Source organism: Mycobacterium gordonae, assembly GCF_001417955.2.
GTDB lineage: Bacteria > Actinomycetota > Actinomycetes > Mycobacteriales > Mycobacteriaceae > Mycobacterium > Mycobacterium gordonae_B.
The window spans coordinates 1-56614 of record NZ_LKTM01000013.1; the positions used below are offsets into that span (position 1 = coordinate 1).

The 56614-nt window shown below is 67.7% G+C and carries 57 protein-coding genes (1 of these 57 cut by a window edge); 27 read left to right on the forward strand and 30 right to left on the reverse strand.

Annotated elements, in window-relative coordinates; genetic code table 11:
- The 5 genes from AO501_RS03515 to AO501_RS03535 all read right to left on the reverse strand — a co-directional run.
- Positions 1-1033: PE family protein (locus AO501_RS03515; RefSeq protein WP_156452286.1), on the reverse strand; the 1033-nt coding region annotated here is incomplete at its 3' end.
- A 452-nt stretch (positions 1034-1485) separates the two neighbouring features.
- Positions 1486-2145 carry a PE family protein gene (locus tag AO501_RS40000; protein WP_063892800.1) on the reverse strand — a complete coding sequence of 220 codons (660 nt, stop codon included), beginning with the start codon at positions 2143-2145 and terminating at the stop codon, positions 1486-1488.
- Positions 2146-2283: 138 nt separating this feature from the next.
- Positions 2284-2820 carry a restriction endonuclease gene (locus AO501_RS03525; protein WP_055576408.1) on the reverse strand — a complete coding sequence of 179 codons (537 nt, stop codon included), beginning with the start codon at positions 2818-2820 and terminating at the stop codon, positions 2284-2286.
- 147 nt (positions 2821-2967) lie between these two features.
- Complete coding sequence (locus AO501_RS03530; protein ID WP_055576409.1) at positions 2968-4068, reverse strand: hypothetical protein; 1101 nt, start codon at positions 4066-4068, stop codon at positions 2968-2970.
- The gene (locus AO501_RS03535) at positions 4065-4907 is read right to left on the reverse strand and encodes a metal-dependent hydrolase (RefSeq protein ID WP_055576410.1); all 843 of its coding nucleotides are present in this window, start codon (positions 4905-4907) and stop codon (positions 4065-4067) included. Before AO501_RS03535 ends, AO501_RS03530 begins: the two co-directional genes overlap by 4 nt.
- Positions 4908-5080: 173 nt before the next feature.
- Here AO501_RS03535 and AO501_RS03540 point away from each other — a divergent pair, with 173 nt between their 5' ends.
- Together AO501_RS03540 and AO501_RS03545 are read left to right on the forward strand one after the other, a co-directional pair.
- Complete coding sequence (locus tag AO501_RS03540) at positions 5081-5722, forward strand: TetR/AcrR family transcriptional regulator (RefSeq protein ID WP_055576411.1); 642 nt, start codon at positions 5081-5083, stop codon at positions 5720-5722.
- 63 nt (positions 5723-5785) lie between these two features.
- Positions 5786-6196 (forward strand): DUF3349 domain-containing protein, encoded by a 411-nt coding sequence (locus AO501_RS03545; protein ID WP_231752323.1) that lies wholly within the window; start codon positions 5786-5788, stop codon positions 6194-6196.
- Between the two features lie 16 nt (positions 6197-6212).
- Here the strand turns inward: AO501_RS03545 and AO501_RS03550 are convergent, their stop codons facing one another.
- Both AO501_RS03550 and AO501_RS03555 read right to left on the reverse strand, forming a co-directional pair.
- Positions 6213-7253: an NAD(P)-dependent alcohol dehydrogenase gene (locus tag AO501_RS03550; protein ID WP_055576495.1), complete on the reverse strand. Its 1041-nt coding sequence runs from the start codon at positions 7251-7253 to the stop codon at positions 6213-6215.
- A 121-nt stretch (positions 7254-7374) separates the two neighbouring features.
- Positions 7375-8457 carry an iron-siderophore ABC transporter substrate-binding protein gene (locus tag AO501_RS03555; RefSeq protein ID WP_055576412.1) on the reverse strand — a complete coding sequence of 361 codons (1083 nt, stop codon included), beginning with the start codon at positions 8455-8457 and terminating at the stop codon, positions 7375-7377.
- A 177-nt stretch (positions 8458-8634) separates the two neighbouring features.
- On the opposite strand from AO501_RS03555, the gene ctaD reads away from it, so the two are divergent.
- From ctaD to AO501_RS03630, 15 genes are all read left to right on the forward strand, one after another.
- Complete coding sequence (gene ctaD / locus AO501_RS03560) at positions 8635-10380, forward strand: cytochrome c oxidase subunit I (protein ID WP_055576496.1); 1746 nt, start codon at positions 8635-8637, stop codon at positions 10378-10380.
- A gap of 15 nt (positions 10381-10395) precedes the next feature.
- Positions 10396-11643 (forward strand): phosphoserine phosphatase SerB, encoded by a 1248-nt coding sequence (gene serB, locus AO501_RS03565; protein ID WP_055576413.1) that lies wholly within the window; start codon positions 10396-10398, stop codon positions 11641-11643.
- Positions 11644-11777: 134 nt separating this feature from the next.
- A complete protein-coding gene (locus AO501_RS03570) occupies positions 11778-12122 on the forward strand; it encodes an ArsR/SmtB family transcription factor (RefSeq protein WP_055576414.1) in 345 nt (114 codons plus the stop codon).
- A gap of 6 nt (positions 12123-12128) precedes the next feature.
- Positions 12129-12608 (forward strand): NADH-quinone oxidoreductase subunit B family protein, encoded by a 480-nt coding sequence (locus AO501_RS03575; RefSeq protein WP_055576415.1) that lies wholly within the window; start codon positions 12129-12131, stop codon positions 12606-12608.
- Positions 12609-12658: 50 nt separating this feature from the next.
- A complete protein-coding gene (locus AO501_RS03580; protein ID WP_231752329.1) occupies positions 12659-14575 on the forward strand; it encodes a proton-conducting transporter membrane subunit in 1917 nt (638 codons plus the stop codon).
- A gap of 5 nt (positions 14576-14580) precedes the next feature.
- On the forward strand, positions 14581-15531 hold the full coding sequence (locus tag AO501_RS03585) for a respiratory chain complex I subunit 1 family protein (protein WP_156452287.1): 951 nt from the start codon (positions 14581-14583) through the stop codon (positions 15529-15531).
- Between the two features lie 4 nt (positions 15532-15535).
- Positions 15536-16198, forward strand: coding sequence for a hypothetical protein (locus tag AO501_RS03590; RefSeq protein WP_055576418.1), 663 nt, complete (start codon positions 15536-15538; stop codon positions 16196-16198).
- Complete coding sequence (locus AO501_RS03595; RefSeq protein WP_055576419.1) at positions 16198-17679, forward strand: proton-conducting transporter membrane subunit; 1482 nt, start codon at positions 16198-16200, stop codon at positions 17677-17679. Before AO501_RS03590 ends, AO501_RS03595 begins: the two co-directional genes overlap by 1 nt.
- Positions 17679-19136 carry an NADH-quinone oxidoreductase subunit C gene (locus AO501_RS03600; RefSeq protein WP_055576420.1) on the forward strand — a complete coding sequence of 486 codons (1458 nt, stop codon included), beginning with the start codon at positions 17679-17681 and terminating at the stop codon, positions 19134-19136. The genes AO501_RS03595 and AO501_RS03600 overlap by 1 nt, the downstream gene beginning before the upstream one ends.
- A 71-nt stretch (positions 19137-19207) precedes the next feature.
- Entirely contained in the window at positions 19208-20050 is an 843-nt protein-coding gene (locus AO501_RS03605) for an ABC transporter ATP-binding protein (RefSeq protein ID WP_055576421.1), read from the forward strand.
- On the forward strand, positions 20047-20865 hold the full coding sequence (locus AO501_RS03610) for an NUDIX hydrolase (protein ID WP_055576422.1): 819 nt from the start codon (positions 20047-20049) through the stop codon (positions 20863-20865). Before AO501_RS03605 ends, AO501_RS03610 begins: the two co-directional genes overlap by 4 nt.
- Complete coding sequence (locus tag AO501_RS03615) at positions 20862-21629, forward strand: enoyl-CoA hydratase (protein WP_055576497.1); 768 nt, start codon at positions 20862-20864, stop codon at positions 21627-21629. Before AO501_RS03610 ends, AO501_RS03615 begins: the two co-directional genes overlap by 4 nt.
- A gap of 10 nt (positions 21630-21639) precedes the next feature.
- The gene (locus AO501_RS03620) at positions 21640-22614 is read left to right on the forward strand and encodes a class I SAM-dependent methyltransferase (protein WP_055576423.1); all 975 of its coding nucleotides are present in this window, start codon (positions 21640-21642) and stop codon (positions 22612-22614) included.
- Complete coding sequence (locus tag AO501_RS03625) at positions 22572-23792, forward strand: THUMP-like domain-containing protein (RefSeq protein ID WP_082658372.1); 1221 nt, start codon at positions 22572-22574, stop codon at positions 23790-23792. The genes AO501_RS03620 and AO501_RS03625 overlap by 43 nt, the downstream gene beginning before the upstream one ends.
- A gap of 83 nt (positions 23793-23875) precedes the next feature.
- Positions 23876-24559 carry an esterase gene (locus tag AO501_RS03630; protein WP_055576424.1) on the forward strand — a complete coding sequence of 228 codons (684 nt, stop codon included), beginning with the start codon at positions 23876-23878 and terminating at the stop codon, positions 24557-24559.
- Between the two features lie 68 nt (positions 24560-24627).
- Here AO501_RS03630 and AO501_RS03635 read toward each other — a convergent pair whose 3' ends face one another.
- Positions 24628-25902, reverse strand: coding sequence for a PQQ-binding-like beta-propeller repeat protein (locus AO501_RS03635; protein ID WP_055576499.1), 1275 nt, complete (start codon positions 25900-25902; stop codon positions 24628-24630).
- 30 nt (positions 25903-25932) lie between these two features.
- On the opposite strand from AO501_RS03635, the gene AO501_RS03640 reads away from it, so the two are divergent.
- Positions 25933-26670: an acyltransferase gene (locus AO501_RS03640; RefSeq protein WP_055576425.1), complete on the forward strand. Its 738-nt coding sequence runs from the start codon at positions 25933-25935 to the stop codon at positions 26668-26670.
- Positions 26671-26776: 106 nt separating this feature from the next.
- Here the strand turns inward: AO501_RS03640 and AO501_RS03645 are convergent, their stop codons facing one another.
- The 4 genes from AO501_RS03645 to AO501_RS03660 all read right to left on the reverse strand — a co-directional run bounded on the left by AO501_RS03645 (position 26777) and on the right by AO501_RS03660 (position 31334).
- Entirely contained in the window at positions 26777-27322 is a 546-nt protein-coding gene (locus AO501_RS03645; protein WP_055576426.1) for a DUF4333 domain-containing protein, read from the reverse strand.
- A 92-nt stretch (positions 27323-27414) separates the two neighbouring features.
- On the reverse strand, positions 27415-28749 hold the full coding sequence (locus AO501_RS03650) for a cryptochrome/photolyase family protein (protein ID WP_055576427.1): 1335 nt from the start codon (positions 28747-28749) through the stop codon (positions 27415-27417).
- A 31-nt stretch (positions 28750-28780) separates the two neighbouring features.
- Positions 28781-29260 carry a TspO/MBR family protein gene (locus AO501_RS03655; RefSeq protein ID WP_055576428.1) on the reverse strand — a complete coding sequence of 160 codons (480 nt, stop codon included), beginning with the start codon at positions 29258-29260 and terminating at the stop codon, positions 28781-28783.
- Positions 29253-31334 (reverse strand): MMPL family transporter, encoded by a 2082-nt coding sequence (locus tag AO501_RS03660; protein WP_055576429.1) that lies wholly within the window; start codon positions 31332-31334, stop codon positions 29253-29255. Before AO501_RS03660 ends, AO501_RS03655 begins: the two co-directional genes overlap by 8 nt.
- A 48-nt stretch (positions 31335-31382) precedes the next feature.
- Here AO501_RS03660 and AO501_RS03665 point away from each other — a divergent pair, with 48 nt between their 5' ends.
- Positions 31383-31892 (forward strand): MarR family winged helix-turn-helix transcriptional regulator, encoded by a 510-nt coding sequence (locus AO501_RS03665; RefSeq protein ID WP_055576430.1) that lies wholly within the window; start codon positions 31383-31385, stop codon positions 31890-31892.
- Here the strand turns inward: AO501_RS03665 and AO501_RS03670 are convergent.
- The 3 genes from AO501_RS03670 to AO501_RS03680 form a co-directional block, all read right to left on the reverse strand.
- Positions 31862-34120: an MMPL family transporter gene (locus tag AO501_RS03670; protein WP_055576431.1), complete on the reverse strand. Its 2259-nt coding sequence runs from the start codon at positions 34118-34120 to the stop codon at positions 31862-31864. The genes AO501_RS03665 and AO501_RS03670 overlap by 31 nt on opposite strands.
- 149 nt (positions 34121-34269) lie before the next feature.
- Positions 34270-34668, reverse strand: coding sequence for a hypothetical protein (locus AO501_RS03675; protein ID WP_055576432.1), 399 nt, complete (start codon positions 34666-34668; stop codon positions 34270-34272).
- A 4-nt stretch (positions 34669-34672) separates the two neighbouring features.
- Positions 34673-35056 (reverse strand): STAS domain-containing protein, encoded by a 384-nt coding sequence (locus AO501_RS03680; RefSeq protein ID WP_197419756.1) that lies wholly within the window; start codon positions 35054-35056, stop codon positions 34673-34675.
- A gap of 402 nt (positions 35057-35458) precedes the next feature.
- Between AO501_RS03680 and AO501_RS03685 the strand changes: the two genes are divergently transcribed.
- Genes AO501_RS03685 through AO501_RS03695 form a run of 3 tightly spaced genes read left to right on the forward strand, consistent with a single transcriptional unit; the run spans position 35459 to position 38440 of the window.
- Complete coding sequence (locus AO501_RS03685) at positions 35459-36055, forward strand: SOUL family heme-binding protein (RefSeq protein WP_156452288.1); 597 nt, start codon at positions 35459-35461, stop codon at positions 36053-36055.
- A gap of 28 nt (positions 36056-36083) precedes the next feature.
- On the forward strand, positions 36084-37130 hold the full coding sequence (gene fni / locus AO501_RS03690) for a type 2 isopentenyl-diphosphate Delta-isomerase (RefSeq protein WP_055576434.1): 1047 nt from the start codon (positions 36084-36086) through the stop codon (positions 37128-37130).
- 8 nt (positions 37131-37138) lie between these two features.
- Positions 37139-38440, forward strand: coding sequence for a glycosyltransferase (locus tag AO501_RS03695; protein ID WP_055576501.1), 1302 nt, complete (start codon positions 37139-37141; stop codon positions 38438-38440).
- On the opposite strand, the gene AO501_RS03700 is transcribed toward AO501_RS03695, so the two are convergent.
- The 11 genes from AO501_RS03700 to AO501_RS03745 all read right to left on the reverse strand — a co-directional run bounded on the left by AO501_RS03700 (position 38360) and on the right by AO501_RS03745 (position 47252).
- Positions 38360-38950, reverse strand: a complete 591-nt coding sequence (locus AO501_RS03700; protein ID WP_055576435.1) for a MarR family winged helix-turn-helix transcriptional regulator — start codon at positions 38948-38950, stop codon at positions 38360-38362. The two genes, AO501_RS03695 and AO501_RS03700, sit on opposite strands and share 81 nt — an antisense overlap.
- Before the next feature lie 119 nt (positions 38951-39069).
- Positions 39070-39285: a DUF2945 domain-containing protein gene (locus tag AO501_RS03705; protein WP_055576436.1), complete on the reverse strand. Its 216-nt coding sequence runs from the start codon at positions 39283-39285 to the stop codon at positions 39070-39072.
- Positions 39230-39685, reverse strand: coding sequence for a DUF2784 domain-containing protein (locus AO501_RS34755; protein WP_082658366.1), 456 nt, complete (start codon positions 39683-39685; stop codon positions 39230-39232). The genes AO501_RS03705 and AO501_RS34755 overlap by 56 nt, the downstream gene beginning before the upstream one ends.
- 39 nt (positions 39686-39724) lie before the next feature.
- On the reverse strand, positions 39725-40720 hold the full coding sequence (locus AO501_RS03710; protein ID WP_055576437.1) for a DUF5914 domain-containing protein: 996 nt from the start codon (positions 40718-40720) through the stop codon (positions 39725-39727).
- Positions 40717-42243 carry an FAD-dependent oxidoreductase gene (locus AO501_RS03715; RefSeq protein ID WP_055576438.1) on the reverse strand — a complete coding sequence of 509 codons (1527 nt, stop codon included), beginning with the start codon at positions 42241-42243 and terminating at the stop codon, positions 40717-40719. The genes AO501_RS03710 and AO501_RS03715 overlap by 4 nt, the downstream gene beginning before the upstream one ends.
- A complete protein-coding gene (locus AO501_RS03720; protein ID WP_231752325.1) occupies positions 42240-42959 on the reverse strand; it encodes a class I SAM-dependent methyltransferase in 720 nt (239 codons plus the stop codon). The genes AO501_RS03715 and AO501_RS03720 overlap by 4 nt, the downstream gene beginning before the upstream one ends.
- 2 nt (positions 42960-42961) lie before the next feature.
- Positions 42962-43273 carry a lycopene cyclase domain-containing protein gene (locus AO501_RS03725; RefSeq protein ID WP_055576440.1) on the reverse strand — a complete coding sequence of 104 codons (312 nt, stop codon included), beginning with the start codon at positions 43271-43273 and terminating at the stop codon, positions 42962-42964.
- On the reverse strand, positions 43270-43593 hold the full coding sequence (locus AO501_RS03730) for a lycopene cyclase domain-containing protein (protein WP_055576441.1): 324 nt from the start codon (positions 43591-43593) through the stop codon (positions 43270-43272). The genes AO501_RS03725 and AO501_RS03730 overlap by 4 nt, the downstream gene beginning before the upstream one ends.
- Positions 43590-44543 (reverse strand): phytoene/squalene synthase family protein, encoded by a 954-nt coding sequence (locus tag AO501_RS03735; protein ID WP_055576442.1) that lies wholly within the window; start codon positions 44541-44543, stop codon positions 43590-43592. Before AO501_RS03735 ends, AO501_RS03730 begins: the two co-directional genes overlap by 4 nt.
- Entirely contained in the window at positions 44540-46066 is a 1527-nt protein-coding gene (crtI, locus tag AO501_RS03740; protein WP_197419758.1) for a phytoene desaturase family protein, read from the reverse strand. Before crtI ends, AO501_RS03735 begins: the two co-directional genes overlap by 4 nt.
- A gap of 13 nt (positions 46067-46079) precedes the next feature.
- Positions 46080-47252 carry a polyprenyl synthetase family protein gene (locus AO501_RS03745; RefSeq protein WP_082658367.1) on the reverse strand — a complete coding sequence of 391 codons (1173 nt, stop codon included), beginning with the start codon at positions 47250-47252 and terminating at the stop codon, positions 46080-46082.
- 229 nt (positions 47253-47481) lie between these two features.
- Here AO501_RS03745 and AO501_RS03750 point away from each other — a divergent pair, with 229 nt between their 5' ends.
- On the forward strand, positions 47482-48171 hold the full coding sequence (locus AO501_RS03750) for a hypothetical protein (protein ID WP_055576443.1): 690 nt from the start codon (positions 47482-47484) through the stop codon (positions 48169-48171).
- A 21-nt stretch (positions 48172-48192) separates the two neighbouring features.
- Here AO501_RS03750 and AO501_RS03755 read toward each other — a convergent pair whose 3' ends face one another.
- The gene (locus tag AO501_RS03755) at positions 48193-49542 is read right to left on the reverse strand and encodes a TIGR01777 family oxidoreductase (RefSeq protein ID WP_055576444.1); all 1350 of its coding nucleotides are present in this window, start codon (positions 49540-49542) and stop codon (positions 48193-48195) included.
- Positions 49543-49597: 55 nt separating this feature from the next.
- Here AO501_RS03755 and AO501_RS03760 point away from each other — a divergent pair, with 55 nt between their 5' ends.
- The gene (locus AO501_RS03760) at positions 49598-50560 is read left to right on the forward strand and encodes an SDR family NAD(P)-dependent oxidoreductase (RefSeq protein ID WP_055576504.1); all 963 of its coding nucleotides are present in this window, start codon (positions 49598-49600) and stop codon (positions 50558-50560) included.
- Here AO501_RS03760 and AO501_RS03765 read toward each other — a convergent pair.
- From AO501_RS03765 to AO501_RS03775, 3 genes are all read right to left on the reverse strand, one after another.
- Entirely contained in the window at positions 50557-51801 is a 1245-nt protein-coding gene (locus AO501_RS03765) for a glycosyltransferase family 4 protein (protein WP_055576445.1), read from the reverse strand. The genes AO501_RS03760 and AO501_RS03765 overlap by 4 nt on opposite strands.
- Positions 51802-52003: 202 nt before the next feature.
- On the reverse strand, positions 52004-53566 hold the full coding sequence (locus AO501_RS03770) for a glycoside hydrolase family 57 protein (RefSeq protein WP_055576446.1): 1563 nt from the start codon (positions 53564-53566) through the stop codon (positions 52004-52006).
- Positions 53567-53592: 26 nt separating this feature from the next.
- Positions 53593-54390 carry a class I SAM-dependent methyltransferase gene (locus AO501_RS03775; RefSeq protein ID WP_055576447.1) on the reverse strand — a complete coding sequence of 266 codons (798 nt, stop codon included), beginning with the start codon at positions 54388-54390 and terminating at the stop codon, positions 53593-53595.
- A gap of 217 nt (positions 54391-54607) precedes the next feature.
- Between AO501_RS03775 and AO501_RS03780 the strand changes: the two genes are divergently transcribed.
- The 3 genes from AO501_RS03780 to AO501_RS03790 form a co-directional block, all read left to right on the forward strand.
- Positions 54608-55399, forward strand: coding sequence for an electron transfer flavoprotein subunit beta/FixA family protein (locus AO501_RS03780; RefSeq protein ID WP_055576448.1), 792 nt, complete (start codon positions 54608-54610; stop codon positions 55397-55399).
- Between the two features lie 31 nt (positions 55400-55430).
- The gene (locus tag AO501_RS03785; protein WP_055576449.1) at positions 55431-56387 is read left to right on the forward strand and encodes an electron transfer flavoprotein subunit alpha/FixB family protein; all 957 of its coding nucleotides are present in this window, start codon (positions 55431-55433) and stop codon (positions 56385-56387) included.
- A 143-nt stretch (positions 56388-56530) separates the two neighbouring features.
- Positions 56531-56614, forward strand: partial view of a GNAT family N-acetyltransferase gene (locus tag AO501_RS03790; protein WP_055576450.1) — the start only. It continues 777 nt past the right edge of the window; the window shows 84 of its 861 coding nt (coding positions 1-84); the start codon lies at positions 56531-56533; its stop codon lies beyond the right edge, outside the window.

A 56614-nucleotide genomic window follows, 5' to 3' on the forward strand; every position in this document is an offset into this window, starting at 1 on the left:
GTCCGGCTGCGCCGGCTTGACCGTGGAGTAATAGGGCCGCTCCGCCGGCGCCGCCAGCCCCGGCAGGGCCGCCGTCCCCGCCGTTGCCGCCGTTTCCACCGGCGCCGGCGCCCAGGATTATGGACGAGCCATTTCCGCCAGAGCCCCCATATCCCCCATCGCCGCCGAGCCCTCCGACTCCGCCGGCGCTGAACAGCCCTAGGGCGGCACCGCCCGCGCCACCGGCACCGCCGGCGCCACCGGCAGCGCCAGCGCCGCCGTCGAGGCCGGCGTAGCCCGGAGAGGTGCCCCATGTACCGAAGGCGCCGGCCCCACCGGACCCGCCCGCGCCGCCGGCGTAGAACAGCAGAGCCCTTGCGGTACCGCCGGCGCCGCCGGCACCGCCGGCTCCGCTGACTCCGACGTAGGAAAAGCCGCCCGCTCCGCCTTTGCCGCCGGCACCGCCGAAGCCGCCGAGCATTCCGCCCGCGCCACCGGCCCCACCGGCCCCGCCTGCTCCGCCTGTCGTGCCGTCCGCGCCGTGGCCGCCGGCGCCGCCGTTACCGAAAAGGAGTCCGCTATCTCCACCCCGGCCGCCGGCCTGACCGGCCGCGCCGGCACCGCCGTTGCCCCCGTTGCCCCACAGAATTCCACCTGCACCGCCGGCCTGTCCGGTCCCGTCCAGCCCGTTAGCGCCGTCGCCGATCAAAGGGCGGCCGAACAGCGCCTCGGCCGGCGCATTGATCGCCGCGAGGGCCTGCAGCGGTGCCGCGTTGGCCGCTTCCGCGAGCGCGTATGCGTTACCCGTCCCAGTCAACGCCTGAACGAACTGGGCATGAAACGCCGCCACTTGCTTGCTCAGCTCCTGATATTGCCGGGCGTAGCTGGAAAATAGGGACGCGACCGCGGCCGACACTTCGTCGCCCGCGGCGGCCAGGACGGCGGTGGTCGGGGCCGTCGCGACCAAGTTGGCATCGGTGATCATGGATCCGATCCCGGTGAGGCTTGATGCCGCGGAAGCCATCATCGCCGGTCGTGCGATCAGGTAGGACATCTCGCATCTCTCAATCACTGGGAGTAGTCGGCCCGTCAACCTCCATCGTCGCCAGCGCCGCCGGGGCGAGGTTGGGTAGTCGACTACCTAATTCCGGCGCATACCTCCGCTGCGGTCCTGTTTGGAGTTACACGTGGGACTCGTTATTTCCGCAGCCGGGACTGCGGCCAGGACGGGCGATATCCCGGCACCGTGGTCCGGCCTCTGACTGATCTGCCCATGGCCGGCTACTCACTGGGTTGCGGGTTGCAGTGCCGCGTTATCGCTGCACCACCGCGGGGTTGCGGGAGGATGGTGTTCAACCAGGACCTGGGGAGGCGGGCAATTCCGAGAATATCGACGACGCGCCGCTGCGCGCGGTATCCGTTGCGGCGGTTGATGATCGATCGCAACCACCATCTCAGCCCGCCGCGAACACCGTGACGCGCAATCGCCGCAGAACTCGTGGTTTGCTACAGAAATGCACCGAATGTAATGAGATGCGCAAGCAGTAGCGGAAAGAACGGCGCCATAAGTGCTTGGTAGAGAGTTGGATACACCTCGTAAATGGGGCTGATCAAGTCTATCCAGAGGCGCAACAGGGGACCGGAGACATAAAGACCGGCAACCAGAGGTCCACCTATCAGGAACAACGGTAGCGCGCTGTACAGATAGCCCGGGTCGGTGAGGTAGAGCTGATTCAGTTGCCCCGCCAGGCCCGGTAACGAACTGCCGATAAATCCTATGCGGCGCACTGCCTCGCCCACGTAGTAGAAAATGGTCGACGGGTCCGCGGCTGCCGTGGCGATGGTGTTCGTCGCCGCAGTGACGGGTTGCAGCAGCGACGCGACGTTGGCCGCCTCGGCGAGGGCATACGAGCCCGCACTGGCGGTCAAGTGCTCCACGAACTGCTGATGAAATGTCGCCGCCTTCGCGGCGACCTTCTGATAGTCCTCGGCATAACCAGAGAACAGTTGCGCGATGCTCGCCGACACCTCGTCGGCGGCCGCCGGCAGCAACGATTGGGTCGGGGATGCCGCCGTCAGATGGGCGGCATCGAGCGATGAAGCAATAGCGCCTAAATCCGTTGCCGCCGCGGCTATCTGTTCTGGCGCCGCGATTACCTGCCCCATTTCACTGCCCCTTCAGCTCGTCGGTCAATGGCAAACCGACGCGCAATGGTCGGTCGCGCACGAACTAGCGTTGCAAGCAACGACCGGGCTGGCCTAAGTATTCGACTACCTGATCGGGCTGGCGGTGGAACCGCACTGTCAGGCGAGGTGACCGACCGGCTGCGGCACCCAGGTCTGCAGCACCTTCCGGCCGATCAACTGGCAGCCGTGGGTGCGCGCCAATTGTTTTGCGGCAGAGGTGAATTCCTGGTTGCTGACGACGATGCTGCGGGTGCAGCCGTGGTGGCGCGCGCCTGCCACCACTTCCTGGACGGCCGCTACGCCCACCGGTTTGGCGTAGCGCTTGCACTGCACCGCCACATACCGGCCGTCTTTTTCGGCGATCAGGTCGACGCCGTAGTCGCCGACGGGCGGGGTGAACGTGACCTGCCAGCCCGCCCGGCCGAGGCGGGCGGCGACGTAGCTCTCGAACTCGGCACCGTCCATCTCGTCGATGTCTCGCAGACTCGTGACGCGTCCCGCGCGGCGCGGCCACTTCCGGTTGGCCAGCCACCCGACCAGCACTACGCACAGCAGCGCAAGATAGAACGCCAGAACGCCGGCCGCCAGGCTGTGCCTGAGGATGCCGGCGACCGACGCGACGATCAGCGGAAGGGCAAGCAGGGCCGCCGTCATGCCGGTGTCATCGCGAAAACCATGCGCACGAGGCGAGGATAGTGAAGCCCGCCGACAAGCCGGTCCCGGCTCGCAAGTGTCAGGAACGGCTTGCGGCCGGCTTCATCGGGATGAAGCCACAACTCTGCCCACGCCGAGCATTTGGCGTCAACGAATTTCAGCTCTCACGCGGTTCAGCCGTTCCGTGAGATACGGACTCACGAGCCAGGCGCACGCCACAGTGCAGGCGAGCGCGTACGGCAGTGAGCCGATCGGTGTTCCCCGTGCCGTGACACCGCCTGCTGCACCGAAATATTCGGGCAGCGATACCGCCCACAGCGTAGTCAGGGTGACCAGGTAAACCGACGCGAACAGCGGCAGGTAGGTTGCCGCGAACCCGCTGTCGACCGGCAATGGTCGCGACCGGATGCGCCAGAATGCGTTGAGCGCGAACAACACCGCGACGATGAGCATCGTCCAGCCCAGCCCGGCAACCAGCATGGGATGGGGTCCGAACAGCCGAGCGGCAACCAGGTTGACCGACAGCGCCGCACCCAGCGCAGGAGTCAGAAGTCCCACCAGCACACTGTGGCCCAGCACGTGGGTGCGTCGCCGGCCGACCAGAGCGTGCGCCAGCAGCGCAAATGCGATCGGGTCGACCAGGGAGAAGTTGACCAGGCTGAACAACGGCACCGACGCGAGGGTGATGTTGCCGATTCCGGGCAGTTGGTAATCCCACAGCCACCACTTGAGTTGCGGCCCCAGCTGGTCGAACACCTCGTAGAAGCAGTGATGCACAACGCCGACGCAGACCGCCCCGCGGATCACGCCCCACCGTCCGTCGAACAGGCCGCGCTGGCGCACCAGCACGTAGGCCGGATACAGCACGGCCGGGTACAGGGCCAGAATGTACAGCGGCATGCGGCCGTAGAACGCGCCGGCGGTGAACTCGTTATGGATGAAGATGACCGCCCCGTCGTGGATTCCCAGCGCCGACGGGAAGAAGTAGATCGGCACTTCCATCACGATGCAGTACAGCGCCGCCGCCAGCCAGACGCCGAGGTAGGAACTGTCGCCGCTGCGGCGAAAGATGTTGAGCGAGTGGGCAAAGCCCAGTGCGGCCGACATGATCATGAGCAGCTCGATCACGTTCAGCGTCGCGTTCTGCAGATCCAAAGGGTTGTGCAGATAAAAGAAGTGCTGCAGCGCGCCCGGGGAGATGCCGCCGAGTCGGACGGCCAGCTCCAGGAATCTGTCGCTGGGATTCATGGAGCCGTGTCCGGCCGCGCTCCGTAGAACATGGTCATGTCCTCACCGCGCGCCCAGTGGTCGAACCAGGTCGCTGCCCATTCCGGCAACGGCTGATTGTCGTGGTCGTAGCCGGGCAGGATCGAGGCGAATACCTGCCGAACCATCGAAACCTGTTGCCGGACGGGAACGGTGGCGAAGGCGTTACGTGGTCTGCTGCACAGTTCCCGCGCGCCGGGCACTGCGTTGCTGAACTCCCGCAGCAGCATCCGGTGGCACCGCCAGACATGGCGCATGGTGGACGAAAAAGACCGGATCTTGTAGCCGGGTTCGCCCACGACATGGTCGTAAATGGAGACTGCCGAACTGCGGTGCTCGACCTCTTCGCAGAAATGCCAGAGGCACAACGAGGCGACTCGCGCGTCACCGTCGGCGAACAGGCTCGCCCGGTTGTCGATGATCATCTTGAAAATCGGTGTGAAGGTGCCCTCCAGCGCGGCGGCGTAGGCCAGCAGATAGCGCATGTCGTTGTCGCGGTGCAGAACGTCGTAGTGCGCGATCGCCTTGTCCAGCGCCACCTGCAGGCCCGGGTACCGCTCGATCAGAGCCTTGACGTGGCGGCGATGACACGACGTGTGCACCGACTCCTGTTGCAGGAACAGTCGGGCCTCCCGGCGCACCTCGGCGTCGGCGATGACGGTGTCGGCGTCCTTCATCGTCTTCACCAGGTAGCGCTCCAGGCCGATCGCCCAGAAGGACAGGACGTTCATGGCGACCGCGAAACGGGGATTCGCGCGGTTCCAGATGAATTCCACCCCGTCGAACTCGAACGGAATATGGCGGACAACGAGGTCACTCACGGTTTTCGCTCCCTCACGACACTGGCTACATTGCCACCCCAAGGCTAAAATGTGAGCTACTGCTCATGTCAACCCGCGACCGCGCAAGGGGGGTTCCGGTGCCCGACGTTCGTCCTGGAAAGCCGCGACGAACAGCCAGTTCGCAGCGGCGCAAGCCCTCCCAGGAGCGATCGGTGGAATTGGTGGGCAAGGTCATCGAAGCGACCGCTCAGGTTATCGGGGACGTCGGGCTGGAAGCCACGAGCACGAACAAGATCGCCGCGCGCGCGGGTGTGGCGATCGGCTCGATCTATCAGTACTTCCCGAACAAAGAGGCGCTGATCGATGCGCTGCTCGACGATCGTCTGCACCGGCTGGAAGCGTTGGCCGCAACGCGGATGCAGGCCCTGAGCGCCGACTCCTACCCCGAAGCGGCCGAAGCGATGATGCGGGCGACGATCGCGTTCTGTGAAGCCGAACCGGGCGTCACGGCTATGCTGGCTTCTCGAGCCGCTGCGCCGCAGCCGAATTCAGGCGATCACGCCCTGTATCAGCGCGTCCACGACATCGCGCGCCGCTACCTGCTGGCGCACGCCGATCATCTCGACGTCGACGACATCGAGATAGCGGCCACCATTTCGACGCGGGTCGTCGCCAACTTCGCCCCGTGGATCGCCCTGTCCGTGACCGATCGCGACGAGCGGGAGAGATACATCGCCGAGGTCGTTCGCATGCTCTCTCAATGGGTCGGAGCGCAACAGCGGCAGACCCTGAGCACGCCGCGGCCGCTGCGTACAACCCGGCCCGCACGTGTGCGCGTCGTGAACGAAGCGTGAATTGTCTGCTCAGCACGCCTTCGCAAGTGGCGTCCTCGACGTCGGTTTCGGGACACTGGGCGGGTGACGAAAGACCGTAACGATGGCGCCCACCCCAACTTCTTTCGCTCGGTGATCCGCTGGCTGCAGGCCGGCTATCCCGAAGGCGTGCCCGGGCCCGATCGGGTCCCGCTGTTCGCCCTGCTGCGCAGCACGCCCCTGACGTCCGACCAGCTCAAGGAAGTCATCGACAATCTCACTGCCAAGGGTTCGCCCGCGGTGGCTGACGGCGTGATCGACGGCAACGAGATCGCCGAACAGATCGCGGAATTGACCCACCACGACCCCGGTCCGGAAAACGTCCGGCGGGTGGCCGCCACGCTCGCCGCCGCCGGGTGGCCGCTGGCCGGCATCGACGTCAGCGAGGTGATCCCCGGCGACGAGGACGGCGAAGCGGCCGAAGAGGTGGCGGCGCGGCTGCGCGCCGCCCTCTGACGCTTACCGGGGTCGCTTACAAAGTCGAGATGTCGATGACGAAGCGGTAGCGCACGTCGCTGGCCAGCACCCGCTCGTAGGCCTCGTTGACGTAATCGGCTTCGATGACCTCGATTTCGGGCGTCACGTTGTGTTCGGCGCAGAAGTCGAGCATCTCCTGGGTCTCCGCGATCCCGCCGATGTTCGAACCGGACAGGCTGCGTCGTGCCGCCGCCAATGCGAACGCATGCACCTCCATGGGGTGCTCGGGAATGCCAAGCTCCACCATGGTGCCGTCGACGTCGAGCAGGTTCATGTACTGCCCGAGGTCGAGGTTCGCCGAGACGGTGTTGAGGATCAGGTCGAAGCTGCCGCGCAGCTTCTTGAAGGTGTCCGGGTCGGCGGTCGCGTAGTAATTGCTTGCGCCCAAACGCAATCCGTCTTCCATCTTCTTTAAGGACTGGGACAGCACGCTCACCTGGCAGCCCATCGCGGCGCCCAGCTTGACGCCCATGTGGCCCAGGCCGCCCAGTCCGACGATGGCCAGCCGGGTGTCCTGTCCGGCTTTCCAATGCCGCAGCGGTGAGAACAGGGTGATGCCGGCGCACAGCAGCGGCGCCGCGGCGTCCAGTGGCAGCGACTCGGGGATGTGCACGACGAAGTTCTCGTCCACCACGACCGCCTGGCTGTAGCCACCCTGGGTGGGGGTGCCGTCCTTGTCGGTGGAGTTGTAGGTGAAGGTGGCGCCCTTCTTGCAGTACTGCTCGAGGCCGGCCTTACAGCTGCTGCACTGACCGCAGGAGTTCACCATGCAGCCGACGCCGACGTGGTCGCCGACCTTGTGCTTGGTGACCTCGGAGCCGACGGCGGTGACCACGCCGGCGATCTCGTGGCCGGGCACCACCGGGTAGTTCGGTACGCCCCATTCGGCTTTGACGGTGTGGATGTCGGAGTGGCAGATTCCGGCGAACTTGATGTCGATGGCCACATCGTGCGGGCCGGGCTCGCGGCGTTCGATCGTGGTCTTGCTCAGCGGTTCGGTTGCCGACGTGGCGGCGTATGCGGAAACGGTGCTCATCATCATCCTCTGCGTCTGGTTGCTCTATAAAGGTTAGCTAAGGTAACGGTCTGGACGCCAATCGCGGCGGCGTTGCGCTGGTCACTCTCGGTTGATCGTCGCTCTCAGTTGATCGTTGCCGTCAGTTGATCGGCGCGTTGATCCAACGCAGATCATTAACGATGCCCCGGGCGGCGATCATTCCCTCACCGGTCTGCCAGATCTCGTCGTTGACGATGAAGATCCGGTTGTCGCGGTTGGCGCCGAGCCGCCGCCAGGGGGCGCTGTCCAGGACAGTGGCCGCGCGGTCGGCGGCCGCGGGCCCGGCGCACGACACATAGATGATGTCGGCGTCGGCGGCGGCGAAGTCGGGGTTTTTGGACAGGTCGGTGTCGGTGGTACCGAACTCCAGGTAGGGCTTGTCGGTGAACCGCTGCGCCGCGGGACGGTCCACGCCGACGGCGCTCAACACGCTGGCGGGGAAGTTGTTGGACCCGTAGACGCGCAGCGTGTTGGTGGTCAGCTGCACCACCGAAACCTGGAAGTGGGGCGCATCGTGCTTGGCGCCGATATCGGTCGCGCGCTGCCGGAAGCCGTTGATCAGCGCGTCGGCGGCGGCACCGCGCGAGGTAGCGGCGCCGACCCCGCGCAGATTGTCCTCCCAGGACGCACCCGGTGCCGCGGTGAACACGGTCGGCGCGATCGCGGCGAGTTGCGGATACAGCGCCGGTGTCAGCGCCACCGAGCCGAGGATCAGGTCCGGGTGGGCCGCCGCGACGGCCTTCAGGTCCGGGGCATTGCGCGGGCCGGCACCCGGCGCGTCGTGAATCACCTTGCCCAGGTAGGACGGCTGACTCGACGATCCGTCGGGCAGTGCCGCGGCGACGACCCGGGATTGCAGGCCGAGCGCGCACAGCGAGTCGAGCTGATCTCCGGAGAGGACCACGATGCGCTGGGGGTCGGCCGGCACCTGAACCTCGCCGGGGCCGGCCCCGGCCACATTGCGGGCGGGCCGCGGGGGACCGGGGTCGGGCGCGGCGGCATCCCGGGCGCACGACTCGTCGGGCTTGCGGTCGTTACCGAGCACCCCGGCACCGGCGATCTGGGTGGTCGGCGTGACCAGAGACGACGTGGCCGCGGGTTTGTCCGAACCGCATGCGGATGTCAGGACCAGCGCGGCCGCCGCCACGGCGCTCAGACTGGTTCGGAAGCCGCCGGATTGCACGGGTCCGACGGTAACATCCGGCCTGCTCAGACCCCGCCGGTCGGGCGGCTCGCGGGCGGGTGCGGTATCAAATACGACAGTTTGTAGGACCAGGCCTACCGGCAGGCTGAACGCGGGCTAAGATTCCACTCAGCACTGTATGTGCGCCCCTGTCCGGATGGATGTTTGGAGGATCTGTTGACAGCCGAAGCGCCCCCACGGGGAGAACTCGAGGCAGTCCGTCCCTACCCGGCTCGCACCGGACCCAGGGGCAACCTGATCTACAAGCTGATCACGACGACCGATCACAAGCTGATCGGCATCATGTACTGCGTCGTCTGCTTCATGTTCTTCTTCATCGGCGGCCTGCTGGCGTTGCTGATGAGAACCGAGCTGGCCGTTCCCGGCCTGCAGTTCCTGTCGAACGAGCAGTACAACCAGCTTTTCACCATGCATGGCGGCATCATGCTGCTGTTCTATGCCACCCCGATCGTGTTCGGCTTCGCCAACCTGGTGCTGCCCCTGCAGATCGGTGCGCCCGACGTGGCCTTCCCCCGGCTGAACGCGTTCTCATTCTGGCTGTTCCTGTTCGGCGGGCTGATCGTGGCGTCCGGCTTCATCACCCCGGGCGGTGCCGCCGACTTCGGCTGGACCTTCTACACCCCGCTCAGTGACGCGGTCCACACGCCCGGCGCGGGCGCGGATCTGTGGATCATGGGCATCGCGGTCGCCGGTCTGGGCACCATCCTGGGTGCGGTGAACATGATCACCACCGTGGTGTGCATGCGCGCACCGGGCATGACGATGTTCCGGATGCCGATCTTCACCTGGAACATCCTGGTGACGTCGGTGCTGGTGCTGATCGCCTTCCCGCTGCTGACCGCCGCCCTGTTCGGGCTGGCCGCCGACCGCCACCTCGGTGCTCACATCTATGACCCGGCCAACGGCGGAGTGCTGCTGTTCCAGCACCTGTTCTGGTTCTTCGGCCACCCGGAGGTCTACATCCTGGCGCTGCCGTTCTTCGGCGTCGTCTCGGAGATCTTCCCGGTGTTCTCGCGTAAGCCGATCTTCGGTTACACCACGCTGGTCTACGCGACGCTGTCGATCGCCGCGCTGTCGGTCGCCGTGTGGGCACACCACATGTTCGCCACCGGCGCCGTGCTGCTGCCCTTCTTCTCCTTCATGACCTTCCTGATCGCCGTCCCCACGGGGATCAAGTTCTTCAACTGGGTGGGCACGATGTGGAAGGGGCAGTTGACGTTCGAGACGCCGATGCTGTTCTCCGTCGGGTTCGCCGTGACGTTCCTGCTCGGTGGACTCAGCGGTGTCCTGCTGGCCAGCCCGCCGCTGGACTTCCACGTCACCGACAGCTACTTCGTCATCGCGCACTTCCACTACGTGTTGTTCGGCACCATCGTGTTCTCGACCTACGCGGGCATTTACTTCTGGTTCCCGAAGATGACGGGCCGGCTGCTCGACGAGCGGCTGGGCAAGGTGCACTTCTGGTTGACGTTCATCGGGTTCCACACCACGTTCCTGGTGCAGCACTGGGTGGGCGACCAGGGCATGCCGCGTCGTTACGCCGACTACCTGCCGACCGACAACTTCACCACGCTGAACATCATCTCCACCGTCGGCGCATACATCCTCGGCGTCTCGATGCTGCCGTTCGTCTGGAACATCTTCAAGAGCTGGCGCTACGGCGAGGTGGTGACCGTCGACGACCCGTGGGGTTACGGCAACTCCCTCGAGTGGGCGACGAGCTGCCCGCCGCCGCGGCACAACTTCACCGAGTTGCCCCGGATCCGTTCGGAGCGCCCGGCTTTCGAGCTGCACTACCCGCACATGGTCGAGCGGCTGCGCGCCGAGGCCCATGTCGGGCGCAGTCACGGTCCCTCCGACGGCGATGTCACCAGAGCGGACGACGTCAGCGTCCGCACCTGATGACGGCCGGCGCGGGTGAGTAAGTCACCCCGGGTGTCGGTGCTGATCACGGTTACCGGCGTCGACCAACCCGGTGTGACGTCTGCACTGTTCGGCGTTCTTGCCCGGCACAAGGTTGAGCTTCTCAACGTCGAACAGGTCGTGATACGCCGGCGATTGACGCTGGGCGTGTTGGTGTCCTGCCCGCTGGACCCGTCCGGCGGCGACCTCGAGGGCGCCGCGTTGCGCGAGGACGTCGAAGCCGCGATCCGCGAGGTCGGTCTGGATGTCACGATCGAGCGCAGCGACGACCTGCCAATCATCCGGGAGCCCTCGACCCACACCATCTTCGTGCTCGGCCGCCCGATCACCGCCGGTGCCTTCGGCGCGGTAGCCAGGGAAGTGGCCAACCTGGGCGTCAACATCGACTTCATCCGCGGCGTCTCCGACTACCCCGTCACCGGTCTGGAGCTGCGGGTGTCGGTGCCGTCCGGCGCGTACGGCCCGCTGCAGAGTGCGCTGACCAAGGTCGCCGCCGACGAGCAGGTCGATGTGGCGCTCGAGGATTACGGTCTGGAATGGCGCACCAAACGGCTCATCGTGTTCGACGTGGATTCGACGCTGGTGCAGGGCGAGGTCATCGAGATGCTGGCGGCCCGCGCCGGCGCCGAAGGCAAAGTCGCGGCGATCACCGAGGCCGCGATGCGCGGCGAACTGGACTTCGCGGAGTCCCTGGAGCAGCGAGTCGCCACCCTGGCCGGCCTGCCGGCCTCCGTGATCGATGACGTCGCCGAGCAGCTGGAGCTGATGCCGGGCGCCCGGACCACGCTGCGGACGTTGCAGCGCTTGGGTTTTCGTTGCGGAGTGGTCTCCGGCGGGTTCCGGCGCATCATCGAGCCGCTGGCCGAGGAACTCAAGCTGGACTTCGTCGCCGCCAACGAGCTGGAGATCGTCGACGGCACCCTGACCGGGCGGGTGGTGGGAACAATCGTCGACCGGGCCGGCAAAGCCACCGCGCTGCGGGCGTTCGCCGGGCAGTACGGGGTTCCGATGGAGCAGACCGTCGCGGTGGGCGACGGCGCCAACGACATCGACATGCTCGCGGCCGCGGGCATGGGCATCGCGTTCAACGCCAAGCCCGCGCTGCGTGAGGTGGCCGACGCGTCGCTGAGCCATCCGTACCTGGACACCGTGCTGTTTTTGCTGGGTGTGACCCGCGGCGAGATCGAAGCCGCCGACGCGGTCGACGGCGTGGTGCGCCGCGTCGAGATTCCTGCCGAATAAAGCTGCGCGAGCAGACACAAACTCGCGTCGGAGCGCGCGTTCCCGTGCGATTTTGTGTCTGCTCGCCATGCCGAGGTGACCAACGTCTGATAAATTCTTCAATTGTTAAATTGATGAATCCTTAGCGAGGGTCGGTGTCTGAGCCGCTGTACAAGTTGAAGGCCGAGTTCTTCAAGACACTGGGCCACCCGGCGCGGGTCCGCATCCTGGAGCTGCTGTCGGAACGCGACCACACGGTCGCCGAACTGCTGCCCGAGGTCGGCCTGGAGTCCTCGAACCTGTCCCAGCAGCTCGCGGTGCTGCGGCGGGCCGGGGTGGTGACGGCGCGCAAGGACGGCAACACGGTCATCTACTCGATCACCTCGCCGCTGATCGCCGAGCTGATGGCGGTGGCCCGACGGGTGCTGACCGGAATGCTGACCGGCCAGGTCGCCATGCTCGAGGACCTGCGCTCCGACGTCCCCACGGCTCGGCGGTAAGCGCCGATGAGCTGGATCGGCAGGATACTGCGTCTGGGCCGGGTTGCCGAACCCGCGGGTGAGCGGCCCGCACCGGCCGTCGCCCCGCCGGCCGGCGTGTCCGGCTCGTTGCAGGTGCGCCACGTCGACGCGGGTTCGTGCAACGGCTGTGAAGTGGAGATCTCCGGGGCATTCGGCCCGGTGTACGACGCAGAACGGTTCGGCGCCCGGCTGGTCGCATCGCCCCGGCATGCCGACGCGTTGTTGGTCACCGGCGTGGTGACCCGAAACATGGCGCAGCCGTTGCGCAACACCGTGGCAGCCACGCCGTTGCCCCGGGTGGTGATCGCCTGCGGGGACTGCGCGCTCAACCGCGGCGTGTTCGGTGACGCCTACGGGGTGGTCGGGGCGGTCGGTGACGTGATACCGGTCGACGTCGAGATCCCCGGTTGCCCGCCGTCACCCGATCAGGTGGTGGCGGCCCTGAGATCGGTGACGGGCAGGTGACGGCGACCCTGGCGCCTGCGGAGGCACCGGAGGCCCTGCGCAGCAACGGTATCGGCGCAGCGTTGAGCGGGGTTGCGACCGCGGTGACCGGTATCGCAGGTGCGGGGCTGGGCGTCACGGCGGTATTCGGTTCATTGCCGACGGTGCGGCTGCCCTGGCTGCTGCCGCTGAGCGGTGTGGAACTCGGCGTCAACCGGGTGGGCGGGTTCTTCATGGCGTTGACCGGGGCGGTGGCCGTGGTCGTCGGCATTTACAGCATCGGATACCTGCACCGCGAGCGACTCGGCGTCGTCGCGCAGGTCACGCTGCCCACGTTCGTCGCGGCGATGCTGCTGGTGCCCGCCGCCGGTTCGGTGAGCACCTTCCTGCTGGCCTGGGAACTGATGGCGGTCACCTCGTTGATCCTGCTGGCCTCCGGTCATGCCCGGGCCGAAGTGCGTTCCGCCGCAGTCTATTACGCGGTGATGACGCAGCTGGGTTTCGCGGCGATACTGCTCGGTCTGATGGTGGCGGCCGCGGCGGCCGGCACCGACCGGTTCGCCGGCATCGCCGGTGTGCAAGCAGGGACGCGCAATGCGGTCTTCCTGTTGACTCTGCTGGGATTCGGTTCCAAAGCCGGCCTGCTGCCGTTGCATGCGTGGTTGCCGCGCGCTCATCCGGAAGCGCCGAGTCCGGTTTCGGCGTTGATGAGTGCCGCCATGGTCAACCTCGGCGTGTACGGCATCATCAGGATCGACCTGCAGTTGCTGGGACCGGGCCCCCGGTGGTGGGGAGTCACGTTGCTCGGCGTCGGGGCCGTCTCGGCCGTATACGGGGTTCTGCAGGCGTCGGTGGCCGCGGATCTCAAACGGCTGCTCGGCTATTCGACGATCGAGAACATGGGGCTGGTCATCCTGGCGCTGGGCGCCGCCACCCTGCTGTCGGCCTGCGGTGCGGTTGCGGCCGCAGTGATCGCGATGACGGCGGCGCTGCTGCACCTGGTCGCGCACGCCGCGTTCAAGAGCCTCGGGTTCATGGCCGCCGGTTCGGTGTTGGTGGCCACGGGTGAACGCGACCTCGACCGGATGGGTGGACTGGCCCGGCGGATGCCCTTCACGACAACGCTTTTCGGGATGGCCGCGCTCGGCGCGTCGGGGTTGCCACTGGGCGCGGGATTCGTCAGCGAATGGCTGTTGGTGCAGTCGCTGATTCACGCACGGCCGGAACACAATTCGTTGCTCGGACTGGTGACACCGGTCGGCGTCGGCGCAGTGGCACTGACCACGGGGCTGGGTGTGGCAGCGATGGTCAAGGCATTTGGCACCGGCTTCCTGGCGCGAGCGCGCTCCGAGGGTGCCGAGCGGGCGCGCGAGGCGCCGGTCAGCATGATCATCGGCATGGCCGGGGCGGCCGTCGGCTGTGTCGTCCTGGCGGTGCTGCCATCGGTCGTCACCGCAGCCCTGCAATCGGTGCTGCACAGCGTGCCGGCCGCCCGCGACGCCGATCTCCGTGGACTCGGTATCGTGTTGCGGCTGCTCGGGATTCACGGCTCTATGTCGCCCGCCCTGTTGGCTGCGGCACTGGCCGGCGCGGTGCTGGTCGTCGTGGCGCTGACCAGGTGGGGAGCACGGCGCCGCCCCGAGCCGGTGACATCGCCGTTGTGGGCCTGCGGCGCGGACGGCCTGACGCCTCGGATGCAGTACACCGCAACATCATTCGCGCAACCGCTGCAACGGGTTTTCGATGACTTGCTGCGCCCCGATAGCGGTATCGAGGTGACGCACCTGGAGGAGACCCGCTACCACGTGGCGCGGATCGCCTACCGCACCAACGTCTCGGACGCCGTCGAAGACCGGGTCTACGCGCCGGTGCTGCGCACGGTCGCGAGGTGTGCACAGGCGGTCCGCCGGGCGCACAACGGGAGTGTGCATCTGTACCTGGCTTACGGCGTGCTCGGTGTGTTGATCGTTCTGGTGGTGGCGCGGTGAACGTCATGTCGGCGGTTGCCGGTGCGGCCCAGATCGGCGGGGTCATGGTGGGCGCACCGCTGATACTGGGGTTGATGCGACAGGTCCGGGCCCGCTCGGAGGGGCGGTGCGGCGCGGGCGTTCTGCAGCCGTGGCGCGATCTGCGCAAGCAGCTGCGCAAGCAGCAGGTCACGCCGTCGGGCACCACGCTGGTCTTCGCGGTCGCGCCGGTTCTGCTCGCGGCCACCACTTTGCTGATCGCCGCGATCGTGCCGCTGGTGGCAACCGGCTCACCGCTGGACCCCGTCGCCGACCTGTTCGCTGTGGTGGGTCTGCTCTTTCTGGGCACGGTGGCCCTGACGTTGGCGGGCCTCGACACCGGCACGTCCTTCGGTGGCATGGGCGCCAGCCGCGAGATCACCATTGCCGCGCTGGTGGAGCCGACGATTCTGCTCGCCGTCTTTGCGTTGTCCATTCCCGCCCACTCGGCCAACTTGGGCGCGATCGTCGGGTTCACCCTGGCCAACCCGGGCGAGGTGGTGTCGCTGGCGGGAATACTGGCTTTCGTCGCGTTGGTGATCGTCGTCATCGCCGAAACCGGGCGATTGCCGGTGGACAATCCCGCCACGCACCTGGAATTGACCATGGTGCACGAGGCGATGGTGCTCGAGTATGCCGGGCCCAGGCTGGCACTCGTCGAGTGGGCGAGCGCGATGCGCCTGACGGTGCTCCTGGCGTTGCTGGCGAATCTGTTTCTGCCGTGGGGGATTGCCGGCGATCAGCCCACCGCGCTCGGCGTCGGCATCGGCATAATCGCCATCAGCATCAAAGTCGCCCTTGCCGCCGTCGTTCTGGCCGGCGCTGAGGTGTTCATCGCCAAGTTGCGGCTCTTCCGCGTGCCGGAGTTGCTGGCCGGGTCTTTTCTGCTTGCTCTGCTCGCGGTGAGCTCAGCGAACTTCTTTGCGGCGCAGGGGTGATGCGATGACCGATCTCGACTATTCCGGAGTGCTGGATCTGGCACCAGGGGGACTGGTGCTGACCGCGGTGCTGATCGTGTGGCGCCGCGACCTGCGTTCGATCGCGCGGTTGCTGGCGCTGCAGGGCGTGGCCCTGGCCGCGATCCCGGTCATTCTCGGTGTGCACGGCCGGGATTGGGAGCTGGTCGGCATAGGGGCGGCCCTGTTCGTGCTGCGCGGCGTGGTGCTGCCCGGGCTGCTCGCGCATGCGCTGGGTGCCGAGGAGCGCCAACAGCGCGAGGCCACGCCGTTGGTCAACACCACCGCATCGCTGCTGATCGCCGCGGCGCTCACGGTGGTCGCCCTGGCGGTCACCCGCCCGGTGGTCGACCTGGATCCCGGCGCCGCCGTCAGTGTGGTCCCCGCGGGGCTGGCGGTGGTGCTGATCGCGATGTTCGTGATGGTCACTCGGCGCCACGCCATTTCTCAGGCCGCGGGTTTTCTGATGTTGGACAACGGGATTGCGGCCACCGCCTTCCTGTTGACGGCGGGGGTGCCACTGATCGTCGAACTCGGCGCGTCGCTGGATGTTCTGTTCGCCCTGATCGTGCTGGGGGTGCTGACCGGCCGACTGCGGCGCATGCTCGGCGGCGCTGACCTGGACCGGCTGCAGAGATTGCGGGATTGATGACCGGATCGATCACGGCGGGCCTGATTCTGGCGCCGATACTCGCGCCGGCGCTAGCCGCCGTCGTCGCGCTGGCCGGCGGGTGGCGACGTTGGACCACGGCGCTCACCGTGGTGTCGGCGTTGGTTGTGCTGGGATCCGCAGCGGCACTGGGCGTCACGACCGGTGCCCGGCCGCGGCTGGCGCTGGGCGGGGTGTTGCGCACCGACGCGCTCTCGGTCACGATGTTGATCGTCATCGGCGTCGTCGGCACCCTGGCGACCTGGGCGAGCATCGGCTACATCGACGCCGAGCTGGCTGACGGCCACACGGATCGGCGCGACGCCCGCCTCTACGGCGCCCTGACCCCGGCGTTCCTGGCGGCGATGGCGGTCGCGGTGTCGGCCAACAACATCGGGGTGATCTGGGTGGCCGTCGAAGCCACCACAGTGATCACGGCGTTCCTGGTCGGCCACCGTCGCACCGCCACCGCGCTGGAAGCCACCTGGAAGTACGTGGTGATCTGCTCGGTCGGCATCGCCGTCGCGTTCCTGGGCACGGTCTTGTTGTACTTCGCCGCGCGTCATGCCGGCGCCGACGGGGCGAGCGCGCTGAACCTCGATGTCCTCGGCTCCCACGCCGCACATCTGGACCCGGCGGTCACCCGGCTCGCCGGCGGGCTGCTGCTGATCGGGTACGGCGCGAAGGTCGGACTGGTCCCGTTCCACGGGTGGCTGGCCGATGCGCACAGCCAGGCGCCGGCGCCGGTTTCGGCGCTGATGAGCGGAGTGCTGCTCTCCGTTGCCTTTTCGGTGCTGATCCGGCTGCGGACGATCATCGACGCCGCGTTGGGGCCGGGCTTCCTGCGGGCCGGACTGCTGACGGTGGGATTGGCCACCGTATTGATCGCCGCGCTATTGCTTACTGTCGCAACCGATCTCAAGCGGATGCTGGCCTACTCATCAATGGAGAACATGGGACTGATCGCGGTGGCGGCGGCCGCGGGCACCAAGCTGGCGATCGCGGCGCTGCTGTTGCACGTGCTGGCGCACGGTGTCGGTAAGACGGTGCTGTTCCTGGCCGGTGGGCAGTTGCAGGCCGCGCACGGCTCGACGGTCATCGACGACATCAGCGCCGTGCTGTCCCGCTCGCGCTTGATCGGCATCTCATTTGCCGCCGGAGTTGTTGTCCTGCTTGGCTTGCCGCCGTTCGCCATGTTCGCCAGCGAGATCTCGATCGCGCGGTCGCTGGCGGACGCCCGGTTGTCCTGGGTGCTCGGCGCCGCGCTGCTGCTGATGGTCGTGGCGTTCGCGGCCCTGGTCAGCAACTCCCGGCGCATTCTGCTGGGAACGCCGGACGAGCATGCGCCACCCATTGCGGTACCCACCGCGGTGGCAGGTGCTCTGGTGTGCGGCGTGGTGGCGTCGCTGGTGCTGGGTGTGACGGCGGGTCCGTTGACGGGATTGTTCAGTGCGGCCGCCAGCCAGTTCGGAGCCGGGTGATGGAGCGGCGTGAGGTCACCGGCGACGAACTCGCCGACGCGGTAGGGGAGTTGCTGGACAACGGGTTTCGCTTGGCGTTGGTGGCGGCTCACGATGACGGCGATGCGGTCCGGATCGTGTATCTACTCCTGGCCGGCGCGCCGGACCGCCGCGTCGAGCTCACCCTGACGACCGACGCGACCAGCCCGTCGGTGCCGTCGCTGGGTCATCTGTCGATTCCCGCGGGCCGCTTCGAGAGGGAGATGATGGACCTCTACGGTGTGAAGCCGGTCGGCCATCCGCAGCCGCGGCGGCTGGTCAGCCACGCGCACTGGCCGCAGGACTGGCATCCGATGCGGCGTGATGCCGGGCGGCCGCCGGAATTCGCTACTGTCGGCGCATTTCCGTTCGTGACCGTCGACGGCACCGGGGTCTACGAGATCCCGGTCGGGCCGGTGCATGCCGGTCTGATCGAGCCCGGACACTTCCGGTTCTCGGTGATCGGTGAATCGGTGCTGCGGCTCAAGGCGCGACTGTGGTTCGTGCACAGGGGAATTGAGAAGCTCTTCGAAGGTCGGCCGGTCGCGGACGGTGTCGCGTTGGCCGAGCGGATAAGCGGCGACAGCGCCGCGGCTCACGCTCTTGCTTACTGCCTGGCTGTGGAGGACGCGCTCGGCGTCGAAGTACCCGAGCCGGTGCACCGGTTGCGGGCCCTGCTGGTCGAACTCGAACGGCTCTACAACCACGCCGCCGACCTGGGTGCACTCGCTAACGATGTCGGCTTCGCACTGGCCAACGCGCATGCTCAGCGGGTCCGCGAGTCGGTGCTGCGGATCAATCGTCGCGTCACCGGGCACCGGCTGCTGCGCGGCGGGATCCAGCCGGGAGGCGTTGTGCTCCAACAGCTCCCGGATCCCGCGGAATTGCGGGTGCTGGCCGCTGAGATCGCGGAGATCAGCGAGCTGACACTGGGCAACCCGGTGATCTACGACCGGTTCGCCGAGACCGCGGTGCTGCGTCGCGACGACGCCCGCGCCCTCGGTTGCCTGGGCTACGTCGCCCGCGCCAGCGGCATCAGCACCGACGCCCGCCGCGACCACCCGACCACCGACCTGCCGATCTCGACCGTGCAGGGTGGCGAAGGCGACGTGCTGGCCCGCTACACGATGCGGCGTGACGAGTTCGCCGCGTCCACCGAGCTGATCGCGGCGTTGATTGACCGGCACAGTGGGCCGCTGGAATATCGCGCACCGGTGCCCACGGCGGGGACCTCGGGAGTGGGGATCGTGGAAGGGTGGCGAGGCACCGTGGTCCACCGGGTCGAGGTGGACGCCGGGGTCGTCACCCGATGCAAGGTGGTCGACCCGTCCTGGTTCAACTGGCCCGCCCTGCCCGTCGCGATGGCGGACACGATCATGCCGGACTTCCCGCTGGCCAACAAGAGCTTCAACCTCTCCTACGCCGGCAACGACCTGTAGCCCCGCGACAGTCCCGCGAGCTAACGCGACCCGGCAGTGAAAGCGGGCACGCGGTACGGCACGATGGGCGGGTGCCCGAACCCGGCTCGCTCGAGGCCGATCCCGACCTGCTGATCGACTTCAGAAATGTGTCGCTGCGCCGCGGCGGTCGCACCCTGGTGGGCCCACTGGACTGGGCCGTCGAACTCGACGAACGCTGGGTGATCATCGGCCCGAACGGCGCCGGCAAGACCTCGCTGCTGCGCATCGCGGCCGCCTCCGAGCACCCCACCAGCGGCACCGCCTTCGTGCTGGGTGAGCGGCTCGGCCGGGTCGACGTCAGCGAACTGCGGTCGCGGATCGGTCTGAGCTCCTCCTCGCTGGCACAGCGCATACCGTCCGACGAAGTCGTGCGCGACCTCGTGGTGTCGGCCGGCTACTCGGTGCTCGGTCGCTGGCGCGAGCAATACGAAGACGTCGACTACCGGCGCGCGGTCGACATGCTGGAAAGCCTGGGCGCCGAACATCTCGCCGAGCGCACCTACGGGACGCTGTCCGAAGGCGAACGCAAACGGGTGCTGATCGCGCGCGCGCTGATGACCGACCCGGAGCTGCTACTGCTCGACGAACCCGCGGCCGGCCTGGACCTGGGCGGGCGCGAGGAACTGGTGGCCCGGCTGGCCGATCTGGCCGCCGACCCCGATGCGCCGGCCCTGGTGCTGGTCACCCACCACGTCGAGGAAGTGCCACCGGGATTCAGCCACTGCCTGTTGCTGTCGGAAGGTCAGGCCGTCGCGTCGGGCCTGCTGCCCGACGTGCTGACCGCCGAGAACCTCTCCAAGGCGTTCGGACAGCGGATCGCCCTCGATGTGGTCGACGGCCGCTACTTCGCGCGCCGCGTGCGGACCCGTGCAGCTCATCGGAGAAGCTCATGAACGAACCGCAACTACCCCTGCCGGCCCGCCCGGCCGCCACCGTGATGCTGGTCCGGGACGCCCCCGGGGGCCTCAACATCTTCCTGATGCGACGGCACTCCGCGATGGAATTCGCACCGGGGGTCATCGTGTTTCCCGGGGGCGGGGTCGACGACCGCGACCGCAACGCCGATATCGCGTGGGCCGGCCCGCCGCCGGAGTGGTGGGCGCAGCGGTTCGGCATCGAGACCGACCTGGCCATCGCGCTGGTCTGCTCCGCGGCCCGGGAGACGTTCGAGGAATCGGGCGTGCTGTTCGCCGGACCGGCCGACGACCCCGACGGTATCGTCGGCGACGCCTCGGTCTACCGCGAGTCGCGGCACGCGCTGGCCGACCGCACGCTGTCGTTCGCCGACTTCCTGCGCGGCGAGAAGCTGGTGCTGCGCTCCGACCTGCTGCGGCCCTGGGCCAACTGGGTCACCCCGGAAGCCGAGCGCACGCGCCGCTACGACACCTACTTCTTCGTGGCGGCCCTGCCCGAGGGGCAGCGCGCCGACGGCGAGAACACCGAGTCCGACCTGTCCGGCTGGGCACTCCCGCAGGACGCCATCGCCGACTTCGAGGCCGGTCGCAATGTCCTGCTGCCGCCGACCTGGACCCAGCTGGACTCGCTGGCCGGCCGCAGCGTCGCCGAGGTGCTGGCCGTCGAACGCCAGATCGTGCCCATCCAGCCACTGCTGGAGAAGCGCGGCGACAACTGGGTCTTCGAGTTCTTCGACTCCGACCGCTACCACCGGGCGCGCGAGGCCGGCGGATCGATGCAGTGGCCGCTTTGAGTGAGTTCGTGAGCGTCGTGGTCAGCGACGGCTCCCAGGACGCCGGGCTGGCCATGCTGTTGCTGTCACGGCCACCTACCAACGCGATGACCCGGCAGGTCTACCGGGAGGTTGTCGCCGCGGCGGGGGAGTTGGGCCGGCGCGACGACGTCGCCGCGGTGATCCTGTTCGGCGGGCACGAGATCTTCTCCGCCGGTGACGACATGCCCGAACTGCGGACTTTGAACCCGGACGAGGCCGGCACCGCCGCCCGGGTGCGGCGCGAGGCCATCGACGCGGTCGCCGCGATCCCGAAGCCCACCGTGGCCGCCATCACCGGATACGCCCTGGGCGCCGGGCTCACGCTGGCGCTGGCCGCCGACTGGCGGGTCAGCGGCGACAACGTGAAGTTCGGCGCCACCGAAATCCTGGCCGGCCTGGTGCCCGGAGGCGACGGCATGGCCCGCCTGACCCGCGCCGTAGGGCCGAGCAGGGCCAAAGAACTGGTGTACAGCGGCCGGTTCTTCGATGCCGAGGAGGCGCTGGCGCTGGGCCTGATCGACGACATGGTGGCCCCCGACAACGTCTACGACGCCGCGGCGACGTGGGCGCGGCGCTTCCTGGACGGTCCGCGGCCGGCCCTGGCCGCCGCGAAAGCCGGCATCAACGCCGTGTACGACGGTTCCCCGGCAGCCGAACGCCACGCCGCCGAAGATCGCCGCTACATCGAGGTTTTCGCCGCTGGTCAGGACGCTGACGCGAAAGCCGACAGCGACGGCGGTTAGGCTGCCCTGCATGACGAGGAGTTCTGAGATCCCCGCTTCCAACCCGCACGCCACCGCCGAGCAGGTGGAGGCGGCGCGGCACGACAGCAAGCTCGCCCAGGTGCTCTACCACGACTGGGAAGCCGAGAGCTACGACGACAAATGGTCGATCTCCTACGACCAGCGCTGCATCGACTACGCCCGCGGCCGCTTCGACGCGATCGTGCCCGACGAGGTGATCCGCGAGCTGCCGTACGACCGTGCGCTGGAACTCGGCTGCGGCACCGGCTTCTTCCTGCTCAACCTGATCCAGGCCGGGGTGGCGCGGCGCGGGTCCGTCACCGACCTGTCGCCCGGCATGGTCAAGGTCGCCACCCGCAACGGGCAGTCGCTGGGCCTGGACATCGACGGCCGGGTCGCCGACGCCGAAGGCATTCCGTACGACGACAACACCTTCGATCTGGTGGTCGGGCACGCCGTGTTGCACCACATTCCGGACGTCGAGCTGTCGCTGCGCGAGGTGCTGCGCGTGCTCAAGCCGGGCGGCCGGTTCGTGTTCGCCGGCGAGCCGACCACCGTCGGCAACGGCTACGCCCGAGCCCTGGCGGACCTGACGTGGAACGTCACCATCCGCGCGGTGAAGCTGCCCGGGCTCGGGAGTTGGCGTCGCCCGCAGGAGGAGATCGACGAAAACTCGCGGGCCGCGGCCCTGGAATGGATCGTCGACCTGCACACCTTCGACCCCAAGGACCTGGAGCGGATGGCCGCCAACGCCGGCGCGGTCGAGGTCAGAACCGCCAGCGAGGAGTTCACCGCCGCCATGCTCGGCTGGCCGGTGCGCACCTTCGAGTCGACGGTCCCGCCCGGAAAGCTGGGCTGGGGCTGGGCGAAGTTCGCCTTCAACGGCTGGAAGGCGCTGAGCTGGGTGGACGCCAACGTCTGGCGGCACGTCGCGCCGAAGGGCTGGTTCTACAACGTGATGGTCACCGGGGTCAAACCCTCCTGACGGTCTTCACCTGCGACGACGTCGGTTATCTGCGCTCGGAGTCGGGCGCCGCGGCGCTGGCCGCCGTCGCCGAGTTCGAGTTGAGCGACACCACCCTGATCGCCGACATCGCCGCCGTGCGCGCGCGTTTCGGTGAGCGGACTCCGGTGCTGGTGGAGACGACGCGGCTGCGTCGCCAGGCCACCGACAAGCTCGGCGAACTGGGTGATGTGTCGCGGTGGCTGTTCACCGACGAAGCGCTGCAGCAGTCCACCGCCGCACGCGTCGCCCGGCATCGCGCGCGCCGGTTGGCCGGACGGGTCGTGCACGACGCGACCTGCTCGATCGGCACGGAGCCGGCGGCCCTGCACGGCGTGGCCGAGCTGGTGATCGGCAGCGACATCGACCCGGTCCGGCTGGCGATGGCGCGCCACAACCTGGGGACCAAAACAGCGCTGTGCCGAGCCGATGCGCTGCATCCGGTCACCCGCGACGCGGCCGTCATCGTCGATCCCGCGCGCCGCAGCGGCGGCCGGCGCCGCTTCAGCCCGGCCGACTACCGGCCCGCCCTGGGCCCGTTGCTGCAGGCCTACCGTGGCCGGGACCTGGCGGTGAAGTGCTCTCCTGGAATCGATTTCGACGAACTCGGCCGACTCGGATTCGACGGGGAGATCGAGGTGACGTCGTACGGCGGCTCGGTCCGGGAGGCGTGTCTGTGGTCGGGCGCTCTGGCGGGTGTGCGCCGGCGCGCGAGCGTCCTGGACCGCGACGAACAGATCACCTCGGCCGATTCCGACGACTGCGCGGTCGGGCCGGCGGGCCGTTGGATCGTCGATCCCGACGGCGCCGTCGTCCGCGCCGGGCTGGTCCGGCACTACGGCGCCCGGCACGGATTGTGGCAACTCGACCCCGATATCGCCTACCTGTCCGGTGACCGGCTGCCGCCCGGAGTGCGTGGGTTCGAGGTCCTCGAGCAGCTGGCCTTCGACGAACGGCGGTTGCGTCAGGCGCTGACGGCACTGGACTGTGGCGCAGCCGAAATCCTGGTCCGCGGCGTCCAGGTGGACCCTGACGCCCTGCGCCGGCGACTGCGGCTGCGGGGCGGTGCGGCGCTGTCGGTGGTGATCGCCCGGATCGGACGCAGCGGCGCGAAGAGCGCCAGTCACGCGGTGGCCTACGTTTGCCGTCCGTCTCGGTAACGCCGGGTACGCTGACGGCGATTACCTCATAGGGCGTACTCACGCCACTTTGGTGTGCAAAAACTGCAAGGACAGAAACGACGATGCGTTACCTGATAGCGGCCGCAGCGCTGACCGCTGCCGCGGTGATGGGCTGGCCGGCCAGCGCCGCGCCGCCGTCCTGTGCCGCACTGGGCGGCTCGGTCGAGGCTGCCCAGACCTGCCACATCCATCAATCCAGCGCCACCTACACGCTGGACATGACGTTTCCCGTCGACTATCCCGACCAGCAGGCGCTGACCGACTACATCACGCAGAACCGCGACGGCTTCGTCAACGTCGCGCAGAGTTCGGGCGGCCGGCGCGACCAGCCCTATCAGATGGACGCGACCAACGAACAACACAGCTCCGGACAGCCACCCCGCACCCGCAGCGTGGTGCTGAAGTTCTTCCAGGACCTCGGCGGAGCCCGCCCGTCCAACTGGTTCAAGGCGTTCAACTACAACCTGGGGACGAAGCAGCCCATCACGTTCGACACGCTGTTCGCGCCCAACACCAATGCGCTGGACGCCATCTTCCCGATCGTCCAGCGCGAACTGGAGCACCAGACCGGCCTGGGCGTGGCGATCTCGCCGGGCGCCGGCCATGACCCGACCAACTACCAGAACTTCGCCATCACCGACGACGCGCTGATCTTCTACTTCGCCCAGGGCGAGTTGCTGCCGTCCTTCGCCGGGTCCACCCAGGTCCAGGTGCCGCGGGGCTCGATCCCGCCGCTGGCCATCTAATGGACGTTCACTCCGCGCCTGCGGCGACGAAATGCGAGTAGCTCGCGCCCTCAACGCAGAGTCAACGGTTAGACCGGGTCGAAGGAATAGATCTGGCCGTCGCTGGTGGCGGCCACCACTCGCCGGTCCTTGCCTACCGCAACGCCCAGTGCGGACCCGGTGGCCGCCGGCAGCGGATAGCTGTTGACGGTGTGGCCGTCGCGCGGGTCGAAGACCAGCAGGCTCATGCCCGCGGCCACGGTGTAGCCGACATCGCCGGCCACCGACGACGTCGAGAGCGGGGTGACGTCATCGCGTCGCCAGGCGGGGTCGGCATGGTCGCCCCTGTCGCGGAACGCGGCCAGCCGGGTGTCGGGGCCGCCGCCGGAGACGATCAGCCCCTGCGGGGTGACGCTGGGCGGCGTCTGTGCCGTAAAACCAAGCGGCACAGACCATTTCACCTTCCCGTCCGCGGCGTGCAAAGCCCACAGCCGTTGGTCGCGTCCGTTGACATAGACGGTGGTTCCGTCGGCCGACAAGACTGGACTGGCAAGCACCCCGGCACCGACGGCGTCGCTGGTCCACTCGCGGGACAGCTGACCCCCGCGGTACTTCAGGCCGATCAGCCCCGCGGCGGGTGCCCCCGGCTGCCAGACATTGACCACCACCGTCCCGCTCGCCGTCGAGAACGCGGGTGCGGCCGCCACCGGGCAGCCCGCGCGCGCCGGCGCGCAGTCGGCCAGCCCGCGCGTGGCATCTGCCGGGTCGACGCCGTCCACCAGATCCAGTGCGGTGCCGACGACGGCGCCGCGGTGCGTGTCGAACACCAGCATCTGGCCCAGGTGCGTACTCACCAGCAGGTGGCCGTCGCCCAGGAACCGCGGAGTGGTCGGCATCCCGATCACCGGCTCCCTCCAGCGGGTCCACTGAGTCGGCGGGAACGAGATGATCGCCCCGGGCTGCCCGACGTAAAGGTTGTCAAAGCCGTCGAACAGCGGGCCACCGAAGCCGCCGCCCTGCACCAGCCGGGTGCACCAGCGTTGCCGGCCGTTATTGACTTCCCATTCCGTGAACGAGCAGCCGCCGGGGGTCTGTGCATTGAGCGCCAGGAAGCCGCGCGCTCCGAGCGCCGGTCCGGCCGCCAGGCTTCCCTTGGCCGAACGGGTCCACCGCAGCACCAGCTTGCCGGCCCCGGTGGTCGGGCTGTAGCTGCTGTTGGCCGCATCGCCGTACTGTGCCGGCCAGCCCAGCGCGGGAGCCGCGTCCACCCAGGAGTCGGTGTTGCCGCAACCGCCGAGCGCGAGGGTGAGGATGGTCACCAGGACAGGCGTCAGGAGACGTCGCGCGAGCACACGTGAGGGTATCGCGCGGCGCCTTGGGTAGGCTTGCGGCCCATGACGAGCATGTGGGGTGCTCCGCTCCATCGCAGGTGGCGCGGAGGGAGGCTCAGAGACCCGCGCCAGGCGAAATTCCTGACGCTGGCTTCGCTGAAATGGGTGCTGCGCAATAAGGCCTACACACCGTGGTACCTGGTGCGATATTGGCGGCTGCTGAAGTTCAAGCTGCAGAATCCGCACATCATCACCCGCGGCATGGTCTTCCTGGGCAAGGACGTCGAGATCCACTGCACACCCGAGCTGGCGCAGCTGGAGATCGGCCGCTGGGTGCATATCGGGGACAAGAACACCATCCGGGCGCACGAGGGTTCGCTGCGGTTCGGCGACAAGGTCGTGCTGGGCCGCGACAACGTCATCAACTGCTACCTAGACATCGAGCTCGGCGACTCCGCGCTGATGGCCGACTGGTGCTACGTCTGCGACTTCGACCACCGGATGGACGACATCACGCTGCCCATCAAGGACCAGGGCATTATCAAGTCACCGGTGCGGATCGGGCCCGACACCTGGATCGGGGTGAAGGTGTCGGTGCTGCGTGGCACCGCGGTCGGGCGAGGTTGCGTGCTCGGTTCGCACGCGGTGGTTCGCGGCGTGATCCCGGATTATTCGATCGCGGTCGGCGCGCCGGCCAAGGTGGTCAAGAACCGCAAGCTGTCCTGGGAGACCTCGGCGGCGCAACGCGCCGAACTGGCCGCCGCCCTGGCTGACATCGAGCGCAAGAAGGCTGCGCAGTAGGCAAGGCTTGCTGGGCGGCCGCGACACTGACAGCACGCACACGACACGCCGCCGAGCGTGTACGCAGCGTCAATCTCGACGGCCCCCACGCGACGGTGACAACGGCCTACTCGGGGTGGTCATCGACCTTGAAGTCGAAGTTGACGTCGCCGCCGACCACCTCGGTGACGGTGACGTTGATGCCGTACTTGGAGCTACCGTCGGTGAGTTGGCAGCGCAGCGTGGCGCCCTCGACGCCCTTCAGGTTGTCCGGGCAGGTCACGGCATCGGGCCGCTGACCGACCTGTTGGTACAGCTTGTCGCTGATGATGTGGGCGACGTGGTCCTTGTCGACCGTTTCGACCATGTCGAATTTGACGTCCTTGCCTTCGACGCTGGTGACGGTGACGTTGACGTTGTAGGTGTCGTCCTTGACCTTCATCTCGCAGTTCGTCTGCGCGCCAACCTTGGCCGGCAGGTCGTCCGGACAGCTGACCGAGCTGGGCTTGTTGCCCTTGGCGTCGGTCATCTTGGTGATGATCTGGCCGGCGACGTCCTTCTTGCTCACCGTTTTGGGACCCGACGATCCGACCGAACACGAGCACGCCCCGGCGCTGGCCATCAGGCCGACGGCGGCCCCCGAGACCAGCAGTGTCCGAACGAACCGAGCCATAGCGCCTCCCTGGCGTGTGCAGAACGTTGAGTCGGGGAGATGATTGCACGCCGGACAAAATCTGGGAAGCAATCCGGCGAAAAGCGCTCTGGTCAGCTGATGTCGCGGTAGCGGCGCAACGCCTCGGTCCGCTCGGCGGCGTGGTCGACGATCGGTTCCGGATACCCGTCCGGCCGCTGCCCCTTCGAGAGATGGGCATCGTCGGCGTCCTTCAATTCGGGGACCCAACGGCGAATGTAATCCCCTGCGGGATCGAACTTTTCGCCCTGCTTTGTCGGATTGAACACCCGGAAGTAGGGCGCCGCGTCGGTTCCGCAACCGGCACTCCACTGCCACCCGTGTTGATTGTTGGCCATGTCGCCGTCCACCAGTTGCTCCAGAAACCAGCGGGCTCCCCACTGCCACGGCAGGTGCAGGTCTTTGACCAGGAAGGAGGCGACGATCATGCGCACCCGGTTGTGCATGAACCCGGTCTCGCGCAGCTGTCGCATCCCGGCGTCCACGAATGGATAGCCGGTCTCACCCGCCTTCCAGGCCTCGAACCGGCGTTTCGCCTGCGCGTCGGTGTCGGTCTCGATGGCGTCGAAATCGCGGTTCCAATTCCACCAGACGCTGTGCGGCCAGTGATGCACGACCGCAGCGTAGAAATCGCGGAATGCCAACTCCCGCAAGTAGGCCGAGTCGCCCTGGCGCCGCCGGTTGAGGTCGGCGACCATGGTTCGGGGGTGGATGGTGCCGAACTTCAGGTGCGCCGACATCCGGCTGGTGCCCGGCAGATCCGGCCGGTTGCGGTCGTCGGCGTAGCCTTTGACACCGCCCTCGAGGAACGTCGCCCACTGCGAAAGTGCCGCTGCCTCACCGGCCGCGAGATCCAGCTCGACGCCCGGATCGGGGGCCTTCACCTGTTTCCGGTTCTTGACTTCCGACGGGTCCAGCCAGCTTGCTGAATCGGCGCCGGTCGCAGCGGGGGAGCGCCAACCGGTTTCGCGCCACCTGCCGAAGAAGGGTGTGAACACCTTGTACGGGGTGCCGTCGTCCTTGGTGACCCGACCGGGCGAGACCAGGTACGGCGAGCCGGTGGCGACCAGCGGGACCGAGCCCAGCTCGTCGCGCACCAGGTCGTCGCGGCGCCGCCCGAACGGCGTGAAGTCCTCGGAGATGTGCACCGACGACGCGTCAATCGCTTTGGCCAGGGTGGGGATTCGCTCCTCGGGACGTCCGCGGGTCACTAACAGCCGGCCGCCCAGATCGTCGTTCAGCCCGCGCAGTGAGTCGCCCAGAAACTGCAGGCGCCGTGGGCCCGACGAGGCTTCCAGCCGGGGATCGAGAACGAAACAGGCCAGCACCTGATCGTTCTCCGCTGCAGCCGCTAGCGCCGGATGATCACCCAGACGCAGGTCGCGTCGAAACCACAACAAACCCGCCATTTTTCGTTTCCCCCTTCAGCGGTCGAGCCCGTCAGCGATTGAGCCGCCACACACTTGTTGCCAGCACCGTGGCGAATCCACACCACAGTGGGTACGGCAACAACGCCCACCCCTTGCGCGGGTCGGCGTCGACGGCGCGGCGCACCAGATCGGCACTGCTGACGGTCAGCGCGGCGGCACCCACGGCGGAGGGGCCCAACTTGTGGTAGCGGAAGAACAGCCAGCTCCAACCCGCGTTGATGGCCAGGTTGACCCCGAGCGCGGCAATGTAGCCGCGGGCTTCCTCGTCGCGCCCGTCTTCGCGGAACCGGTCGATGGTGTTAGCGGAAGTGACCGCGATATCGGTGTACAGGCTCGTCCAGGCGATCGGGAAGGCGACTTTGGGTGGCTGGAAGCTCGGCTTGCGGAGTCGGTCGTACCAGCCGGGGGTGCGGTTCGGGCTGGCGACGCTGCCGGAGGCCGCCGCGGCGGTGACGGCGAGGGCGGTGCCGGCCAGAGTTGACTTACTCATGCTGTTTCCCTTCGGTTTCGGTGTGGGTGAGGTCAGCCGGCCACCAGATGCGGTCGCCGATGAGGGCGAAGAGTGCGGGGATCACCAGGGTTCGGACGACGAAGGTGTCCAGCAGGATGCCCAGGCCCACGATGATGCCCAGTTGGGTCATCACGATCAGCGGCAAGACGCCGAGGACGCAAAACACCGCCGCCAGAACGATTCCCGCGCTGGTGATGACACCGCCGGTGGCCGACACCGCGCGAACCATGCCGTCCCGCGCGCCGTGCCCGGCTGCCTCCTCGCGTGCACGGGTGACCAGGAAGATCGTGTAGTCCACCCCGAGCGCGGCCAAAAAGAGGAACGCGTACAGCGGCGCGATGTTGTCCAACGCAGGGAACCCGAACACGTGGATGCTCGCCCAGCCGCCGAGGCCCAGCGCGGCCAGCGCACCCAGAATGGTCGCCGCCAACAGGGTGGGCGGGGCCAGGGCAGACCGCAGCAGCGCGTAGAGGACGACCAGGATCACCAGCAGAATCGCCGGTATCAACAGGACTCGATCGTGTACCGCGGCGTCTCGGGTGTCCAGTGCCTGGGCGTCCGGCCCCCCCACCAGCGCCTCGGGTGTGACCGCCCGCGTCGAATCTCGCAGCGCCGCAATGGTACTGAACGCTCGCGGCGAGGACGGCGCGGCATCGGTGACCACCGACCACTTGGTCAGACCGCTCCCCGAAGTGCCGGCCGGATTGGCCGAGACGACCCCCGGGGTGGCGGTGATGGCCTGTTGCACCTGCGGTGCCTTGTCGGTCGGCGCGATCACTTCGGTGGGATTGGCCAGCCCCGCGGGGAAATGTTGGGCCACGATATCGAAGCCTGTCACCGAATCCGCTTTGACGCGAAACTGTTCCGTCTGGGACAAGCCGACGCGGGTACTGAGCAGACCGGTCGCCAGCACGCCCAGCAGAACAATCGTGACGGAGGCGACCAAAACCGGACGGCGCGATACGGCTTCGGCGACCCGGTGCCAGATGCCGGTTTCGGTCGCCTCGTGCTTCGTGTCACCGGGCTGAGGTACGAACGGCCAGAACAGCCGCCGTCCGCACACCGCCAGCAGCGGTGGCAGCAGCACCAGTACTGAGACGGCGGCAACCAACAGCCCGCAGGCGGCCAGCGCTCCCAGGCTGCGGGTGCTGGGGGTGGACGCGAAGACGAGGGTGAGCAGCGCCAGCACCACGGTGGCGTTGCTGGCCACGATCGCCGGTCCGGCCATCCGGACCGCTCGCCGCAACGCGTCCCGGTGATCCCGGTGGCGCCGAAGTTCCTGCCGGTAACGCGAAATCAGCAGCAGCGCGTAGTTGGTGCCCGCACCGAACACCAACACGCTGGTGATGCCCGAAGTGGAACCGTCGAAGCTCAAACCGGTCAGCGACGCCACCATGACACCGACGGCGCTGGCCAACCGGTCGGCGAAGCCGATCACCACCAGGGGCACCAGCCACAGCACCGGCGAGCGGTAGGTGGCGATCAGCAGCAAAGCGACCACCGATGCGGTCACCGCCAGCAGGGTGATGTTGGCATTGCTGAAAGCGTTGGCGATGTCCGCCCCGAACGCCGGCCCGCCGGTGACGTGTGCCGTCATTCCGGCGGGCAAGCCCTGGTTCGCGGCGGTGCGCAGCGCGGCCACTTCCTCGTTGAGCGGCAACCCGGACAGCTCGGCGCTGATCGGTACGATTCCGATCGCCGCCTTGCCGTCGCCGGACACCAGTACCGGCGCACCGGGCGCCCCGTCGTGAATAGTCGCCAGCATCCGGGCGCGGGCGCCTTCGCAGGCTTGCTTCAGGGCATCCGGGGCGCCGGACCCGTTCACCACCACGATCAGTGGTACCCGGTCACCACCGGGGAACTGGTTGGACAGCTTCTGCACCTTCGCCGAATCAGAATCGGTAGGCACCGACAGCGGTGCCTGCCCCGCTGCGGCATTCCCGCCGACCAGTGCCATGAAACCGGCGGCCAGCACGAAGACGCCGAGCGCAAGCAGCCAGGAGCGGCGTCGGGTCAGGGTTGCGGCAAATCCGTCCCACACACCACTAAGCATTTCAGTAACTGAAATATTAATCAACTGAAATTAGGGCCGAAAAACGATATGCTGCTCCTCGGTATGCAACCCGACGAGCCGGCGTGCCACCGCGCAGCCCTGGAATCGCAGATCACTGCTGATCTGCGGGAGTTGTCGTCTGAATCCGACCAGATCGGGCGGATCTTCGCAGTCTCCCACGATGTTCGGCCCACCGACTTTCGGGCCCTGCTGCACATCATGGTGGCCGAGACCGCAGGCCAGCCCATGACGTCCGGGGACCTGAGTCAGCGAATGGGTCTGTCGGGCGCGGCGATCACCTACCTTGTCGACCGGCTGATCGACTCGGGTCACATACGTCGGGACTCCCATCCCGCTGATCGGCGCAAGGTGATCCTGCGCCACGCGGAGTCGGGTATGCACACCGCTCGGTCATTCTTCACCCCGCTCGGCCACCACACTCATGAGGCGATGGCCGACCTGCCCGACGCCGATCTGGCTGCTGCGCATCGGGTTTTCGACGCATTGCTGGTCGCGATGCGCCAGTTTCAGGCCGAACTGGGCCCCACCGATTCCTGAAACGCCCGCGGTAATCCGCGACCGCGTGCCATGGTGAAAGTCCGCCGGTGCCACTCGGCCAGGGGCCTGGGCGCCCACCAGTTGACCCGGCCGAGCACGTGCATGAACGCCGGGACGAGAATCATGCGGATGACGGTGGCGTCCACCAGGATCGCGATCGTCAAACCGACGGCGAACATGCGCATGAACGACACCCCGGCGGACATGAGGGCGGCGAACGAGATCGACATCAGCAGGGCCGCGGCGGTGACCACTCGACCGGTGCGGGCGATACCGAGAGCGACGCTTTCGTCGTTGTCTGCGTGGGTCTGCGGTGAGGCGAGCCAGTATTCGCGGATCCGGGACAGCAGGAAGACTTCGTAATCCATCGACAGGCCGAACGCGATGCAGAACATCAGCACCGGAACGTTCACCGCCAGCGTCCCGGTGGGAGTGGTACCGGCGGCCCCGAGGTGGCCTTCCTGGAAGATCCACACCAGCGCGCCGAACGTCGCCGTCAGCGACAACATGTTGAGCAGTACGGCCTTGATCGGCAGCACCACGCTGCCGGACAGCAGGAACAACAAGACCAGCATCACGACCGCGATGAAGCCGAATACCAGGGGCAGTCGTGAGGTGATGCCGTGCACGCAGTCGCGATTCGTCTGCGCCAGACCGGTGACCAGAGCCCGCTTGCCCGCGGGCAGCGCGACCTCATGCACACGGGCCAGTTGCTCCTCGGACTCTTGCGTGTACAAGGCCGCGGTGCTGTCCACCGTGAGAAACGCTGCGCCGTCGGCCATTCCGGTCGGCGCCGACGGAGGTCCCTTGGGTTCCCCGGCGATGAAAGTGCCGGTCGGCGCCGACACCGACGACACGTCGGGCACCCGCGACAACTCCGCGGCGTACTTGTCGATATCCGAGCGGCTCAGTCCTGCGGTGTCGGGGATCACGATCTTGACCCGCGTCGTGGAGTTCGACGGGAACTCCGATCGGATCCGGTCGTTGGCCAACCGCGCCGATGACGTGGCGGGCAGCACGCGGTCGTCGGCATACCCCCACTTCACTCCGAGGAAGGGTGTGCCCAGCGCAAGCAGCAGCACGATCAGGATCAAGCCCAACGGAATCGCTTGCCTGATAACGAATTTCGCCGCGCGATACCAGAAGGTCTGTTCGATCGGCGGGGCGGCCGGTTGCGGTAGGCGCAGCAGCCGTCGCGTCAGGCGCCGCACGTCGAACGCATCGATGCGGTGGCCCAGTAACACCAGCGCGGCCGGTGTGATCGAGACGGCGGCGGCAGCGGCGAAGGCCACCACCGCGATGCCGGCATAGGCGAACGACTTGAGAAAGTACATCGGGAAGAAGATCATCCCGAGCAGCGCCAGCGCCACCGTCATCGCGGAGAAGAGCACGGTTCGGCCGGCGGTGGCCATGGTATGCACCACGGCCTCATCCGGTGGCACCCCGTCGCCCAGCTCGTCCCGATAGCGGCTGACGATCAGCAGGGTGTAGTCGATGGCCAGCGCGAATCCCAGTGCGACAGAGACGTTCAACGCAAAGATCGACACGTCGGTGAACAAAGCGATCCCCCGTAGCGCGGCGAGTGAGCCCAGGATCGCGAACCCGCCCACCGCCACCGGCAGGGCGGCCGCCAACAGACCTCCGAAGACCCATACCAGCGCAATGAAGCTCAGCGGGATGGCGATGACTTCCATTCGCAGCAAGTCGTTTTCGGTCTGTTTGTTGATCTGTGCGTAGACCATCGCCGACCCACCGGCTTGCACCGTGACCCCGTCACGTTCCCCGGCGAAGCGGTCCGCCAGTGCCTGGGCGTGTTTGGCGCTGGTGTTCTCGTCACCCTTGAGCGTGGCGATGATCATGGCCGTTTTGCCGTCGCCGCTGAGCGTGCCCGGGGTGGGTTGGGGCTGCCAGGGCGAGGCGACCTGGGAAACAAAGGGCGATTCGGCGAGTTGTCGAGTCAGGTCGGTGCCCACCAGGTGCCCGGGGCCGGCTTTCACCCCGTTCTCGGAGCTGACCAGCAGCACGAGTTCCATGTCACCCTGATGAAACTCATCGGCGAGCAGCGTCGATGCCCGGGCCGATTCCGAAGTGGGATCGAGGAATCCTCCGCCGGAGAGACTGCCCGCGGCCGGGATGCCGAAGACCGCGGCCGCGATCATCACTAGGACGGCAGCGGCAATCACCCGCCGCGGCGCGGCGACGGAGACTCGGGCAAGTTGCGCAAGCATGGTCCGTCCTCGTGATGACGTATCTCCAGCCAACCGCAGCAACGGTTAAGATTATTAAACATTAATCTAATGAAGCGACGGTTGCTAGCTGTAACGAGGCGGACGTGCCGCTGGTTCAACCGTATTCGGCAACGAGTTGCCGTTTTCGGTTAACCGGCCAACTTTAGCGCCGTGACCAGCGTGTCTGGATCGGCGACAGTCACTGTCAATGCAGAGTGATCCCGAAATCCGATGACTCGCCGGATCCTCGGCTCGAAGTGGATGCACACGCCCGCTGCCGCATTCGTTCCGAAGGTGAGTCCGTCGTCGGCCATCGACAGGCGCGGGCCGACGGCGGTCCACCATCGGTAGGGTCCGGTGACGTGCGCCTCGACCACGTCGGACAACGGCACTTCGACGCGCAACGCCCCGTACCGGGCGACGAAGCGGCCGTCGACGGTTAATGTCACACCCTGTTCGCCGGGCCAGCGGAAGGGGAGCCACAGCGGCGCCAGGCGGGGGTCGTAGTGGTAGGGGAAGTGTCGGGCGGTCTTCCCGGGTGAGTTCATCGCCCTACCGCACCAGTCCTGGCACCTGACGCCGAGTGGCAAGGGCGTCCTCGATCAGTTGCAGCGCCTCGGGCACGGATCTCACCAGCGGTAAGCCGTGATCGCGCACCACCCTGATAACCGTTCGCACGGCCGGACCGCTGACGATGTTGCAGTACAGGCCGGCGGCTCGATGCTGATGGTTGAGGGCGAGCAGTTGCTGGAATCCTTCGATGCCGAGGAAATCCAGGTGGCTGAGATCGATGATCAAAGGCGTACGCGCCTTGGTGAAACGGCGGACTTCCGCAGCGATCTGTCCGGCGTTCGAAGCGTCGATATCTCCGTCGAGTTGAACTACTGTCGCCAGCCTGCGGGCGTAGACGAACATCTGCGCCCCATCGCAATTCACGACGTAGCGGTAGCGGGGAGGTCGTTGGTTTTGGGAATCTGCAGCATGCATCGGCGTGGCCTATCAAATTGTGGGTGAAACCGATGGAACTCGATGTTCCAGAGTTCCGGGACTGTAGCTGCGGACTCAACTGCTACCAGCCTAGACGCAATCTGGCAGCTTGGTTCTTGCAGTGATCTGGGCAACACCGGTGGAGTCTGCAGGCTCGCCGTTCGCCTGGAGCTTAATTGATTTAAACATTCAGTTACTTAACAAAATCGCCCCACCCGCGTATGCTGAACCTGCCGAGGGCTAGTGCCCGGGTGGTGGTTCAGCAGTGACGGCGCCGGTCCGAGTTACTGGCTCAGTTGTGGGCGCCGAAGATTCGCGACACCATGGAACCGATGAGGGAAAGAGGCGACCTTGTTCAAATCTATCGGAGCAGTGGTGGGGCAGGTCGCTGAAGCGGCCGGCATGGTCGTGGGGTACCGGCACAGCATCGAAGAGCCTGCTCACACCACCGAAAAGCTGACGCGCGACGTGGAGCTCCGCCACTACGGCGATCGGATCGCGGCCCAGACCACCGTCGTCGCTGATGAGGAATCGGCCCGCAACGTGGGGTTCCGACGGCTGGCACGCTACATCTTCGGGGCGAACAACGATCGCGAGAAGGTCGCAATGACGGCTCCGGTGGCACAGGAGTCGCGCAACAAGGGAGAGTGGGTGATCCAATTCTTCATGCCCTCGGAAAAGACGATGGAGACGCTTCCCTCGCCCGACGACGGCGATGTCGAGTTGGTGACCGTGCCGCCCTCGACGGTTGCGGTGCACAAGTTCAACGGCATCCCCAGCCGGCGCGCGGTCGCCACTCACACCAAGCAGTTGATGGATACGCTGGGGGAGTTGGGATTCGAGGCGACCGACTCTCCGGCGGCCTGGTTCTATGACCCGCCCTGGACCGTTCCGGCGTTGCGCCGCAACGAAATCGCCGTTCCGGTCAAACCCAGGAGTGGAGTCTGAGCATGCTGACCGGTAGGGCCGGAGTCCCATGACGTCGCCGCGCCGCGACATGGCGTCGCGCAAGCTACGTCATATCGACGCGTGCCTGGACGGCGACGTCACGTATCACGGGGTCACGACGGGCCTGGAACGTTACCGGTTGCCCTACAACGCACTGACGCAGACCAGCCTTCACGACGTCGACCTGTCGACGGAGTTCCTCGGGGTCGGGCTACGGGCGCCGGTGCTGGTGGGCGCCATGACCGGAGGTGCCGAGTTGTCGGGCACCATCAACCGGAATCTGGCCACGGCCGCGCAACGACTGGGCGTCGGGATGATGCTCGGCTCCCAGCGGGTGATGCTGGAGAGTGCCCTGGGCGAGCAGGCCGCGCCCAGCTTCGCGGTGCGCGACGTGGCACCGGACGTGCTGCTGGTGGGCAATATCGGACTGTCGCAATTCGTCAAGGACGCGATCCCTGAGATCATCCGGGCACTCGACCGAGTTGGGGCGAATGCGCTTGCGGTGCACACCAATCCGCTGCAGGAGGCGATGCAGCACAACGGTGACACCGACTTCGCCGGATCGCTGGACCGACTGCACGAGCTGACCCCGATGCTGGATTACCCCGTGCTGCTGAAGGAAGTGGGCCACGGCATCGGCGCCACCGCGGTCGCCGATCTGCTTCGCCTGACCGGAGAGCCGCCGGTGGCGGCCATCGACGTCGCAGGAGCCGGCGGGACGTCGTGGTCGCGTGTCGAGCAGCTGGTCCGTTACGGCGAACTGCGCTATCCGGACCTGGCCGACTGGGGGATACCCACGGCGCAGGCGCTGCTCGAGGTTCGTGCGGCACTTCCGCGGATCCCGCTGGTCGCCTCCGGTGGGATCCGCACCGGTATGGACGCGGCCAAGGCGCTCGCCCTGGGCGCCGACGTGGTAGCAGTCGCCCGGCCGCTGCTGGCCGCCGCTATCGAGTCCGCCGATGCGGCAACGGAGTGGCTGCAAGGGTTTATCGACGAGCTGCGTATCTGTCTGCACGGTTGTGGTGCCGCCGATCTGCCGTCGCTGCGCAAGCTCGGCGCGCTACCCGTCACCTAGGCGTGCGCATGGCGGTGATTCTGGCTTACGGTTCGCCCGCGCTGGGTCATCTCTACCCGATGGCGGCTCTGTTGGGGGAGCTGACCGCGCGCGGCCACCAGGTTCACCTGCGAACGATGAGCAGTGAAGTCGCCGGCATGCGCGCGGCCGGCGTGCACGCAGCCGCCGTGGACCCGCGGATCGAGGCAATCGTCGGAGATGATTGGTTGGCGCACAACGCGTTAGGTGTGCTCAAGCGGTCCATCGACGTACTGTGCCGGCGGGCCGTCTTCGAGGTCGATGATTTACGGAGCGCGATCAGCGAGGCGAGGCCCGACGCGGTCATCGTCGATGCGAACTGTTGGGGCGCGATGTCGGCGGCTGACGTCGCCGGCTTGCCCTGGACGGTGTTCTCGCCGTTCACGCCATATCTGCGCTCGCAGTTCGCGCCACCCTTCGGGCCCGGGCTGCGGCCGCTGCCCGGCCTCATCGGGCGCGTCCGTGACGCGTCGATGCGGCCGTTCGTCAGATATCTGTTCGATCGGCCGATGTTGCCGCGGATCAACGCGCTTCGCGCCGATCTCGGAGCGCCGGCGATCCGTTCGGTGGACGAATTGATGCGCCGGGCGCCGCTGCTGTTGGCGGTGGGCGGTGAGCCGTTCGAATATCCGCACCCCGATTGGCCGGAGTCGGTGCAGTTCATCGGAGCGTGCGTACCCCAGCAGCCCGCGGGGGCCGCGCCGGACTGGCTGGACGCCATCGACCGGCCCATCGTGCTGGTGAGCACCTCTTCGATCGCCCAGGGTGACGCGAAGTTGGGCCATGTTGCGCTGCAGGCCCTGGCTGACGAGCCGGTGCACGTCATTGCGACGTTTCCGGCCGGGATACCCGGCGGTCTGCCCCGGACGGCGAACTCGACGGTGTGTCAGTTCCTGGAGCATGGTCCGGTGCTCGAGCGGGCGGTGTGTGTCGTCACGCACGGCGGGATGGGCACCACGGTCAAGGCGCTCAACCGTGGCGTTCCGGTCTGTGTGGTCCCGTTCGCGCGGGACCAGGGCGAGGTTGCGCGCCGCGTCGAGGTGGCCGGCTGCGGTACCCGCTTATTGCCCAAGCGGCTCACTCCGGCACGGTTGCGGGCCGCGGTGCTGGGAGCGGCGACCATGACGGGTGGAGCTCGCCGAGTTGCCGCCGGATTCGCCGCGACCGGGGGAGTGGCTCGAGGTGCGGATCTGATCGAGCGGCGGTTGCTCTCAGCGCCTCGGCGCGTCGGACCGAGCCGCCCCCTGCCGCCGCTTGCCGGCCGGCGACGAACCTCGAGCGAGTTCCGCTGATTCGTCGTGCTGTTCGGGCACGGACAGTTCGTTCTCGAAGGTGGCCATCGCCTCGATCATCGCCATGAACACGCGGTGTGCCGCCACCAGGTCCTTGTCCGGCATGTCGGCCAGGGCTTCCCGGATGTGTCCCCCGAGCGGGCTGAAGAACGTGTGCGCCAGCGTCATCCCGCGCGTCTCGTACCGCAGGAGCCACTTGCGGCGGTCCTCGGGGTCCGGCTCCCGCCGGATGTGGCCCGCCTCGATCATCCGGTCGACCAGGTAGGTGATGGCCGGCGGGGACACGTCCATGCGCTGCCGCAGTTGTGCCAGGGTCAGCGGGGTACCGGCGGTCTCGGCCACCATGATGTGCAGCAGGGCATGAAAATCACTGTTGCTGACGTCGTTGACGCGCGCGTAGTGCCGCCCGACGCGATCAGAGCGGGCGGTGATTGCGCGAATGTCGGCCGAGAGCTGCCTCTCCAGCTCCGCCCGCCTCGGCGGCGGCTCGCCCGCGCCCCGCTTGCTCACTTACCCGCACCCCTTCGTCAACCATTCAGAGTACGGCGTGATCGCTCTTTAGTGCTTCAGCCGGTCCCGCGACTTCATCTTTTCCGTCGGGTCTTGACTCGCAGGATGTCTGTGGGTCGTCAATTGTCGCGACGCAGGGCATCGGGCTTGTGCACCGCGTCTTTGCCGGTCTTGTCGCTGCGGACCTGGTACTGCGGGTCGTCTTCGGAAGCCCGAACGGTTCGCCCGGCCGCTTCGGTGTCCGACGTGATCTTGCGTTCCACCTTGCCTTTGACGGTGTTACCGTGGCTCTTCCACTCGACCTTGTCGCCCTTGCGCAGATTGTCGTCGCTCAATTGACTTCGCTTCCCTCGCCGTCGATTTCCCCCCCTCGGGTACCCGCCGACTCTGGATCAGTAACGCGATCCAGGACAGCGCGGCGGCGGTGAATGCGAGCGCCTGAGCGGTTCCGGTGCGGTTGGCAGGCAGGACTCCGCCGTCGACGTAGCGGCCGATGAACCCGTTCTCGGGAAGGGCGCCCATCCCGGCCCGGGCGCGGGCCCAATCTTCCAGCGTCGTCAACGGGCACCGAAGATCAAGCGCCACAACGGCGGCGCCCCAGCAGACGGTCGGAACGTGCAACCAGAACGTGCGCCGCCAGCGCAACGCCAGAAAGCCACCGCTCGGCAGGTACGCCAGATAGGCGAAGTGCGCGGCCACAGTGGCAACGACAAGGGCGAAATATCTTCTCTTCATCGCCGATTCAGCCTAGAGGACCGAACGGCGGTGCGTTGCTCAGCCGCCGCTGCGCAGCCGGTACCGGCGTTCGGCGTAAGCAAGGTCGTCGCGCCACAATCGGTTGGCGGCGTAGCGCATCAGCGGGGTAACCAGCGGGGCGACCGAAAGTGCTGCTTTGAACCCGGGCCGCTGCGAATGTGCGACGACCGCTTCGATCACGGCGACGCGGGGCTGCCCGTCGGGCCCCGGACCCACTGGGGTGGCATGGGTTTCGACGACGCTTCCGGCGCCCTCACCTTCGACGATGCGCATCACGATGGTGCGCGCGTCGGGGCAGGTGAATTCCGCGATGGTCGGCACCCCGAAGCGGCCGACCCGGAAGGTGACCGAGACGACGAACCGGTCGTCCTCCTCGGTCGGGGTGGTGAGCACCTCGAGTCGGGTGAACGAGTAGGGGTGGAACCAGCCGCCATGCCACGGGTCGAGGCGGTTGGCGATGACGTCCTGCGGTTCAGCGGTGCCTTCGACGCGGGCGACGGCGGGCAGCGTGGTCCCGGTGGGCCGCTCCGGGATCACCGGCACGTCCAGCGGCGTTTCGCCGCCGACGGCGTCCAGTCGCACCCAGGCCAGCACGCCGTCGTCGTAGCCGGGTAACGGAGCCCAACCCAGCTTGCACGACCGGCCGTCCAGGGCCAGCCCATGCCAGCGGCAGAACAACACGCCGTCGGAAACCGTGCCCGTGGCCAGGTCCGCTCCCAGATGGGGGCAACTGGCCGGGCCGACCGTCAGATGGCCCAGTCGGTCCCGCCAGGCGACGAGTTCGACACCGGCCACGCGGACGCCCAGTGGTCGAGTCGCCCGCACGGCGCTGCTGGCCGCGAACACGTACCAGTTGCCGGTGGGACGGCGCTGCGACCGGTCCAGGGCGGCGTTGATGATCCCCGGCTGCGCCTGCCCGTAGGTAGGGCGCTGCTGCGTCCACGCCGCGCGCGGAACCAGTTGCAGCGGCCAGTCTTTGGGCCACCGCTCGCGGAACTGATCGCCGACGCTCATTTCCGCCCTCGGATTTGCCGCAGCGCCAGCGATCTCAGCAGCACTGACCGTCCGCGGGTGGGAACGGTGAACAGGTCATGACCACTCACGCCCCATCGCGAGAGCAGCTGGTTGGCCGCCACCCAGCCGGTGGTGGCGGCGCGCTCCATCAACGCCACCGGCAGGTCCACCCGGATGCCGTCACCGGCCAGCACCAAGCCGGCTTGCGGCGTCGCCACGGTAGGTCGCCGGGTGTAGGTACCAGGGGTGAACAACGGGCAGTCACTTCGGCGCAGCACTCGTTCCTGAATCACGTTGGCGGCCGCGGTCTCCGGGTACAGCTTGTGCAGCTGCTCGATCGCGGCGTCGCTGGGCGTTGCGGAATCCATTGCATAGGAGTGTAATTCGACGACGGAACCACCGGTCTGGCGGGCCCAGGCGGCGGCCTCGGCTTCGTAGCGCTCCAGCACGCTGATGTTGTCGAGCGGTGGGTGGCCCGCGGTGCCCAGGAAGGGTGCCCGGTCGGATCTGACCGGGCGGTCCAGCCACAGCCGGTGCACCACGAACGACGGGGCGGAGCGCAACCGCCGAATCTGCGCGCGCCACAGGTCGTTACCGAGATCTCCCGACGCGGCCAGGACCTGGTGCAACCCGCCCACGTCGAGCGCCAGCACCACCGCGTCGGCGGACAGCGTGTCGCCGTCGGTGTGCACGCGGAATTCGTCGTCGACGGCGTCGACGCGCTGCACCGGCGTGTCGAGCCGGAACTGGACACCGCGTTCGCTCAGGTACTCCCGCAACGGATTCCACAGGCTGACATCGAAATTGGCGTTGGCGACGTCGAAGATCAGTCCCTCGCTGGAGCCCAGGAAATAGATGTGGAACATGGTGGCCAGCTCACCGGCGGACAGCTGGGTCGGGTCGGCGAAGAAGCTGCGGGAGAACACCTCGAATGCCAGGTGACGCGCCGACTCCGGGAAATTGATGCTCTTCAGGAACGTTTCGGCGTCGATGTGATCCAGCTGGTGGTAGATCTCGGGAACCGAGACCGCCGCCAGCGGTGCCGACGCCCCGGCGTCGATGTGCATCAGGTCGGAAAGCCGGAAGGTCGGGCTGCGCAAGGCGAAAACCAGGGCGTTCCAGGGGGGCGTGCGGGGCAGGCCGCGGAAGGTGTCGCGCCGGCCGGCCCCGTCGATCAACGGGTAGTCGGTGACCGGTGTCAGCATGCGCAGCTGCGGATCCACCCGGCTCAGCAGCGCCCGCAGGTTGTAGTACTGCCGGAAGAAGGCGTGGAACCCGCGGTTCATCGGCACCTCGGAACCCGGGCCGGAACCGTCGTGTTCGGTCCAGCCCCCGACCCGCCCGCCGAGGTAGGGCTCCTTCTCCACCACCTCGACGTCGACACCGCGTTCGGCGAGTCCGGTGGCGGCGGCCAGGCCGGCGATCCCGGCCCCGACGACCACTACCCGCGGACGCGAGGACAGTGAGGCGGCGTCGGCCAACCCCGGCGTTGCCGAGTGTCGTTCGCGGCGGCGGTCGGTCACAGCGGCACCTCCCCGATAAAGGTATGGACGATGTTTCGCTCCCAGCCTGACATGGTTTCGCCGCGCACCGAAGTGAATCCGGCATCGGACATGCGTTGGCGGAACCGCTGCGCCCCGTCGAAGCTCAGCACGCTGCGCCACAAGTGTCGGTAGAGGGTGGTGCTGCGGGTCCGCAACCAACCCGACGGGATGATGATGGTCCAGCACACCGCGTGCCAAATCTTCACGGCGGCAGGGGAATCGCGCACGGAATACTCGTGCACCGCCAGCGTTCCGCCGGGCCGCAGCAGTCCTGCGAAGGCGCGCAGTTGCCCATCCGGGTCAGCGAGGTTGCGCAGCAGATAAGCCGCCAGGATGGCGTCGAACGGGCCGGTGATGCCGTGCTCGCCGAGTTCTTCGATCGGGGTGTGCACGAACCGCACCGAAGCCGGCCACGACTTGGCGCGCGCGGCCTCCAGCATGCCGGCCGATGCGTCGACGGCGATGATCTCGGCTTCGGGAGCCGCTGCCAGCAGCGCGGCCGTGGATGCGCCGGTGCCGCAGCCGGCGTCCAGCAGTCGCAGGCCGCGCCCGTTGTCGGGCAAGCGCATGCGTTGCACCGAACGCCGCAGGTTCGTGTGATAGCCGGGGTTGGCGCCCACCAGTCGGTCGTAGGCGTCGGCGCCGACGTCGAACGCGTCCGGAACGTCGCCGCGAGCAAGGCCTGCTTTATCCATCATCACCGCCGTACACGTTGATACTCCCACAGCAGCAGTACTCCCGTGACCAGCGCGAAGCCGAACAGGAAGTCCTCGACCGGGATGTCGAAGGGAAAGCGCAGCCCGCTGGTCTGCCGCTCGTCGTAGATGACCACCGGGGCGCTGAGCTTGGTCAGCCAGCCGTCGACCGGCACCTGAAATCCCAGCACGATCACCATCGACAGCCAGTAGGCGAGCTTGCGGAACAGTCCGGTGCGCAACACCGTGAACTCCAGCCCACACACCGCGAGCACCGAGACGACGGCAGGGACGGTGTAACCCAGTCCGGTCATCGGCGCCGGCTCCAGCCGAGGATGGTGCTCACCGCGCTGTAGGTGAGCAACCCGCACACGGGGATCACCAGGAAGAACAGCACCTCCTCGATGGGTATGCGAGGCGGCAAGTCGATGCCGGTGATGTATTTGCCGTTGTACCACCATATTCCGGCGGCGATCGCGATGGCATCCCACACCAGGAACACCGCCGCGAACGGCACCACGGAACGCAACAGGCGCCCGGGTTGGCGGTACACGCCCTTGCCGAATAATTCCAGCGGCAGGGTGATCAACAGGCACAGACCCAGGACGATCAGATACTGCCAGTGATCGCTCACGCGGCACCGGATTTCCGGTGATCGGGCAGCGTCCGGCGGATGCGCCAGGCCTCGAACAGCCCGCTGCCGGCCACCTGGATGCGGCGCGCCTTGCCGACAGTGGCGCGGTGGCTGAACACGGCGAAGTCGCTGTCCTCGATGCGGTCCAGGATCTCGGAGTACAGCGTGAGCGCCGTTGCCACACACGGGCGTGACCGGGGTGCCAGCAACGGAATGCCTTGCGCGGCAAAGCTGTATATCTCCCGGGTGATCTTGTGCTGCTCGGCCAGTGCGTCCCGGACCCGGGCATCGGTGCGCCGGTGCATGTGACACCACAGCATCAACTCGCGGTCCACACCGTGAGCCGCGAGTTCGTCGGCAGGCAGATAGACCCGGTCACGCAACAGGTCCTCGTCGACGTCGCGCAGGAAATTGGTCAATTGGAACGCGCGGCCCAGCGCTTCGGCGTACGGTGCCGCCTCGCCCGGGTCGGAGACGGTGCCCAGTACCGGAAGCACTTGCAGGCCAATGACTTCCGCTGATCCTCGCATGTAGCGGTTGAGGGCGGCGCGGTCGGGATAAGCGGTGACGGTCAGGTCCATGCGCATGGAGTCCAGGAAGTCCACGAACAGCTCCGCCGCAATGCGGTAGCGGTTGATCGTGTGGTCGACAGCCGTCAGCACCGGCTCGTCGCGGTGCGCACCCCCGGCGAAGAAGCGGTCGGACAGCAGCTGCAGCCGATCGGCCCGCGCCGCGGCGTCCAGGTTCGGATTGAACTCATCGAGAATGTCGTCGGCGAGGCGGGCGAAGGCGTACAGCGCATGGATAGCCGGACGCTGGTCAGGGGCCAGCAACCTGGTCGCCAGGAAATAAGTGCGACCGTTCTGCGCCGCGATCTTGCGGCAGCTGCGATAGGCGTCGCGCAACGCCGGATCGTCGATGCCGGCGGCGTCCAGTTCGGCGCGGATCATGGCAGTGGGGCTTTCAGATCCAGGTGAATCGAAGAGCGGTCCGGAGTGCCGGTGACGCGGTCGGCGGCCAAACGTCCGGAGATCAGGGTGGTCGGCACGCCCACGCCCGGGGTTGTCGACGAGCCGGCCAGCACCGCGTTGTCGATGCCGCGCACCATGTTCGCGGGGCGGAAAGGTCCGGTCTGGGCGAAGGTGTGGGCCAGCGCGAACGGGGTGCCCGAGGTCATGCCGGCGCGGGCCCAGTCGGCCGGGGTGTCCACGTGCAGTACCTCGGCGCTCTCGCGCAGGTCCGGCAACAGTCGTTGCTCCACCGCATCCAGCATTGTTTGAGCGTAGGGAACGGCGGTTGCCGACCAGTCGACACGGCCGCGGTCCAGGTTGGGCGCCGGTGCCAGCACGTAGAGCAGGTCACGTCCGGGTGGGGCGAGACCGGGATCGCTGGCCGTCGGCCGGGTCACCAGCAGCGAGGGATCCCGCATCAGCCTGCCGTCGGTGATGATGTCGGTGAAAGTCTGATCCCATGCGTCGCCGAACAGGATCGTGTGGTGGGCCGGCGGTGGATCGATGGCGCGGCAACCCACGTGCATCACGACCGCCGACGGGGCCGCGCGCAGCTTGAGCGGGCGCTTCGGCCGTCGGCCCAGCAGTTCGTAGGTCAGCGGTAGCTCGGTGGTCAGAACCACAGCGTCGCACGCGATGCGGTCGCCCTCGGCGGTGATCACCGCGTTGACGCGCTCACCGCTGCGCTCCAGCGCGGTCACCGTCGATCCGTACCGGAACTGCACCCCGGCGTCTTGGGCTGCCGCGGCAAGCGCGTCGGGCAGGGCCCGCACACCGCCGCGGGGGAAGAACACGCCCGACACGGTGTCCATGTAGGCGATCACCGCGTACACGGCCAGTGCGTCCTGGGGAGCCACCCCGGCGTAGAGGGCCTGAAAGGTGAACACCCGCAGCAGCCTCGGGTCGCTGATGTAGCGCTTGACCATGGTCTCCCAGCGGCGGAAGCCCCCGATTCCGGCGAGTCTGGCCAACTGCGGGGTGACCATCGACAGCGGCGAATCGAAGTTGGCGCTGATGAAACCCGCGAACTCCGTCCGGTAGAGCTTGTCCAGCCAGTCGCGCAATGCGCGGTAGCCGGCGGCTTCCTGCGGCCCGGCGAATTCCCGCACCGAGGCGGCCATCCGCTCGGCGTCGGTGTGGACGTCAAGGGCCGCACCGTCGGCGAACATGGCCCGGTACGCCGGGTCAACCGGCATCAGGTCGAGTCGCTGCGCCAGGGATTCGCCGACGGCGGCGAAGGCCTCGTCGATCAGGTCCGGCATGGTGATGACCGTCGGGCCGGTGTCGATCAGGTAGCCGCCGATATCGCGGCGACCCGCACGACCACCGGGCCAGGGTTCACGCTCGACCACCGTGACTTCCCGCCCCCGACCGGCCAGGTGCAATGCCGCCGACAGGCCGGAGAGCCCCGCGCCCACCACGACCACCCGATCGGTGCGGCCCCCTACCGTACGCATCAGCATTCCTCCCGTGCGATCATGCGGCACGCCTCGTGCACACGCCGGCCATACTTGCCAGCGCGCCACTGATCGGGCCGTCTATTCCGCTGCTGTCCAGTGCTTTCTGGGCGATCTCAACGCGGTCGGTGATGAGTTCCTCGATCCGCTGTACGGCGCCGGTCGCGAAAATCAGGGAGCGCCAGTGCTCCAGATCCTCCTCGGTGAGCTGGTCGCGGTCGACCAGTTCCGAGAACTGCCGTCGCGTCGAGGTGTCGGCAAGCTCGTAGGCCGCGACCATCAGGCTGGTGGCCTTGCGTTCGAGCAGGTCGCCGCCGTTGGGCTTGCCGGTGGTGCCCGGGGACCCGAAGACGCCGAGGATGTCGTCGCGCAGTTGGAAGGCTTCACCCACGGCGCTGCCGTATTCGCCGAGCCGTGCCAGGGTGTGCTCGCTGCAGCCGGCCATCGCGGCGCCGATCTCGAGGGGCCGGCGCACCGTGTAGTTGCCGGACTTGAGCCGCGCCACGTTGAGCACGGCATCCAGGGTGGGCAGCTTGCGGACATCGAGGGTGAGATCGGCGAACTGGCCGACTGCCAGTTCGGTCCGCATCGCGTCGTAGCGCGGCCAGGCACGATGCAGCTGATGACGGCTCAGGCCGCAGTCGCGCAGCATCTGTTCGGCCCAGATCAGGCAGAGATCACCGAGCAGCACCGCGGCTGATTCTCCGAACCGGCGTGACGAGCCGGACAGACCGCGCTGGCGGTGCCAGCGCTCGAACTGGATGTGTGCGGCGGGCAGTCCGCGCCGCGATGGCGAGTCGTCCATCACATCGTCCTGCAGCAGTGCGAAAGCGTGCAGTAATTCTAAGCTGGCGGTGGCTGACAGTGCCGCGTCGCTGGGCGGCGCACCGGACAGCCAGCCCAGGTACATGAACGTCGAACGAAGGCATTTGCCGCCTTTGACGAACTCGAGCAAGACTTCGCCGGCGGCATCGACGCCACAGTCACCCAGGGTGTCGGTGCAGCGGGCGGAGACGAACGCCTCCACCTCTTCCAGCACGGCCCGGCGCAGACTGGTTCGCCACTCGTCGAAGTTATCGGTGGCTGACAGTCCCGCAGGGTCTCTGCGTGCGGCTTCGGCGAGGGCCACCCGGGGGAATTCACGCACATCTCCCACGACGGCTCCCTTGAGTTCGGCGTCGGCCGCTGTCATCGGACGGCTCGGATTCACGCGCTGGTACCCCCTCGACGAGATGCCAAACCGCCGGCTGGCGGCGGTGGGTGGGTCGGACAATTATCTTCATTTATTTAATCGTTAACTTAATGAATGATTCTTTGGTTCGCCACTCGTGCGGGTCGGGCCCCGACTATTGAGCACACGTAGCAGAGCCGAGTTCGGTTCAACCCGGTTTTCCTGTGAAGAGAAGGGGAACCCGGCGCCGGTGAATGTTTCTGATCTTGTCGCACTGCCGTTCCAGTGGGGTTCCGCCGCCCGGGGCAAGCGGTTCTTTCATCCGCTCGGCGTGGTTGCCACCGGTTCCCTCCGGCGCACCGCACCCGACGGCGAGGGTCTGCCGATCCCGACCTCCGATGTGGTTGGCCGATTCTCCAAGGCGACCGGCACCCCGGGTGGCCTACCCGATTTCATCGGACTTGCCCTGCGGGTGGACTCCGGCGTCGGACCGTGGGACATCCTGTTGGTGTCCGCCGGATCCGGAGTGCTGACTCGGGCGGTCGCGCTTCGGCCGGTCGCCTCCTGGTCGGGTCATGACATGACCACACTGATGCCGCTGAGTTACGGCGGCAAGAAATGGTGGCTGCGGGGCCGAATCGACACTGGAGTCCGCGGCGCCGGCCTCTCCCTCGACGACGTCCGGCAGCAAGTGGAGGACGGCGGCGTCGACGTCGCGCTGGACCAGGCCTGTGGTAGCTCCGCATTCCGGGAACTGGGCCGGCTCTCGTTGACGAAGATGGTCGAACTGCCACCCGGACAGGATGTCTCGTTCGATCCGGTGCTCAATACCGCGCCCGGGGTGAAGCTCTATCCGGGTTGGCTGGCCGATCTGCGGGCGAGCGCCTATGCGCGCAGCCGTGATGGCAGGGAGGCACACGGCAGCGGTGACCGGCAGTGACCACGTCGGGGGCGTAACCCCTCAGGCGTCGCGTCCGAGCAGGTGTCGCAGCGCGGAGTCGAGGTCGGGCCGGCGGAACGGGTGCCCCAGTTTGTTCAGTCGGGCCGGAGCGACCCGCTGATTCGCCAGCGCGAGTTCCCGTGCCCCCTGGGCGCCGAGCAGGACGCGTGGCCCCAGCGACGGCACCGGCAGGATGGCCGGGCGGTGCAGCACGTGAGCGAGCGTGCGGGTGTAGTCGGTGTTCCGAACCGGTTGTGGCGCAACGGCGTTGATCGGCCCGGACAGGTCCGCGTCCCACCAGCCCCGGTGATAGATGTCGACCAGGTCGTCGATCCCGATCCAGGAGAACCACTGCCGTCCGTCGCCGAGCCGGCCGCCCAGTCCGGCGCTGAACAGCGGCCGCATCAGCTGCAGCGTGCCCCCGGCGGGGGACTGGACGATGCCGGTGCGCACCTTCACCACCCGGGCTCCGGCCTGCTCGGCCGGCGCCGTGGCGGCCTCCCAGTCGGCCACCACGTCAGCGAGGAACCCGTCGCCGCGCGCACTGTCTTCGGTGAGGGTCTCATCGCCACGGTCGTAGCCGTAGAAACCGATCGCCGAGGCCGAGATCAGCACCGGGGTTTTGCTGCGCGCCACCAGTTCGGCCAGCCGCCGGGTCGGCCCGATCCGGCTGTCCCGGATGGCTTTTCGATGCTTCTCGGTGAATCGCCCGGCGATCGAGGCACCCGCGAGGTGAATGACCGCGTCCACTCCGGACAGCAGGTCGGGGTCGGGGTCGTCGGTGTTCCACTGTCGCTCATCAGGCCCGTGCGCCGTGCCGCGGACGAGTCGGATGACGCGGTGGCCTCCGGTACTGAGGAACGCCGACAGGGCGGTGCCGACCAGGCCCGACGAGCCCGTCACGGCGACCGTCGAGGCGGCCAGACCGTGCTCGGCGGCCCTGTGGTGGGCGGCCAGATCGTCGGCCAGCTGATGGTGCCGGTAGACGAACATCGGCCGCAGCGCCCGCTCGGGCACCGGCGTGTCCACCCGGTCGATGACGCGGGTCTGTTCGGCGCCGACTTCCTCGAAGTCGTGGGTGTGCCGCCAGTGTCCGATGATGCGCGGGGGCAGCGAAGCCAGACCGTCGCTGCTCAGGACGTCGACGAAACGCCTTGGCGGGTCATAGGAATCCGCCTGGTGCTGGGCGACCCACCGCAGGCCGCCGGGTAAGCCGAGGATGGCGCGACCGTCCTTCAGCGAGTCTGCCTCGCTGACGAGCCGCATCGGCGACCACGGCGGTGAAAGCCTGGCGAAGGCGCCGGGTCGGGTGTGCCAGGCGAAAACCTCGTCGCGGGGTGCGTCGATCACGCTCGAATAAATCAGGCCCATGCGTGTGACGTTACCGACGAATGACACGGAGCGCCGGTGCGGCATTCTTGTCAGCATGGGTGTTCGCGACGGAATCGTTTCGCTGTTCGACGCCGTGCTGGACCGGGCGGTGGTGCCGGGCTATACCCGGATCGGCTATCGCCTGCGCACTCTCGAGTGGCCCGATGACCCACCGGTGGACGCCCTGCGTGGCCGCACCGCGCTGGTCACCGGCTCCAATCGCGGCCTCGGTAAAGCCATCGCCGCCGGCCTGGCCGGGTTGGGGGCGACCGTGCTGCTGACGGTGCGCGACGGGGCCAAGGGGGAGCAGGCGCGTGCGGAGATCCTCGCCGAGCACCCCGGTGCCGACCTTCGCGTCGAAGTGTGCGACATGTCGGACCTGGCCGCCGTGCGTGCGTTCGCCAAGGATCTGGCCGGGCGGATGGCCGGCCTGGACGTGCTGATCCACAACGCGGGACTGCTGCCGGCCGAGCGTACGGAGACCAGCGACGGGCACGAGATCACCTTGGCCACCCACGTGTTGGGTCCGCTGCTGCTGACCGAGGGCCTGTTGCCGTTGCTGCGCGCGTCCAGCGATCCGCGGGTGATCCTGATGTCGTCTGGCGGAATGTACACCCAGCAGTTGCCGGTCGAGGACCCCGAATACCGGACGGGCCGGTACCGCGGTGCCATCGCCTATGCCCGTAGCAAGCGGGTCCAGGTGGCGTTCACCCCGATCCTGGCCCGCCGGTGGGCCGGGATCCGGGTGTACTCGATGCACCCCGGGTGGGCGGACACCCCCGGCGTGGCATCCTCGCTGCCCGGGTTCCGGCGCATCACCGGGCCGTTGCTGCGCACCGCCGAGGAGGGCGCCGATACCGCGGTCTGGCTGGCCGCGACCAAACCGGCACCGCCGACGGGACTTTTCTGGCACGACCGACGGCCGCGCCCACAGCACTACCTGCCGACGACCTGGTACAGCGACGACGAACTGCAGCGCATGTGGCGGTACTGCGCCGACGCGGTCGGGCTGGACTAGCGATCCGGCAGCGCGTGCTCGACCACCGGCCGCCGCGGCTGTGGTTGCCGCTCACGGCGTTTGGCGGACAGATAGACCTGTGCCGTCTCGCGGGCCACGGTCCGCCAGTCGAAGTCTGACGTCAGCCGCTCACGGGCGGCGCGGGCCCGGCGCTGCGCCGCCGCGGGGTCGTCGAGCACTCCGCGGACCTTTTCGGCCAGGCCCGCAACGTCGCGGGGTGCGAACGACATCCCGGTGACGCCGTCGATCACGGCCTCGCCCAGGCCGCCGGTGTTGGACGTCACCAGCGGAATGCCGGCCGCGGCGGCCTCCAGCGCGGCCAGTCCGAACGGTTCGTAGTGGCTGGGCAGCACCGCGGCGTCGGCCCGGTGCAAGGCGGCCAGCAGTTCGTCATGGTGCAGATGTCCGACGAAGCGGGTTGCCTTGCGCACCTTGTGTTTACGGGCCTGCTCGACGAGCCAGTCCTGCTGGGTGCCGTCGCCGGCGATGGTCAGGGTGGTGCCCGGGTGGGCACGTCTGACCCGGGGTAGGGCGGCGATGGCGTCGTGCACGCCCTTCTCGTATTCCAGCCGTCCGACGTAGAGAAGTTCGGCCGGCCCGGTGCGGGGGCGGCGGGCGCCGAACGGCCATCTGGCGGCGTCGATTCCGTTGCGTATCACGGTGGTCTCGGACAGGCCGGGGCCGAACAGTTCGGTAATCTCCTCCCACATCGAGGCCGAACACGTGATGAGTGAATCGGATTCGCGCACCAGCCACGACTCCACGGCGTGCACCTGCCGGCTGATCGCCCCGCTGACCCAGCCGGAATGCCGGCCGGCCTCGGTCGCGTGAATCGTCGAAACGATTGGCACGTCGTAGAATTCGGCAAGGGCAAGGGCCGGGTGGGCCACCAGCCAATCGTGTGCGTGCACCACGTCGGGGCGCCACTGCCTTTTGTTGCCGGGGCTTTTGATGGACAGTCCGGCACGGATCATGGCATGGCCCATCGCCAGCGTCCAGGCCATCATGTCGGCGCCGAAGGTGAACTCGTGGGGATCCTGCGCGGCGGCGATCACCCGCACGCCGTCGTGAACCTCGTCCGACGTCGGGTGGGTGCTGGGATCGGTGCCGGTGGGCCGGCGGGACAGCACGACGACTTCGTGGCCGGCTTCGGCGAGTGCGGTCGACAGGTGGTGGACGTGTCGGCCGAGGCCGCCGATGACGACCGGCGGGTACTCCCACGAGATCATCAGGATCTTCATGCGGGCGGGCTTCCGGGCTGGCGCGAGCGACCGCAAAATGCCGGGCGGTGCGGCGTGTTGGTGGCAACATGCGGGCGATCGGCGCAGGGGTGGGGTGTGCGGTGGCGCGAGCGGCCGCGAATTGCCAGTGTTGGCGGCGTGTCGGTGGCGACATGCGGGCGCTCGGCGGGGGCGTGGGGGTCGGCCAGCGACAAGGCGGCGCTCACTTGGGGAGTCTCCGGGCGTCCAGGGCGCCGAACAGGCCGTCGGCCCGGTTCCAGCCCTGCGCCAGTCGCTGCGCGGAGTCCCGGCGGCCCGACGCCAGGGCCCCGGCGATCTCCCGGGTGGCATGCGCGTGCAGGTGGGCGCGGTAGCGGGCGTAGTCGGCGGCGGAGTCCTTGCTGACCATGAACGGCCAGTCGCTGGACACGGTCAGCAGCGTCTCGCGCAGGATCTGGTCGGCGACGTGATCGCGGGGGATTGGCCCGTCCAGCGACGCCGTCTGGGCCAGCGCCTTGTCCACGGTGGTGAGCGCGGTGTCGACCACTTCGGAGTTGAGCTGGACCAGGTCGGCTACCTGCTCGCCGTTCCACACCTGCCAGTCTTTGCCGGAACCCCAAGAGCTGGGCGGCAATTCGACCGGTGAGCCGACGAACCCCGCCGACATCGCCTCGCGCAGCGTCCCCACCCGGACTCCGGCCTCGGGCAGTGCGCGCAGCACGCGCGCCAGCCAGGTCGGGCCTTCATACCACCAGTGGCCGAACAGCTCGGTGTCGAACGCGGCCACCACGTGCGCGGGTCGGCCGATCCGCTCGGACTCGGACACCAGTCGGTTGCGCACCACCTCGACGAAGTCGGCGACGTGGACGTCGACCGCGCGGTCGGCGCGCTCGGGGTCATAGGGAGCCTTGCCGTCGGACCCCACGTTGCGGCCCGTGACGCGCGCCGGCTTGAGCCCGGTCAGGTGGTCATAGGTGTGGAAGTCCCGGTACGCGGCGTGCCCGGGGTAGCCGGACTTGGGCGACCACACGCGGTAGCTGACCTGCAGGTCACGTCCGAATGCGACCACTCCGCTAGTGCCGACCGGGCGGCCCAGCGCGGTGTCCCCGTGCAGCGACGGCCCGTCGACCATGAAGTGGCTGACCCCGGCCGCGGCATAGTCGTGCTCCATGCCGGGGGCATAGGCGCACTCGGGCGCCCAGATCCCGGTGGGGCTGGCAGACATCCGCAGACGCGCGTCGGCCAGACCTTCGCGCAGCGCGAACTCCCGCAACCGGGGATTCAGCAGCGGCTGGAACGGGTGGGCCAGCGGTCCGCCGAGCAGCTCCACCGTGCCGGCGTCGATCAGGCCGCGCAGCAGCGGGCTGCCGCCATGCCGCCACTGTGTGGCGAAGTCCTCGAGCGCCTGATCGGCCTCCTGGCATTCGCGAATGCCGAAGGCCCGCAACGCTTCCGGCGTGCAGGACAGATACCCGGCGGACTTGGACCGCGGCAGTGACCGCACGCTGGCAGCCACTGTGGTCGCTTCGAAGGCGCGCAGTCGCCAGTTGGCCAGCCAGTGGTACATGCCGTCCAGGCAGTACGGGTCGTCGAGCTGGGCGTTGACCACCGGCGTCATGCCCAGGGTGAGCAGGCCGCCGCGATCCTCCTCGGCCAGCGCGCGCAGCACCCGGAACAGCGGCAGGTAGGCGGCCGCCCACGACTGGTAGAGCCATTCCTCGCCCACCGGCCAGCGGCCGTGGTGCGCCAGCCAGGGCAGGTGGGTGTGCAGCACCAGCGTGAACATGCCGGGTACCCGGGCGGATGAATCGGTCAACGGCGCACCGCGATCGCCACCAGATCCAGGCTGTCGTCAATGTCACAGTCGGACCGCTCGAGCAGGTCGAAGTCGGCGGTGGCCACCGCCGCGACGTCGGCCACCAACTCGGGCGACCAGGGCGCGTCGGCCACCGCCCGCTCGATCTGCGCGTCGATGATGGAGCCGCCGTGGCGGGCATCCATCTCCCGCAGTCGCGGCCCGTGGTACAGCCCGCTCATCGACACGTCGGTGAAACCGCCTTCGACCAGCAGTTGGGTGAGCTCGTCGGCGTTGAGTTCGCGGGTGTGGAACGGGTTGATCGGAGTGTCGCGGCCGGGGGAGAAGGTGATCCGGTTCGGCGTCGACACCATCAGCACACCCCCCGGGCGCAGCACCCGCGCGCACTCGCGGATGAACTGGCCCTGGTCCCACAGATGCTCGATGACCTGGAAGTTCACCACCACGTCCACGGATGCGTCGGGAAGCGGCAATTCGGTCAGGTTGGCGTGCAGCACCTGCACCCGGGGATAGCGGTGGCGGACGTGGGCGACCGCGGACTCGTCGTAGTCGACGGCGACCACTCTGGCGGCCAGCCCGGCGATCAGGTCCGCGCCGTAGCCCTCTCCGCAGCCGGCCTCCAGCACGTCACGGCCCGCGCACCGCGGCGCCAGACGCTCGTAGACCACCTCGTGCCGGCGGAACCAGTAGTTCTCGATGTCGAGGTCGGGGATGGTGCGCTCGCCGGTCAGCGTCAACCCCGGATCGGCCGCGTGGTCGATCCGGTCCGGAGTATTGGGGACGATTGCGCTCATTGTTAAGGCAGGCTAATGCCTGGCCTCTGATTCGCGAACCGGACCGGGTAACAAGGGGGAAGCCCAGGGCAATCGGCCCAGTAAGGACCCGCTATGGTGAGTGGGCAGGCCGCGGTAAGTTACCTGCTAGTAACATGGCGTATGCGGTCAAGAAACGCGTTACCGAGGTCCCGTAGTCGACGCTCCGGGACTCCTTCGAGGAGGACGAACCACACTCATGACGAACATCGTGGTCCTGATCAAGCAGGTTCCAGACACGTGGTCGGAGCGCAAGCTCTCCGACGGCGACTGGACGCTCGACCGCGAGGCCGCTGACGCGGTCCTGGACGAGATCAACGAGCGTGCCGTAGAAGAAGCGCTTCAGATCCGGGAGCGGGAGGGCGGCGACGGATCGGTCACCGTACTGACCGCCGGTCCCGAGCGCGCCACCGAGGCGATCCGCAAAGCCCTGTCGATGGGCGCCGACAAGGCCGTCCATCTCAAGGACGACGGCCTGCACGGCTCGTGCGTGGTGCAGACCGCGTGGGCGCTGGCCCGTGCGCTGGGCACCATCGAGGGCACCGAGCTGGTCATCGCCGGAAACGAGTCCACTGACGGCTCGGGCGGCGCGGTGCCGGCGATCATCGCCGAGTACCTGGGCCTGCCCCAGCTCACTCACGTGCGCAAGCTGTCCGTCGAGGACGGCAAGATCACGGCCGAGCGCGAGACCGACGACGGCCTGTTCAGCCTCGAGGCCACGCTGCCCGCCGTGGTGAGCGTCAACGAGAAGATCAACGAGCCGCGCTTCCCGTCCTTCAAAGGCATCATGGCCGCCAAGAAGAAGGAAGTCACCGTGCTGACGCTGGCGGAGATCGGGGTCGAGGCCGACGAGGTGGGCCTGGCCAACGCCGGCTCGTCCGTGCTTTCGTCGACACCGAAGCCGCCGAAGACCGCAGGCGAGAAGGTCACCGACGAGGGCGAGGGCGGCAGCGAGATCGTCAAGTACCTGGTCGGCCAGAAGATCATCTGAGCCCCAACTCAACGTAGAGAGCGAATAACCCATGGCTGAAGTTCTGGTGCTCGTCGAGCACGCCGAAGGGGCCCTGAAGAAGGTCACTTCCGAATTGATCACTGCGGCACGTGCTCTTGGTGAGCCGGCTGCCGTCGTCGTCGGTGCGCCCGGTACCGCCGCACCGCTGGTGGACGGCCTCAAAGAGGCCGGCGCCGAGAAGATTTACGTCGCCGAGTCCGACGTGGCGGAGAACTACCTGATCACTCCGTACGTCGACGTGCTGGCCTCGCTGGCCGAGTCCAACGCGCCCGCGGCGGTGCTGCTGGCCGCCAACGCCGACGGCAAGGAGATCGCCGGCCGGCTGGCCGCGCGCATCGGGTCGGGTCTGCTGGTCGACGTGGTCGAGGTGCGGGAGGGCAACAAGGCCCTGCACTCGATCTTCGGTGGTGCCTACACCGTCGAGTCCCAGGTCAACGGGGACACCCCGGTGATCACGGTGCGCGGCGGCGCCATCGACGCCGAGCCCAAGGCCGGCGCCGGTGAGCAGGTGAACGTCGAGGTTCCGGCCCCGGCGGAGAACGCGACCAAGATCACCTCGCGCGAGCCGGCCGTGGCCGGCGACCGCCCGGAGCTGACGGAGGCCAGCGTCGTGGTCTCCGGTGGCCGCGGCGTGGGCAGCGCGGAAAACTTCAGCGTGGTCGAGGAGCTGGCCGACTCGCTGGGTGCCGCCGTCGGCGCCTCGCGCGCCGCTGTGGACTCCGGCTACTACCCGGGGCAGTTCCAGGTGGGCCAGACCGGCAAGACGGTCTCGCCGCAGCTCTACATCGCGCTGGGGATCTCCGGAGCGATTCAGCACCGGGCCGGCATGCAGACCTCGAAGACCATCGTCGCGGTCAACAAGGACGAAGAAGCGCCGATCTTCGAGATCGCCGACTACGGCGTGGTCGGCGACCTGTTCAAGGTCACCCCGCAGGTGACCGAGGGAGTCAAGGCCCGCAAGGGCTGATCTTCACGCGAACGGCCCCGCGGGTTCACCTGCGGGGCCGTTTTCGTCGCGTTTGATTTCGGATCAATGACATTCATCTGACGTGCATCGACACGTCAGCGGGCCGATGCCGGTTAGCTGACCGCCTGCGCCACGTTGGTGCCATGAGCATCGCATCCGTTCTCATACCCAGCGACAAGCCACGTGGCCCGGCGACACGGTCGTCGTCCGGACCGCACTATTCTCTG

Excerpts from the sequence above, each read along its gene's own strand:
- AO501_RS40000 (WP_063892800.1), bottom strand. The coding sequence starts at position 2,145 with ATGGGGCAGGTAATCGCGGCGCCAGAACAGATAGCCGCGGCGGCAACG.
- AO501_RS03525 (WP_055576408.1), bottom strand. The coding sequence starts at position 2,820 with ATGACGGCGGCCCTGCTTGCCCTTCCGCTGATCGTCGCGTCGGTCGCC.
- AO501_RS03530 (WP_055576409.1), bottom strand. The coding sequence starts at position 4,068 with ATGAATCCCAGCGACAGATTCCTGGAGCTGGCCGTCCGACTCGGCGGC.
- AO501_RS03550 (WP_055576495.1), bottom strand. The coding sequence starts at position 7,253 with ATGAGCACCGTTTCCGCATACGCCGCCACGTCGGCAACCGAACCGCTG.
- AO501_RS03575 (WP_055576415.1), top strand. The coding sequence starts at position 12,129 with ATGAGCTGGATCGGCAGGATACTGCGTCTGGGCCGGGTTGCCGAACCC.
- AO501_RS03585 (WP_156452287.1), top strand. The coding sequence starts at position 14,581 with ATGTCGGCGGTTGCCGGTGCGGCCCAGATCGGCGGGGTCATGGTGGGC.
- AO501_RS03590 (WP_055576418.1), top strand. The coding sequence starts at position 15,536 with ATGACCGATCTCGACTATTCCGGAGTGCTGGATCTGGCACCAGGGGGA.
- AO501_RS03595 (WP_055576419.1), top strand. The coding sequence starts at position 16,198 with ATGACCGGATCGATCACGGCGGGCCTGATTCTGGCGCCGATACTCGCG.
- AO501_RS03600 (WP_055576420.1), top strand. The coding sequence starts at position 17,679 with ATGGAGCGGCGTGAGGTCACCGGCGACGAACTCGCCGACGCGGTAGGG.
- AO501_RS03610 (WP_055576422.1), top strand. The coding sequence starts at position 20,047 with ATGAACGAACCGCAACTACCCCTGCCGGCCCGCCCGGCCGCCACCGTG.
- AO501_RS03620 (WP_055576423.1), top strand. The coding sequence starts at position 21,640 with ATGACGAGGAGTTCTGAGATCCCCGCTTCCAACCCGCACGCCACCGCC.
- AO501_RS03630 (WP_055576424.1), top strand. The coding sequence starts at position 23,876 with ATGCGTTACCTGATAGCGGCCGCAGCGCTGACCGCTGCCGCGGTGATG.
- AO501_RS03640 (WP_055576425.1), top strand. The coding sequence starts at position 25,933 with ATGACGAGCATGTGGGGTGCTCCGCTCCATCGCAGGTGGCGCGGAGGG.
- AO501_RS03645 (WP_055576426.1), bottom strand. The coding sequence starts at position 27,322 with ATGGCTCGGTTCGTTCGGACACTGCTGGTCTCGGGGGCCGCCGTCGGC.
- AO501_RS03650 (WP_055576427.1), bottom strand. The coding sequence starts at position 28,749 with ATGGCGGGTTTGTTGTGGTTTCGACGCGACCTGCGTCTGGGTGATCAT.
- AO501_RS03655 (WP_055576428.1), bottom strand. The coding sequence starts at position 29,260 with ATGAGTAAGTCAACTCTGGCCGGCACCGCCCTCGCCGTCACCGCCGCG.
- AO501_RS03660 (WP_055576429.1), bottom strand. The coding sequence starts at position 31,334 with ATGCTTAGTGGTGTGTGGGACGGATTTGCCGCAACCCTGACCCGACGC.
- AO501_RS03665 (WP_055576430.1), top strand. The coding sequence starts at position 31,383 with ATGCTGCTCCTCGGTATGCAACCCGACGAGCCGGCGTGCCACCGCGCA.
- AO501_RS03670 (WP_055576431.1), bottom strand. The coding sequence starts at position 34,120 with ATGCTTGCGCAACTTGCCCGAGTCTCCGTCGCCGCGCCGCGGCGGGTG.
- AO501_RS03675 (WP_055576432.1), bottom strand. The coding sequence starts at position 34,668 with ATGAACTCACCCGGGAAGACCGCCCGACACTTCCCCTACCACTACGAC.
- fni (WP_055576434.1), top strand. The coding sequence starts at position 36,084 with ATGACGTCGCCGCGCCGCGACATGGCGTCGCGCAAGCTACGTCATATC.
- AO501_RS03695 (WP_055576501.1), top strand. The coding sequence starts at position 37,139 with ATGGCGGTGATTCTGGCTTACGGTTCGCCCGCGCTGGGTCATCTCTAC.
- AO501_RS34755 (WP_082658366.1), bottom strand. The coding sequence starts at position 39,685 with ATGAAGAGAAGATATTTCGCCCTTGTCGTTGCCACTGTGGCCGCGCAC.
- AO501_RS03710 (WP_055576437.1), bottom strand. The coding sequence starts at position 40,720 with ATGAGCGTCGGCGATCAGTTCCGCGAGCGGTGGCCCAAAGACTGGCCG.
- AO501_RS03720 (WP_231752325.1), bottom strand. The coding sequence starts at position 42,959 with ATGGATAAAGCAGGCCTTGCTCGCGGCGACGTTCCGGACGCGTTCGAC.
- AO501_RS03725 (WP_055576440.1), bottom strand. The coding sequence starts at position 43,273 with ATGACCGGACTGGGTTACACCGTCCCTGCCGTCGTCTCGGTGCTCGCG.
- AO501_RS03735 (WP_055576442.1), bottom strand. The coding sequence starts at position 44,543 with ATGATCCGCGCCGAACTGGACGCCGCCGGCATCGACGATCCGGCGTTG.
- crtI (WP_197419758.1), bottom strand. The coding sequence starts at position 46,066 with ATGCTGATGCGTACGGTAGGGGGCCGCACCGATCGGGTGGTCGTGGTG.
- AO501_RS03745 (WP_082658367.1), bottom strand. The coding sequence starts at position 47,252 with ATGACAGCGGCCGACGCCGAACTCAAGGGAGCCGTCGTGGGAGATGTG.
- AO501_RS03755 (WP_055576444.1), bottom strand. The coding sequence starts at position 49,542 with ATGGGCCTGATTTATTCGAGCGTGATCGACGCACCCCGCGACGAGGTT.
- AO501_RS03760 (WP_055576504.1), top strand. The coding sequence starts at position 49,598 with ATGGGTGTTCGCGACGGAATCGTTTCGCTGTTCGACGCCGTGCTGGAC.
- AO501_RS03765 (WP_055576445.1), bottom strand. The coding sequence starts at position 51,801 with ATGAAGATCCTGATGATCTCGTGGGAGTACCCGCCGGTCGTCATCGGC.
- AO501_RS03770 (WP_055576446.1), bottom strand. The coding sequence starts at position 53,566 with ATGTTCACGCTGGTGCTGCACACCCACCTGCCCTGGCTGGCGCACCAC.
- AO501_RS03775 (WP_055576447.1), bottom strand. The coding sequence starts at position 54,390 with ATGAGCGCAATCGTCCCCAATACTCCGGACCGGATCGACCACGCGGCC.
- AO501_RS03780 (WP_055576448.1), top strand. The coding sequence starts at position 54,608 with ATGACGAACATCGTGGTCCTGATCAAGCAGGTTCCAGACACGTGGTCG.
- AO501_RS03785 (WP_055576449.1), top strand. The coding sequence starts at position 55,431 with ATGGCTGAAGTTCTGGTGCTCGTCGAGCACGCCGAAGGGGCCCTGAAG.